Below are 56,865 nucleotides of genomic sequence, written 5' to 3' on the forward strand. Positions count from 1 at the left end.
TAAACGTTTATCGGCTAATTCCCTGAAATTTCTTGTCATAATACTAAATAACAATAAATGTATAAAACTAGGAATAATTGTGTCCACACGATAGTTCATGAAGGGGGTGGAGATCGTTCATGAAGTCCCTCCAGAAGCTTGGTGAAGGGGCTAGAGGGACTTCCGAAGGGTCTATGGGTACTTCTGAGCAATATTTATAGTGACTTTTAAGAAAATTTACGCTTTCCCGTAAGCAGAAGCTGGAGATTTTTATTATTATTGCTACTTCTAATGAAGAAGTTGTTCTTTCGCAAAGAAGACAGCCAAACTAAACACCCAGGAAAACCAAATGTCAGTAATAGAAACAGCAACAAGCTATTTTGAACAGCTTATACAATCCGATGAATTTTACTTTCAAAAAGGAAAAGATGCATTAAAAAAATGGATGGATCTTTATTTATCCGATGAAGGACAGATAAAACTGCAACATCTTTTAGAGGACTATAGTACCTTTGCTGAAATTAAGGAGGGACATCAATTCTTTTCGATAAAGCAAATTCTCTTTAGCATTATTTCTTATTGTGATGTTCATGCTCGTGGCAAAGCTTTTTATAATCAGTATGATGATAAAAGAGTATTGGCAAAAGCAGGCGTAAGAATGAAACCATGGGTCATCAATACTTTTAATTACAAGTATCACAAAGATGATGTAAATATCACTGTGAAAAATGCCTTAGATATGCTGGCCATGCCAGAAAACAATATCAATTCTATAGCATTAAGCCATAGAGAACTTATCTCTAACCATTATCTGAATCATTCTTATAACCCGGACACTTTTGTTTCTGAATTGAAAGAAAAATTCTCAGATCTTGACAGAACCAAGAATCCGGAAAATCAAACATTATTAATAGCAGCTCATATCTATAACGAGAAAAAAGAATGGGATAGAAAACAACTGGATTTTAAAACGTTTATTACCAACCTAAAAGAATATGCTGAGAAAAACCAACTTGAGTATGGTTTTGGAGATCTTAAGGGGAATAATATATGGATCTTTGATAAAGAACAGTATTTTAATCATAAAAGAGCTCATTATGAAGTGATCATAAAAAAGGGAAGTATTTCCGTTGACCTGCATTTTGAAGACGGTCATCAGAACGCCGAAAAATTGAGAGCTCTGTTGGGTGAACTTCCTACTGATACTCTGGAGTGGAAAAAGTGGCACTTCGGAAACTCGGTTTCTCATATTAAGAAATTTACACTCTCCGATGAAGACCTTGTAGAAAAGGTAGTAGAATGCTTAGATGAGCTTTATGATGCCACCTCAGAAAAACTAATTGATGTTATAAAAAATATGAATTCAGAACTTACAATGAATACTGTAATCAATCATCCGCTTAATCAGATCTTATACGGTCCTCCTGGCACTGGTAAGACCTACAATACCATCAACAAAGCCATTCAGATCGCTAACCCTGATTTTGTTCTGTCTGATCATACCCGAAAGCAAATCAAGGACGAATATAAAAAGCTGGCAGATGAAGGAAGAATTGTGTTTACCACCTTCCATCAGAGCATGAGCTACGAAGATTTTATTGAAGGCATTAAACCTAAAATTGATGAAGATGAGAACGGAAATAAAAAAGTAATCTACGAGGTTGAAAGTGGAATTTTCAAAAGAATTGCTGATAAAGCCAGAAAACCAAGATTAAAAAGTGAAAATTCAATAACACCATATACCTTTGATGATGCCTGGAGTGATCTTGTTCAGGATGCAAACAGACATCTGGAAGATGGAAATCCGCTTGTACTAACTATACAAACTCCGAATCTGGGATTGAAAATAGTGGATATTTCTGATAAAGGAAATCTAAATCTCAAGCCTATTTATTCTGAAGATTCAAAAATTTATACGATATCTTATTCCAGAGCTGAGAAATTGCAGCAGGCATTTCCTGATCTGTCCGTAATTAAAAATGTGAATACTGAATTCAGAGAAGTGATCGGTGGTTCCAATTCTACAGCGTATTGGTCTGTTTTAAATTATATCAATAATAAAATAAAAGAAAAATCTATTACCGAAGTAAAAGAAGAAACTCTTCCTCCCCTTCCTCATGTATTGATCATTGATGAAATCAACCGTGGAAATGTGTCTCAAATCTTTGGAGAGCTCATTACACTTATCGAAGAGGATAAACGTATCGGCAATAATGAAGCTCTGGAGATCACCCTTCCATACAGTAAAGATAAATTCGGAGTTCCTTCCAACCTGTATATTATCGGAACCATGAATACAGCAGACAGAAGTGTGGAAGCTTTGGACACAGCGTTGAGAAGACGATTTTCATTTGAAGAAATGCCTCCTAAACCTGAGCTTCTGAACCCATCTGCAATGATAGAAAATCTATTATGGGAATATAAAAGCTATGAATGGACCGACAAAGAATATCTGGCTGAAGAGAATAAATTATTTTCTGTTTTAGGTGTTTCTGAAGACTTCAAAAAAGAAAAAGAAGGTATCTGGGAACAGATGAAAGAAGATAAAAAAAATAATATCGTCAGAGAATCCGGATATTTTCAAAGGTTTGATTTTGAAAGAATAGATTTTGAAAAATTATTGACCATCATAAACAACCGTATAGAAAAACTGATTGATAAAGATCACGCCATTGGACATGCTTATTTTATAGGAAAAGACAATACAACCATCAGAGATTCTTTTTATAAAAATATCATTCCTCTACTACAGGAGTATTTCTTTGGTGATTACGGCAAAATAGGATTGGTACTGGGCAAAGGATTTGTGAAAAAGAAAGTTACCGAATCATCTGTTTTTGCAGCATTTGATGACTATGAAAGTGAGTATTCAGAAAGAGAATCGTATGAAATCATAGATTACAGAAAACCAGATCATCATTATAAAATTGGAGATACCGACATGGATTTCTCTAAAGCTCTTCTATTATTAATGAATCAGTCTGTTTAATGAAACCAATAGAATCCATTGTTGTTTTTGAGCATGAAAAGCTCTACTTTACTGATGAACATAAAAAACTAAAACTGGACCAGGCTTTAGAGAATTATTATGGAGATGGAACTCCTTTTTTTAGCCTTATAAAAAACGGTGTAAAGTTTAATCAACATGTAGGAGTCATAAAGATTGCCCAAACAACCATTGAAATTCTTCCGAAAGCAGATCATAACGGCAAAGATGAATGGAGACAGCTATTGCACGATATGATAAGAACGGTATGGGGATTTGAAGTAAAGGTCTCCAGCAGTGCTTCGTTAAAGCTGAAAAAAAACTCTATTCTGAATCTTTATTATGAACTGTATGTAAAAGAAATAGAATATCTGCTTCACCGTGGGCTTATCAAAAGGTATAACAGGAAAGAGGGAAATCTGCATGCTTTAAAGGGGGCTCTGCACTTTTCAAAACATATATCTCAGAATCTGGTTCACCACGAAAGATTTTATGTAAAGTATTCTCATTATGATGTCAATCATGAAATACACCGCATTCTCTACAAAGCTCTGAAGCTTATTGAACAGACTAACAGTAAATCGGATCTGAGCAGCAGAATTGGTACGCTACTGTTGAATTTCCCCGAAATGAGTGATGTCAAAGTAACAGATTCAACATTTGAGAAAATCAACTTTGACCGTAAAAATCAACATTATGAAAAAGCTCTGCAGATTGCAAAGCTGCTATTACTGAACTATCATCCTGATGTTTCAAGAGGGAAAAATAATGTACTTGCCTTAATGTTTGATATGAACCGTCTTTGGGAGCAGTTTGTATATGTTGTTTTAAAGAAAAATATACAGCATATTGATATCAAAGTAAGAGCCCAGCAATCCAAAGAATTCTGGAGATCAGAAAACGGAGCCAGCAGAATGAAACCTGATATTGTTCTGGAAGCTAATGGAAACAGAATTGTTCTGGATACAAAATGGAAAAACTTAAACGGAAATTATCTTCCGTCAACCGAAGATCTAAGGCAGATGTATGCTTATCACCGATATTTTAAAGCAACAAAAACAGCTCTGATATATCCGGGAGAAGAAAGTAAACTGATTAAAGGGGATTATTCGGCTATAGAACATGATGAGGTCACCGATACACTGACTTGCGGAGTTGCTTTCATTTCGACACATCAAAATATTAAGCAATGGAAAGAGAATATTGTATCATTTGTGAAAGACAATTTTCTCGCTTCACACAAAACTTATTAAGGTAAATTTCGATTATTATAAAAGTTTAGATTCCTGCGGAATGACTAGGTGAGTGTTTCTGTGTGCGTGCACAGCTAATTATTGTCTCATACATAATGCAAACTATTCCCTTAGACTATCCACATAGTTTGTCATTCCGCAGGAATCCGGACACAGAAAGCTTGTGATAATGAATGAGGATAAAATAAGAGTTTAGATTCCTGCGGAATGACTAGGTGGGCGCTTCTGTGTGCGTGCATAGTCTCTTATTTGCTCTATACATATAAACCATTCACTTAGACTATCCACACCGTTTGTCATTCCGATTTCTGTGACAAAAGGTGGAATAAAAAAAATTAAATCCAATTGAAAAACCAGTGGTTCTATATTTTTTGTACCTTTTGTAAAACAAATACACAAATGACTGCATTTTCAAAAGGAAGATATACCTACTATATCTATATTCTTACCAATAAAACCCGAAGAGTACTTTATACAGGCGTTACAGGCAACCTGCACAGGAGATTGTATCAACACAAAACGAAGCTCAATCCACGCAGTTTCACTGCAAGATATAATCTTGAATTTCTCATTTATTATGAAAAATATAATTGGATTCATCATGCCATTCAAAGAGAAAAGGAAATTAAAGACTGGTCAAGAATTAAGAAACTTGAACTGATAAGGAGCACAAATCCTAATTTAGAATTTTTGAATTACCTGTTTGACAATTGGCTTTGATACGAACTGTTCATATGAATTACCAATTGGATATCGTCAGATTAATAAAGTAAACAGTTCGTAGAGAATGTTTTAATTCCGAGGGTAAAATAAGAGCTTAGATTCCTGCGGAATGACAAAGTGGGTACTTATTGGTGTGTGTACATGTGCATAGTTACTTGCTTCATACATAATAAACTATTCGCTTAGCCTATCCAAAACGGTTGTCATTCCGTAGGAATCCAGGCACAGAAAGCTTGTGATAATGAATGAGGGTAAAAATAAGAGTTTTGATTCCTACGGAATGACAAGGTGGGTGTTTGTATGTGCGTGCATGGCCACTTATTTGCTTCATACATAATGCAAACTGCTCGCTTAGCCTATCCGTAACGTTTGTTATTCCGTAGAATCCAGACACAGAAAGCTTGTGATAATGAATGAGGGTAAAATAAGAGTTTTGATTCCTACGGAATGACAAAGTGGGTGCTTATTTGGGCGCGCGCGTGTATGTGCATAGTTACTTGCTTCAGGCATAATGCAAACTGCTCACTTAGCCTATCCGCAACACTTGTCATTCCGCAGGAATCCAGACACAAAAAGCTTGTGATAATGAATGAGGGTAAAAATAAGAGTTTTGATTCCTGCAGAATGACAAGGTGGGCGCTTATATTTGTGTGTGTTTGTTTATGTGTTTTATGTGTTTGGCTGTTTATGTGTTTTTGTGTGCATAGTGAACGGATGAAGGAGTGCGTCATGATACTTATTGCACAGCTGTTTCAACCAACTCCTACGCCCCTCATAATACTTTAACACCCTTTATAGCCTCTCCCCCAATAAATTTTCGTTCTTTTGCAAAAAGTTTTAATTTTTACCCAACCGCATGTCTAAGTTTGATGAAATCCGGTATTTCAATGATCAGGAAGTGAATGAGAGATTACAGAGCATCGCCCGTGATCCCATGATGAAAGCCTTTATGAATTTTACTTTTCCTGATACGGATGAGCAGGTTTGGCTGGAACAGTTTAAGAATGTTCATTCCATCAGTGATTTTCAGCATCAGTTTGTGGCCTTTGCCGTTCGCCAGATCCTTGCAAAAAGTTCTGACGGTTTAACGACTTCTGGCTTTGATAAGCTGGATAAAAGCACTTCTTACCTTTTCATCTCAAACCACAGGGATATTGTTCTGGATACTTCACTGCTTAATCTGGTATTGCTGGAAGGGGGTTATGTAATGACCGCTTCTGCCATTGGTGATAATCTTGTCCGTAAGAATTTCTTAAATGTACTGGCTAAGTTGAACCGTAACTTTCTAGTACAAAGAGGTCTGCCACTTCGTGAACAGTTGACAAGTTCACAGACGATGTCTGAGTATATTAAAGAGCTGCTCCTTCAGGAAAACCGTTCTGTATGGATTGCCCAGCGTGAAGGCCGTACCAAAAATGGTAACGATTCTACCCAGCAGGGTGTTTTGAAAATGCTTGCCATGGCAGCTGGAGATCAGCCACTGACAGAGTATTTTAAATCCTTAAAGATTGTTCCTATCTCTATCTCCTATGAGTATGATCCTACAGATTCCTTAAAAATGCCTCAGCTACTGGCACAACACAGGGATGAGGAATACATTAAAGGGAAAAATGAAGATTTCACCAACATTATCAGCGGAATTCTGGGTCAAAAAAAACGTATTCACCTTCATGCCGGTGATGTTCTGGATAAAGAACTGGATGAAATTGCAGCGGCCATTGACAACAAAAACAAACAACTGCAGGCCATTGCACAGATAATTGACCGTTCTATCATCAGTAATTATAAACTTTGGCCAACCAAGTACATCGCTTACGATCTGCTTCATAACATGAATACATATGCTTCCGAATATACGGAACAGGAAAAACAGTTGTTTGTCCGCAGACTTGAAATGCGCATAGATCCTTCAGATTCTATTTCCAGAGAGTATTTCTTAGCAATGTATGCCAATCCTTTGGTGAATAAGCTGAAGGTTGAAGAAGAATCTGAAAACTAGTTGAGGATAAAATAAAGATAAAAAACCACTGTTATTGAGCAGTGGTTTTGTTGTATTCTTTCAGATTTTTATTTGGATTTTGACATGGAATCTACTTCTATGATCGCATCTGCAAATGCTTTTGGAGCTTCCTGTGGCAAATTGTGTCCAATTCCGCCCGTTAAGGTATGGTGTGCATATTTGCCTGTATATTTTGAAGCATAACTTTCCGGTGCGGGAAATGCTGCTCCGTTGGCATCACCTTCCAGAGTAACCGTTGGGACCGAAATGGATGGAGATTTCGCCAGCCTGGCTTCAAGTGCATCATATTGTTTTTCTCCTTTTGCTAATCCCAGACGCCAGCGGTAATTGTGGATCACAATATCTACATGATCAGGATTGTCGAATGCTTTGGCAGAACGCTCGTAGGTCTGGTCATCAAAAGCCCATTTTGGTGAAGCCGTTTTCCAGATCAGTTTATTAAAGGCTAAAGTATTGGCTTTATACCCCTTATACCCTCTTTCTGTTGAAAAATAATACTGATACCACCATAACAGCTCAGCGTTCGGAGGCAAGGGTTTTTCATTGGCCTTTGGACTTCCAATCAAATAGCCGCTTACCGCTACCAGTCCGGTGCATCGTTCAGGCCAAAGGGCTGCCATAATATCTGCAGTTCTGGCTCCCCAGTCGAAACCGCCAACGATAGCCTTATCGATTTTCAGAGCATCCATAAAAGCAATGATATCCAATGCAACAGCACTCTGCTGACCGTTGCGTTTTGTATTGGGAGAAACAAAGGTCGTTGTACCATACCCTCTTAAATAAGGGACCAGAACACGGTAACCTTTTTCAGCAAGTATAGCGGAGGACTCTTCAAAACTATGGATATCATAGGGCCATCCATGAAGAAGGATAACCGGTTTTCCTTTGGCCGGACCTACTTCTGCATATCCAACGTTCAACAACCCGGCTTTGATTTGCTTTGTATTTTGAAACGCAGATCTGACCGCTGTGTTTTCCAGGTCTTTTTCACCCGTGGTATATGTCTGTGCGTGTAAAGACAATAATCCTGTTCCCATAAAAATAATCAGGGACAAAACGGATTGTATTTTTTTTCTGAAGTTCAATGTAGTATTCATAATAGTGATGTTTTGTGATGGTAAAATTATGGCAAAGCAGAGATCGGAATAAGAACAAATACTTTGAACAGGTCATATTAAACGTTGAATACTGATTTTCGGGCGGTAAACCGGACAGGAGAAAAAACAATAGCGCTATATATTATGATGTTAATAGACAAAAACATTATTCATCACTATAATTTTTTTCTAAAAGCACTATCTTCGTATCTGAAAAAATTGACAAAATGAAGAAATTCCTATTGCTGGCTTCGGCTGTATTCGTTCTCCATTCATGTGTGGTAAGAACAGCTACTAAAGTGGTTTCCGGAGCGGTAAATTTAAGTTACAAAGCGGTAAAGGGAACCGTTAACGGAATCAGCTGGGCAGTGAGCAAAGCAAAGGGGAAAATTGATGAAGACCGTCTGGATGGTACCTGGAAAGTAGTGGGCGTTTACCGTGGTTCTTTTGAAGATTTTTCAAAAGATCAGAATCCTGACGGATCATTTACTTCGGAATGTACGGAAGGTTTTGATCAGATTGTTTTCAAGGCTAAGAAATCCAAATTCAAGCCCGTGCATTGCAGCACACAGGATGAAGATTGGGTAAAATATTCAATGGAATTCGGAAAAAATCCTTCAACGAAGGAAAAGGAGAATTATATCGAATACAATTCCAGTAATTATATTTCCGTTATCGATGTAACCAATAAAACAATGGTTCTGGAAGGCAATCTGATGCCTAAACTGGGATTTTCCGGTGGTAAGTTATATCTTCTTGAAAAAGTAAAATAGAACTAAGGGCTGCATTTTTGCAGCTGCAGTTTCTGTTCACTGTTTAAACCTTCAAAACGATGCATGATCTTACTCCTTTCTTCGAAACAGCAATATATCCTTTGTTTGATCTTACCGGTGAGGAAAAAGAAATACTCCTGGCTGAAGCAAAAATACAGCATTTGGAAAGCAACAGTTATGTCATACGGGAAAACTCAAAGGCTGACAGTCTTCTTTTTCTCCAAAAAGGCGTTGTCAGAAGCTTTTATGTGAAAGACCACCGGGAGATCAATACCGAATTTTTCTTTGAGCATGATTTTTTTACAGCACTGACAAGCTATCTGACCGGCGAAAAAACATCTCTTAATTTTCAATGTCTGGAAGCTTCAGAAATTATTGTTCTTCCCAAAATATTGACAGACAAACTTTTAAAAGATCCGAAATGGCATCAGTTCATGAATCAGATCCTTACGAAAGAGTTTATTAAAAAATGCCGCCGTGAAAGCTCTTTCCTGCTTCAGGATTCTTATGAACGGTATCTTTATTTTCTTGAACAGTTTCCGCATTCTGAAACCAGAATTCCTCTTTTCCATATTGCTTCTTATCTGGGGATGAGTCCTGAAACCTTAAGCAGGATCCGAAGTAAAAAAATAAAGCAAATTGATTTAAGTCAAGTAAACAGAATCTGATTTTCTTCACTTTTGTCTAAATATTTTAATAATGGACAAAAGAGTACAATTTGATTTTGAAGTGTATTTTACCAATGGGGGAAGCCTTAAAGGGGAAGAATTCAGACTTGACATTGCAGGAGATCATATTACAGACCAGGAACTGATTGATTATATTATTGATGATCTCCGGCTTCTTATGGCTGGTAAAGTCAATATCCTGAATAAGCAGATCATTAACGAACCCCATAAAAGAAAGACTGTACAACAAAAACCTCCTGTGGAACGGCTGATCGATCTGAGCCACACGATTGAAGAAGGACTTATTACTTATAAAGGGCTTCCCGCTCCTCACATCTGTGATTATCTCAGCAGAACGGAATCTCAGAAATTGTATGAGGAAGGAACTTCGTTTCAAATTGGTAAGATTGAAATGGTTACGAATACAGGAACTTATATCGACTGTCCTTTCCACAGGTTTGAAAACGGAAAGGATACCGCTGAGATGGAACTGGAAAAACTGGCTGAATTAGAGGCGGTAGTAATCCGGATTCCTTATACGGAAACATTGGAAATTACAGACCTGCATCTCAGAAACCGGGAAATCAGAAATAAAGCGGTACTTATCCATACGGGATGGGATAGCCATTGGAATACGGAGACGTATTACGAAAATCATCCTTACCTTACGCAAAGCGCGGCAGAATATCTTAAAGACTGCCAGGTAAAACTTGTAGGGATTGACTCTCATAATATTGATGACACAACAGGCAAAAACCGTCCCGTACACACCATTCTTCTGGGCGTTGAAATAGTAATTGCGGAGCATCTTTGTCGTTTGGAACAGCTTCCTGATGAAGGTTTTACCTTTACGGCTGCCCCTCCAAAATTCAAGGGAGCCGGAACTTTTCCGGTAAGGGCTTTTGCTTCAGTACAACAAAACTTATAAAGAGCTTACTTGAAAACAACTCAGGCAATTGACGATGAAAGTTATTTTAGAAACTGCTCAGCAATAAAATACCCGCTTCCCACCACCAGTAGTGGCAGTGCTATTGAAATCAGGATTAAAGGCCAGGCAAAAATTCTGAAATAGGTATATAAACCTACTGAGGAAGGATCCTCAGGATCGTAGATCACAGTCTCTGTTTCTCCAATGGCCCAGGCCGAGGGATTGGTTCCTTCCGCCAGTTCAAAAGTATGTTCCAGATTATTTTGGGACCGGAAGGTAAAGACCGGACTGAATACGGTTCCCTCTGATTCATATTCCCTTAATGAGGTAACGGTTGCCGTTGCCTTTTCTGCTTTTTTTAAGAATGAAAGAGTATTTTTAAAGCTCATTAATGCTGCTGCAAACAGAATGATTCCTGCTGCAAGGATGATATAATATTGCCACATAGCTTTCGTTTTTTTTCTGTTCATCGTATTGCATCCTGAAAACAAATCTTTTGATTATCTTTCTTGTTTTCAGATTGATATCCCGAAGATACAAAGATTTATCACATCATTATTTAACCCTTAAAAAACAATCTGTTATCTGGTTTCAATATCTACAATTTTCTTTCCATCCTTACCCAGATAATGAAGAACCAACTTCTCATATACTTTATAACCGTCATCAATATTGGTAAAAATTATAATTCCCTTCCCTGAGCCGGGTATGATGATGGCAATACATTGTGTTCCCTGATCAGCTCCGCCGTGTGACAAGGCATAATTACCGTTTCCCAGGTCATATATCTCGAACCCCAGGCCGAAATATTTTTGATCTTTTACTTTGACCTGTTTTTTGATCATTTCCTGAAAAACATCCGGTTTCAGATTTTTCTTATTCATGACACTGACCATAAAGTTGCCGTAATCTTCAACCGTAGTATAAAGATCATCAGCCGCATTGGCCGTTTTGTTTTTTTCGGTTGGATAAGGTTTACCATCTTTATCATATCCTATAGCCAATCTTGATTCGTCGGTATTCTGATCCCAGATATAATGGGTATCATTCATCCCGAATGGCTGAAAAACAAGTTCTTTTGCCAGCTGATCCAGTGATTTTCCAAGCTTTTTTTCCAGTGCTTTCCGAAGGTATTCAAAACCTTCTCCTGAGTATTGGTATTTTGTACCGGGATCAAACTGAAAGTTCAGTTTCTTATCTGCATTCATCCATCTCCAGTTCGGAAAACCTGTCTGGTGGCTCAGGATCATTCTGGTGGTTAATTTTTTATGCCTTGAATCGTTGGCAATATCTGGATCTGTCCAATAGGCATCAAGAGGTTCATCAAGCTTCCATTTCCCAAGACTTACCAATCGTAATACAACCATTGCCGTAACAGGTTTTGTAAGTGATGCGACATTAAACAAGGCATTATCAGGTGCTGCAATCCCTTTCCTGATCTCACCGAAAACTTTCACCTGCTGCAACTTTCCTCCTTCTATAATTCCTAATCCCAGGGCAGGAATATTATTTTCTTTCAGCCAGCTTTGCATGGACTGATCGTTATCAAACATCGTTTCACTATCAGTAGTCTGCTTCGGATGATGATTAAAACTCAATGAATTTTTAAGCTTCCACTCACCATTTTCCAGTATCCATAAATGGGTAAATTTTGCTTCCCCAACCAGTTTTTCAGCATGATTTACTATCTTCTCATAAAAAAGGTGGTCTCCATTCTGAATGGCAGCGTAGATCTTTCCGTCTTTATACATGGGATAGATTTCTGTGCTTTTATTAATAAGCACTCTTTTTATCTGATAGGTCTCCGGGGATTTGCATAATCCGTTTTTAAAATCAATGATAAATTTTTCCCTGTCCTCAAAACCTCCTTTGTCATGATAAAATTCAAACTTTTCGCTCAACAGATTTTCCATCTGCTTGATGTTGCAGGTATTGTAGCCTACAGAAAAAAACAGGCTGTCTTTCGACATAATGGTTTTATACAGAGAATCTGTTTTCTCTGTTTGTGCCTGCGTGACACTCATGAACAGCATAAAAAAAGGAAGGGTGAACCTTGAAGACTTTGTCATTGTTATTTTTTTTGACAAAGATTCTACTTCATTTCCTTTTTTGGGTTAAAGTGAACCCGACAAAAACCCGACAAAGTCCTGACAGGTTTTATATCATGCTGAATTTCAGTCTGAAATAAAGTTTTTTATTCTTATCTATCTCGGCTGCATTCCGAAGGATAATAAATACATTGGAGAGAACAATCAGGATCATCAGGATCAGGGTAAACTGTTTTCCGAACTTTAAAAAGATGCCGAGCATAAAGGTAATAGGTGCCATCACTGTCCAGATCATCTGAACGGAAATAATCTGTCTGGCCAGACTGTTTCTCTGCTTCATACTATGCATGAGAATAAGCGGCACAAAAATATTCAGTGGCGGTAAAAGGGTAAACATTAACGAGGAAAGGTTAATGATTTTAATGTATGAATAATTGATTGGAGCTTCCTCTTCTTTTGCTTCAATTTCAACCTCATCTGTTTCTGAAATTATTTGTGGTTGATCCTGCTGCAATTCAATCTCTTCTATTCCTAAAGCCTGTGCCAGTGCTCTGAGGGTATGTCCTTTGGGTTCTGTTCCCGATTCTATACGTTGAATGGTTCTCACAGAAATTTTTGATTGTTCTGACAGCTCTTCCTGGGTCAGGTTCTTTTGTTCTCTTATGGCTTTTAGCTTGGACATTGTTAAGGATATTCGGAAAATATTTTAGCTAATTTACTGTTTTCATTATTAAAATCTTTTCTTACATCCGCTGATGTTTAAATTATTATTCATATAAAAAATAAGTGTATTTTTATTTAAAAATAACTTTCTATTTTTCAGTCATTTATAAACTTTAACACCAGATCAGTTTATGGAAAATACACTATCCAAATCCGAAGTCAGGAAGAATATTGCCACTTATCTCATTCTTACCCTGCTTTTCTGTCTTCCTGTTTATTATATGTGTATCAGCACCGGAAAACTTGGCGGCGGAATAATCTCTTATGCAACCATTGTCATGTGGTGTCCCGCTATTGCTGCATTTCTTACCTGTCGTATCAGAAATATTCCCATTTCTTACCTGGGATGGAAATGGGAACCGACAAAATACCAGATTATGGCCTATTGTATTCCTGTTCTTTATATTTTGGTACCTTACCTCATCATCTGGATCAGCGGTGCCGGCGGCTTTTATAATCATGAATTTGCAGCGGAAATTGGCAAAGGAATGGGCTGGAACCTTCCAGATGGTCTCACGATCATCCTGTATATTATTCTGATGAGCAGTTTTGGTATGGTACGTTCGGTAGGCTCTGCACTGGGAGAAGAGATAGGCTGGCGTGGTCTTCTGACGCCTCAATTGGCCAAGATCAATTCCTATACCGCTACTTCTCTCTGGATGGGTGTGATATGGTCGATCTATCATTATCCTCTTCTGCTTTTCTCCAATTATAATACAGGCGGCCCCAAATGGCTGGCTCTTTCGTGTTTTACGGTGATGATATTTGCCGCTTGTTTCATCTTTACATGGTTAAGATTGAAATCCGGAAGTTTATGGACAGGTGTTATTTTACATGCCAGTCACAACCTTTTTATACAGTCTATTTTTACACCTCTTACTGTAGATACAGGAAACACCAACTATTATATTGATGAGTTTGGTATTGCCCTGCCTATTGCTACAGCTGTGGTTGCTTATTTCTTCTGGAGGAAGAGAAAAGAACTCGATGAAGATCATCCATTTTCAGCATAATATGTTTATTAAAAAGACAGCCTTTTATTGAAAGGGCTGTCTTTTAATATATTAATTCTGAAAAATCTATTCCGGATTAATTACTTCAATAAGGCGGATTCTGCTGAGCAAACTTTGAAATATTTCCTGAGTATCTCTGCTCTCACCTAACGAAATACTTAATCCTTCCCCTTCTTTATCTTCATTTTTAAGACCTATTCTACCTGCTTTTTGTCCTTCACTATTACTTATTTCTTCAACCAATATTTCGTTGTCTTCAAACCATGATTTAATTTTTGCTACCGCTGAATTAGTATTCTTTGATGTTCTTTGTAAAACTAACTGCTCCGGATTTCCTAAGAATCCTTTAGCGTTCTTATTCAATACAAACTGTACGAGAAATTTAAACTGATGCCTGTCAGGTCTCGCATACCATCTGGCCTGGCTGTATCCGCCCAAATGATGACGAACGGGTATCTCATTTGGTATATTATTGTTGGCAAATACTTTTGTATTCATTATTTCATGATTGAAAGTAAGATCAGTTTTTATATTTCCGCCCTCTGCCCTATATTTTTCTGCCCATTCACTTATTCCTTTAAACTCTGTTTCTCCCATTGTTCTGTAGAATGTCATCGTCTGGAGATCAGGACTGCCTTCTGTTCCATTTCTCAATAAACCAAGTCTTTGGTTCATAAATTCTTTACTTTTACTTCCGCTATCCCATCTTCTTTCATGAAATTTTTTGATAAAAAACAATTGCTGCAGATCCCGATATACGGAAGCTGTAATGACCTTGGAATTCATAATGATATTAACTTCATATCTCTCCTTTTCACTGACATCCCCGTACTTTTCCTTTCTTTCCTTTTCATATTTGTCACTTTCCCATTGATCATGGTTGAATTTATAGTCTCCTTCAGATAGATAATCTGCATTATAAATATCAAGTACCAGAATGATATCTTTTATATCTCCTCCCATCAGTTCCAGGGTTTCCAGCATCTTTCTTTCGCTTTCCCTGTTTCCGATGAAATAGGTATTGAAAACTTCTTTCACAGTCATTATTTTTATCTGTCCGTTTTTCAGCCTGACTCCTATCCTGGCTTTTTCATTTGTTCCTTTTGCACTGAAAAACAAATTGTTGTATTTTTCTATAATGCTCATAATAGTTTTTATTTAAGGTTATTTATTTGATTTCTGGAGTTTACACCAATATTAATAACACAAATTTCCGCGGAAACATCGGGACTTACTAAAGGGGAAAAACCTATTTTCAAAAATTCAGGGTTTACCCGTATTCCCGGATGATGTATTTGTTTATTTAACTAAATAAACTCTGAACTATAATAAAGACTCTTGATTAAAAATTCACTCATAAGAGAATTCCCTTATTTTTTAAAATTCCGTTTTTTCCCTTAATGAAGATTTATTCTGATTACTGAAATTTGTATCAGACAAAAGAGATCAACAATCTCATAGTCAACATTTAGTTAAAAAAATAGTAACCCATTAAACCCAGAATATGGCAGAAACAGTAAACACCCAGACTACAGATGCAGTAACGCAGACTAACGTTACGGTACTTGGTGAGTCTCCAGCACAGGCTATGAGTATGCTTTACCAGATGGCCACCCATGCCAGTGGAATTTCCATTCAGAATTCTGTGACAAACCAGCAGAACTTGAACCAGCTCAACCCTGCGATTGTTGCAGATGCCATTAAAATTTTAAAAGGATAATTTAAAACCTTACCATCATGAGTGAAAACAACAGTGAAACCCAACAATCCCAGGCGGCCAATGCTACCACTCCGGCGGAGAAAGCTGTAGTATTTGTGAACAGTGAGGTACTGGCTCCGCCTAAAGCTTCTCCAGTGACCGGAGTAACCAAAGTAATGATAGAACAGTCTACAGGAATGATGGTTCAGGATTTACAGTCTTTTTTAAAAGGATTTGAGCAGGTAGGTCTTATTGCATTGAGCAGACTGGCCAATAATCTACTGACCTATGGAACCACTTTCGGGCCGGCGCCGGGGAGTAAAGAAACCTCTGTTCAAATGGCTGAAAATATTCAGGGCCAGGATACAGGAAAAGGAAATGAAATGATGAAAGACTTATTCAAAATGGTAAGTGATTATGCTGAGGTAAAGGCAAAAATTTCCAATACGATCTATAATGTCAACGCGCTTCCTGTCTCAGAAGCACTTCCTTCTCCCCCATCCTATACGGAAGTTTCTGCAGAGACAGAAGATCCTGAAAAAAAAAACGGGTAGATCCGGTTTCGGAAGAGACCTCCTCAGAAAAAGAAAGTATGAGAAGAAGCTTTATAACGGCTGATCATGGGGGAAAATTAGTATTAAAGTCGGTTAAACTGACCCAGCCACTTGTAAAACCAGAGATCAAAGAAGCGGTAATTCCTTCGGTCGAAACTGAAGGTGATCCCAGGAAAAAAACAATAATAGCCCAGTTCATTGAAAAAATTAAAATAAATAAAAGATGAATTATTCCTCAGTAACCAAACCCGCCAAGATTTTAAATCTGGAAAGCTTAGATGATTTAAATGAAAGACTTTATCTGCTTAAAATCAATGAAATCAGTTATCTGGACACCAAAAGTTCAGAACCTAAAAAGACGGAGCACAATTCGGAACGATTTGTATTTAATCTTCAGACATCAGACATTAATATTCAGCCTTCTTTACGACTGGTTAACTGCATCAGCAGAGGAGGTAAAAGGTATAACCATTTTCAGTCTTTTGTAGTGGAGCCTAAAGATAAATCGACAGGAATTGCCGTAATCATGGTCAAGCTGGATGATCCAAAGGTATTTTACTGCAATGTAAGAATCCTGCCTCTTACCACCCTGAACGAAATTGCAGTTCCTGATTATGATTCAAAACTTCTCACGATCAATCTGGAAAGATCAAAATGTGTACTGAAAGCAGATATTACGATCACACCTTCCAATACGGGTGAAGCTCAGTACTCCGTGCATGATGTAGATGTAAGTGCCATTTCCGATCTGGTTACCCAGGATGAAATGGTGGCATTAAAAAGAGAACTGGAATTTCAGGCCTCCAAGCTGATTGCCCATTATTTTCAGGAAATCCTGAGTATCATAGTAAATGAAGCTCCATCCGGCAGTAAATCTCTGATTATTCCGGATGATTATATCCTGACCCTTCCTCCGCATCAGTTAAAAGAAATGCTGACTGCCAGCGCTATTTCTGCATGTATTGCTTTAGAAATTACAGGTTACAACGTTGTAAAAGACCTCAACCGGGATTGGAAATCTGCGTCTGCATTTATTAACTATCTGCTGTAACAAGACATTTTCATTTTTACAATAGTATAAAACAATAAGTATGCGTAAAAGAATCCGCAAGAAAGCTCCTGCTCCCCAACCTCCGGTACCTGTAACGGAACCTGAAATGGTAGAAAAAGAAATCATGCCTTTTGTTTTAAGACATGAAGATGAAATTATCAGCTATATCAGGGACAAAGCTGTCAAAGAGACCATGAAGTCTCTTGCTCCTCTCCTGGAAAAACTGGAAGAAGCTGTAAAACAGCATGAAGCAGCTCCTGCTCCTGTTGCTGCTCCACCACCTGAAACCCCTGTCATGAATTATGAAGAACAGCTGAAAAAGCTGCAGGAAGCCTCTACAGCAAAAGTAAAAGAGAAAGAACTTAAAATAATGGAGCGGATGAATAAGCTGAATACAAGATTGGGTAATATCAAACCTTAGAACCACCAAAACGAATTAATATGAACGAAATTGAAACAATCATTACCGGAATGTCTACCGCAGTACCTCAGGCTATTTCCGCACAGGTAAGCGCACATTCCACCGGACAGATGCAAATCAATTCTGCATTGAATCAGCAACGGAATGCTATGACCGGGATCAGCCATTATGTGATGGGATTAAAAAAAATGAGTCCCAAAAATACAAAAATAAAGGAATTGGAGTCATTTAGAAAACAGCGTTTCTAATTCCGGCTCCACAACTACGGATGCGGTTTATTTCTCTGCAAAGATGAAATCCGGTGCCCTCAGCATATATACAATCAGGTCAACATTTATTTTTGCACCGCCTTTCAGATGCTGTCGATGTACAAAAGCAATCATTCAGAATCCATCGTTAGCCCAAAGGAATCCGGCATTGACAGCATACCTGCAGCAGGAATTTATTTTTAAGACAGATATTAAAAATAAGACCGCATCCTTTTTAGAAAAAATATGCTTTAAACTCGCGCAGATTTTACAGACAGGGGTTTCAGCCATTGTATTCAGAGCCACTCTTCAGAGCCAATTTATTCATAACCTGTCTATACCAATGTTTTTGAAACGCATTGATCTGCAGGATCTGTGGTGAGTTTAAAACCCAGATATAAACTAGTTTACTTCAATAATTTATTAACCGAGATCCGATCTCAAAAAAAACAATTACCATTATGCCAGTTAATGAACAAATCACAGACGCAGTAACACAATCGAACGTAAAAGTAGTAGGAGAATCTCCTGCAATGGCACTAGCCAACGTGTATCAATCTGCAGCCCATTCTACAGGAATCATGTTTGAAAATGCGGTAAACACGCAAAATCAGCAGAATATTTTAGGCCAGGCGGCAACCACTCAGGGAATCCTGCAGATCTATAGCCTGGACACTGTAGCAGACGCAGTTTCTATGGCTAAGATTCTTAAGCCTTAATTTTTAAACTTTTTGATAAAAGTAATCATCTCAGCCGGAAAGCCCGGTTGTTTTTAACCTAATAAATCATCATCATTATGCCAGTTAATGAACAAATCACAGACGCAGTAACGCAATCCAACGTAAAAGTAGTGGCAGAATCTCCTGCAATGGCGTTAAGTAATGTGTATCAATCTGCTGCACATTCTACAGGAATTATGTTTGAAAATGCGACCAACGCTCAAAATCAGCATAATATTGTTACCCAGGCAGCTACTACACAGGGTGTAACTCAAATCTACAGCAAAGATACCATCGCTGATGCGCTTTCTATTGCTAAAATTCTTAAACCTTAATCAGATTTTGCCTACCGCAAAATAAATTAACCCGCCGGAAAACCCGGTAATTTTAATCAAAATAAACAATAATCATTATGCCAGTAAACGAAAAAATCACAGACGCAGTAACGCAATCCAACGTAAAAGTAGTAGCAGAATCTCCTGCAATGGCTCTAAGTAACGTATATCAGTCAGCAGCACATTCTACAGGAATCATGTTTGAAAATGCAATCAACACTCAAAACCAGCAGAATATTGTTACCCAGGCAGCCACTACACAGGGAGTCACTCAAATTTACAGTCTGGATACGATAGCCGATGCGGTTTCTATTGCTAAAATCCTTACTCCGTAATCACTTTTTACGAAACTATTATAATCAATTATCCGGACAGCCGGAAACTCCGGTTGTTTTTTAACCTCAATAAACAATAATCATTATGCCAGTAAACGAACAAATCACAGACGCGGTAACGCAATCCAACGTAAAAGTAGTAGCAGAATCTCCTGCAATGGCGATGGCCAACGTATACCAATCAGCAGCTCATTCTACGGGAATTCTTTTTGAAAATGCAGTGAATACCCAGAACCAGCAAAACATTGTTACTCAGGCGGCGACTACACAAGGTATTGCACAGATCTACAGCCTGGATACTGTGGCTGATGCAGTTTCAATCGCTAAAATCCTTAATCCTTAATTTGTTTTTGCGAATAGCTTAAATACATTATCCGAACAACCGGAAATTCCGGTTGTTTTTAACCCAAATAAACAATAATCATTATGCCAGTAAACGAACAAATCACAGACGCGGTAACGCAATCGAACGTAAAAGTAGTAGGAGAATCTCCTGCAATGGCACTAGCCAACGTGTATCAATCTGCAGCACATTCTACAGGAATTATGTTTGAAAATGCAGTGAATGCACAAAACCAGCAGAACATCTTAGGTCAGGCAGCCACTACACAGGGTGTTATCCAGATCTACAGCCTGGATACTGTGGCAGATGCAGTTTCTATTGCTAAAATATTACATCCTAAATTATAGTGTTTTTTTAGATTTCTTGTGATCAGGGAGTACTTTGAAGTGCTCCCTGATTCTTTTTGGATCAGACTATTTATCGAACAATATAATTTCATCCGGATCTATTACTTTATTCTGTACGGCATAAATAACAAGTCCGGCCATATTTTTCACGCCGGTTTTGATCATGAGATTGGTCTTGTGGGTTTCTACTGTTTTGGGTGAAATAAACAGAGAATCTGCAATTTCTTTGGTGCTCAGCTGCTGGCAGACCAGTCTTAACACATCAACTTCCCTGTCTGTAAGTTCATTTCTTGAAAACGCGTGAAACTCCGGAAGTTTATTGGAAAGCTGGGTTCTCATCACATCGATCTGATTATTGGAAAAGTAATGCCCTGTATGATAAACCGCCTTTATAACGGATAATAATTCCTCCAGTTCAATTTCTTTAGGCAAAAAAGCATGCGCTCCCAGCTTCAGCATCTGCCCCATGAATGAGCGGCGGTAGAAGCTGGTAAGAACAATGATTTTTGTTTCATTTTCTTTTTGAGCCAGTTCGGCCATTACTTCAAGACCGTCACCGTTGGCCATCCTCAGATCCAGAATCAGGATATCTAAAGAAACAGAATCCTTTTCTTTAAGAAACTGATATCCTCCTGTTGAGGTAAGTACAACCTGATAATCTCCATTATTTTCAATATAATTTTTCAAAAGCTGTACAAACAGCAGATCATCATCTACAATTCCGATTTTAATTTTTGAGTGTTCCATGTTTATTTTTTATTGTAATGCCATACAGGCAATGAATTTTGTGCCTTTTTCAGGCTGGGTTTTAAGTTTATAGATGGCTTTAATTTTTTGTGCTCTGGACTGAATATTCTTCAGCCCGATCCCTCCTGACTGGTTTTCAATAGTGAACCCGCGGCCGTTATCCTCTATGGTTAATATTAAATAGTTCAGAGAGATTCTCAGTGAGACATCTACTCTGGTAGCTTCAGCATGTTTTAAAATATTGGTGATCAGTTCCTGAACAATTCTGAAAAGATTTAGTTTTACAGGGTTGCTGATCGGAGTTCTGACCGTCATATGACTGAAAACGACCTCTATATTTTTATTGATCTGATCAAGATAATCTGCAATTAAATCTACCAGGTCCACCTCATCAAGATCTGGCGGCGTGAGATTATGAGATAATTCCCGTATGAACTGCATGGATTTTTTTAAATCATGATTCAGTTCTTCCGGTTTTTTATCATTGATATTCAAACGGATAAGATTCAATTGTGAGATAATATTATCATGAAGTTCTTCTGCCAGCCTTTCTCTGTCCTGTTCCTGTACCAGCAGCATATTTTCCCGATATTCTTTTTGGGTGTTCCGGACCAGCTTTGAGACTTTCTGTTTATTTTTCTTTATACTTTTCAAGTAATTAATTACCAATAATGTAATGAATAATGTTGTTAAAAAAAACAGTCCAATACCAATCCAAATCCATAGAACTATCTGATCCTGATTTTCCCAACGCCCCATCCCAGATTAATAAAAGCAAGATAAAAAGACAACAGCAGAATGCCTCTAAAAAGCCAGACAGGAGCTACCCAGTTCAGATGATTGCTGATTAAAAAATTAAAGGTAGTGGAGATGATACATTCTATAGAGAAAAACAGAAAAACGATGATGTTCACAATAAACAGATCTCTGTTTACCCTACCTTCCCTGATAATTTTCATAAAATAAGAGGCCGCATAACTACAAATAATAATACTGGTGATAATGTTGAAATAAAAAGTAACCCTTGTATCATTCTGAACATACAACACATTAGTCATCAACACCAGTACAGCATAACCATAAATTATCCATCTTAACTGACGGGAAAGCCGGATATAATAATTGCTGTAAATCACCGTAAGGATCATCAGACCAAAAAACTGGCTCAATGTATAATTATAAGTATTGAGTGTATTTAATTTCATCAGCCGGTCTGTTAAATCCGTCAGCTCCAGCATCAATTCTCCTGAGAGCAATATAATCACAGGAAGTTTTGTTTTGATCTCTTCCTTTATCAATACAATCAATCCGGTACATAGGACGAGATTAATTATAATTTGCAGATACAGGGATAAGCTGTTATACGACAACACGGGTGCTTTGCTTCAGAAGTTGATAATCATTAAGAGTATCAATAATCGTAAAGGGAGGTCTTGGGGTGGAATAATTTTCAGCGGTCTCGCTCATATGATTTACCGCCAGGCTTTTCACAGTAATGATTTCGATATGATAAGGGAAATCAGAATCTTTTTTTTCCAGATCATCAGTAAGCCCGAAGAAGCTGGTGCAGGTCTGTTCTCCGGTAATATTCATTTTTGTATAATCTGAAAACGGAATGGAAATCAATTGAAAAATATCTTCTGTTTTCTGAGCCTGCAGCCAGGAAGTCCCGAACATATTCCATCTGAAGTTACGGTTAATGGCTGATTCGGAAGTAATCGGGGGAATGTCTGTCACCATATTATTACTGCTTTCTATTTTTGATTCACTGAACTCCCGTAAGAAGTCTTTCGTCAGGATGGTATTGAAATGAGCATCTTTATCACTTTTAGAATCGATCAGGAAAAATTTCAGCTTACCTTCATGAATACCCACATAGGCATGAATCATTTGGGTTTCCGTAGTTCCCAGATTTTTTTTCCATAGTTCAATGTCTTCGCCTGAAACGCTGAAGTGGGTTCCCTGATTCAAATAATTCAAAATTTCTGCTCCATTGGTATCAATTCCATTTTTGTAAGAATCAATAAGATTTTTCCATTTTCTGATAGCTTCAAAGATGTTTTCAGTAGTCATGATAATATTTATTTGTGAATGATAATTATTTTATGAGTTGAAATTTACAAAAAAAACAGACTGATCTATTTTTTAAATCACATTCAGGTGGAAAATAAAATATAATTTGAGAAAAAAATACTTTTTCTTCTATCTCTGATAAAATTAAACCGGAAACACCACTTATCTTTGTACCGGAAACCTTCTCTTTTTAAATAACAACTGTCATGATTCCATTCCACGAGCTACTATTTTTCATACTGGCTGCACTCATTTTAGTCATCAGCCCCGGTCCTAATATGATTTATCTGATATCAAAGTCGATAACACAGGGGAAAAAGTCCGGATTTATCTCATTAGCCGGAGTCGTATGTGGATTTTTATTCCATATCATCATGGTTTCATTTGGTCTTACCGCTGTTTTACTGGCTGTTCCACTCGCGTATACCGTTCTTAAAACCCTGGGAACGGTCTATCTTTTATATCTTGCTTATCAGGCTATTAAACCCAAAAGCAAAAATATTTTTGATGTTGACAAAAATGTTGCTCATGATAGTCCCAAAAAGCTTTTCACCATTGGTTTTTTAACGAATGTACTGAATCCGAAAGTGGCTGTTTTTTACCTGTCTTTCTTTCCTCAGTTCATCAAACCAGAGTATGGCTCAATATTGACCCAAAGTCTGGAACTAGGGATCATTCAGGTTCTGATCAGCTTCAGCATCAACTTTATCATTGTATTAACAGCTGCAAAAGTTGCTGTATTCTTTTCCAATAATCCGGTGTGGATAAAGGTCCAAAAATGGTTTATGGCCAGCGTATTAACGTATTTAGCCATAAAAATGGCATTTTCAAAAGCAAAATAAAATCCGGAACAGGTTTCCTTCTGTTCCGAATTCCGATGTATATTCATATAAAATCTGACGTAAAGAAAGCATTATGATTATGCACCGCGAATTTGAGATTAAAATCCGGGATGTAAAACCGTGAAAATACGTAATTTTGCTGTTCCGTATTATCCTCATCACAACAGGTTTAAAGATGAAACAGACCATTCCCACCTATGATTTAAATGGTATTACCCATCATCAGTTCCATATCAAAAGGATGGATAAACAGCCTTATGATTCTGGGGATATTCTTCTGGACAAAGGTATACACCGGGACAGTCATTATATTTTCACCTGTATGGAGAGCGGTCATGTGAGAATGATGGTTGACTTTAAAACTATTGAAGCGAAAGAATCCACTATTTTCTGTGTATTACCGGGACAGGTACATCAGGGACTTCTTATGAAAGAGGTGTGCGGATGGTTTGTAGCGGTAAAAGCAGAACTTGTTCCGGATACAGTTCGTTCTTTTTTTGATGAATCTTTGGGTGAAATACAGCCGCTGTCTGTGGATAAGAACCTTGTCAAAAACCTCAATACGACAGCCGGCTTACTTCATGTCTCATATACAAACGAAATGCTTTCCACTAAAGAAGGATTTCTCATTGTTCAATCACTTCTTAATGCCTTTCTCGGAATGTTTGCCCAGTTGTATTCTCAGAAAAATACTTATTCGGCTTCAGAGGAAAACCGTGCTTTACAATTAACCCGTGCATTCAGGGCTCTCATTCGGAAAAATTTCAAAACCATGAAAAGTCCATCAGAATATGCAGAAGTTTTAAACATTACAAGAGGATATTTAACGGAAACGGTTCGTGAGGTCACAGGAAAGCCAGCACAACACTGGATTCATCAGGAAATTTTAATTGAAGCCAAAAGATTGCTGGTCTTTACCAATCTGAGTGTAAAAGAAGTGGCTTATGAACTGGGATACAGTGATCACACCTATTTCAGCCGTTTGTTTTCAAAACTGGAAGACCGGTCTCCATCAGAATTCCGAAATCAGCACCAATAAATATTCAACCACGAATAATCCAATTAATTCCCCGAAACCGCTATCGGTATTTTCTGATTTTGCAACGTCCTTTGCAATAAAAATGATTTATGCCGAGCCTACCAAAATGGATCAATGACACCGTAGAAAATGTCTGGTCCTCAAAATTCAAAGAATGCACCGTTAACCATATAGAACAGATCACCAATGATCTTCGACTGATACGCTTTGAAACAGAATTAGAGAATGTTCCTTATGAACCTGCCTATGCCATTGGAATAAGAATCAACGACAGGGATTTCAGGAATTATTCTCCTTTTAATTTTAACAAAGAAGCAGGAACTTTCGATGTTTTGTTTCATTTGCATGACATGTCTGCTGCAGGAAGTCATTTTGTAACCCAACTGAGAGAAGGAGATTCCATAAAACTTTTAATGCCCAGAGGAAAACAATTCTTTACTCCCGGTGCCCGGATTCATTTTTCTCTGGGAGATGAAACATCATTGGGAAGTTCTCTTTCGATCAAGGAAGCGGTGGAGGAATCGGGTTCTTTGTTCATTTGTCTTCATGAGCTTGATGATTGTTCTGCTCTTGAAAAGCTTAATTTATATGGCTATCACTGTCCTAAAAACAATACCATGAGAATGATTGAAGCTTTGAATGATTTTCTGCAAGAAGAAAAAGAATCCATCTCTGATGATGAGGTTATTTTTTATGTCACAGGAAACGGAGGACGAATGTCTCTGATCAGGAAATTCCTTAAAGCCAGAGGTGTTTCCCCGAAGTGCATCAAATCACAAGCCTACTGGATTGAAGGGAAAAAAGGACTGTAAAAATGGATCAACAAAAGTGTTTCTACTTTAATAATGAAACTTTATCTGCTAATAAAACACCATTATTACCAGATAAAGTTATCATTTTCCGTTACCAAAAAAATAAGGTGCAAATTATTTATACTTCTTTCCTAATTCCCTCACCTTACTAAGCCATTGAGACCGCTGCTCCTCTTTAGAATTCCTGATAATACCTACATAAGTCACTTTCACCGGTTTTACCCCACAGTATTCAAGTATGGATTTTTTAAGCTGATTGACACTGGGTCTGCCAAAAAACAGACGGTAATACCATCCAGGTTGGTCTAATGTGGTAATAATGTGGGCTGTTTTACCTTTTAAAAGCTTGTCCCACCACACAGAATTTTCACGATATTTATAGGCCATTCCCGGTAAAAAAAGACGGTCTATAAATCCTTTCATTATGGCAGGAAATCCTCCCCACCAAACCGGATGTACCCAAACGAGATGATCTGCCCACTGAATAATTTCCCAGGCTTTGATCAGATCCGGCTCAAGCTCCATTCTTTTCTGATATCCAAACTGTAAATTGGGATTAAAGTTGAGATCCCGTATTACGATTTCCCGCACTTCTGCTCCTGTTTCTGAGGCTCCCAACCTGTAAGCTTCTGTTACCCCAAAATTGAAGGAATCTTTATTGGGATGCCCATTGATAATGGCTATTTTTTTCATGATTTCACATTAATATTGATAGAATCGTAGGCATTAAGCTGTTCCATTAATGATAAAGGCTCATGCAGCTGATGGCTGAAATACACCTTGTTTTCATGAGGATTTCTCAACAGTTCTTCGGTGTGCAGAACAGCAGATAAAGCGGTTAATTCTGCCTGTCCTTTTTCACTCTGCAAACTCAGTCTCTTTTGTCCTGACGGATCATCGACTACAATTTCAAAGACCGCCTGATCTCCGTTACCACTGGATCCAAAAATCATTTTTCTTTCTTTTAAAGACAGAATATTGTAGATTCTTAGATATTGAAATGCTCCCAGCAGCCAGGTTATGAATTTTGAATTGTAGGTCATCTTCACACTCACATCGGAAATTCTTTCCACTTTGTTGAGAATATACAGATCCGGCACATCAAAATTATAGGCACTTCTCGGCCCGATTCCATAAGAAAAATTGAAGGTTTCCGTATTAAGAAAATGTCGTATAGAAACCGGTTTATCGTTCTTATAATGCACAAAAGGAACGGCTACATTTTCTGCCATAAAGTGAGCAGAACTCTCGCCTGCAAGATCCTTTACGGAATAATAGACAAACAGTTTTACTTCATCAATATCTCCTGAGTCTGAAAGAATATTAGCCAATCCCGGGACAATTCCGCCCATCCAGCCTGAACTGAAAACAATTCTGCTATTAACATCTGATTTACCGGCGATATCATAAGCCTTCACCAAAGCCGGAGTAGGTTTTGTAATATCAAGATAGTCTATGTGGTGATTAATCGCAAAACGAAGTACATGATCTTCTTTATCATTCACGGAAAGAATGATGAGTTGTATTTTTTTCTCAATGATCACTTTAAAAGAGGAAGGATCTGTGACATCGATTTTCAGGTCTTTATCTGTTTTTCCACCTTTTCTTCCTCCGATAAAAACAGTAAGATGAGGATTTCTTGATTTCAGAATCCGGGAAATTGTTTTACCTACCAATCCATTTCCTCCAATTATCAGAATATTTTGCTCCATAACTTTTTTTGACAAAAGTAGAGCGCTCGCAGTTCAATAAGCAGGACAAATGTCTAAAAAGAAATTTCCTTTCTGATCCGGCTCAGGTGACGTTGCGTAATGCCGAGATAGGAAGACAGGTACTGCAATGGAATGTTTTGAATATAATCAGGATGATTCTTTAACAGTGTTTGATAGCGCTGGGCTGCGCTGTCTCTCTGCAGCTGAAAAAACCGTGATTCCAGTTCAAGATATTCCTGCTCTGCAATGATTTTTAAAAACTTTGTCCAGTTAAGACTGTTCTGAACCAGCTCATCTACCGCATCTTTTTTAAGAATAATCAACTCTGCATCAGTAATAGCCTGCATACTTTCTTTGCTTGGGCATCCGGAAACAAATGAGGAATAGGCAGCGATCATATGATTGGGAAACCGGAAACAATACGTCATATCTTTTCCTTCATCAGAGGTGTAAAAGGAACGAAAGATACCGGACTTCACCAAGCCTACTTCCTTGCAAAGCTCTCCTTCCTGTATGAAATAATCATTTTTGCTGATATGCCTGAATTCGGAATGCTTCAGAAATTCTTCAATTTCATTTTCTGAAAACAGATTAAAGCTTCGAAAATAGTCACGTTCCATGATATCAAATAAGTTTCAGCGAAAATAAATAAAATACTTCTTTGTAAACGCAGCATTTTCATTTTTATAAAATTCTATTTTAAGAAAGCAAAGACGGAGACTATCTCAAAAGTGAAATAATTTGGCTTTTGTCATTGACTATGTCGAATCTTCGACTTCTGACGAAGGAAAAATCTCATTAATAATCAGAATCGTGAGATTCTTCACTACATTCCTGAACTGCGTTCGCAGACTTTCAGTCTGTGTTCAGAATGACACTTTTAGACTTGGGATAGCCTCTTTTTAAGCGAATATATAGTCATACAGATTTCAATTGAAAACAAAAAAATCATCTCAGGACGAGATGATCTACCGTTTTGAATTTACTTGAGTTATTTATGAAGATATGAATGATGTTTGTTGTAACAAAGATAGGTGAACCTTATTTTTTATGCATCAGTGGAATCCCTGTAATTATATCCGTAAAAATACGGTTGTATAAAACGAAAAGCCCTGCAGGAAATACCTTACAGGACTTTTGGATTATCTAACAATATTCAGTTTAATGTTTATCATTCAAGGTTTAAAGTAATGATTGTCACCTGCTTTCACCTTTGAATCTTTATTAAAGAGGGCTTACCAGTTGAAGGAACCATTCTTTAACTTCTCCATCCAGGTGTGGAGCAAGCTTTTCTTCACAAGTTTTATGGTAGTCATTCAGCCATGCGATTTCGCTTTCTGAAAGGATTTCTTTTACCACTGTATCTTTGAAGAACGGGCAGAATGTTAATGTTTCAAATTCATAGAATGTTCCGTGAATTGTTTTTTCTGCTTCTTTTACTGCAATCAGGTTTTCATGACGAATTCCATAATGACCCTCCAGATAGTAACCCGGTTCATTTGAACAAACCATTCCCGGAAGAAGTTCCTGAGGGTTCAGATCTTTTCTGATGTTTTGCGGTCCTTCGTGTACATTCATGAAGCTTCCTACCCCATGTCCTGTACCGTGGTTGAAGTCTTTTCCTTCCATCCATAGCGGTAGTCTTGCAATAGCATCCAGGTGTACTCCTTTTGTTCCTTTCGGGAATTTCACCATAGATAAACGGATCAATCCCTGTAGCACCAATGTTGAATTTCTTTTAAACTCTTCCGAAGGTGTTCCCAGGGCAAAAGTTCTCGTAATATCTGTAGTTCCTTCAAGGTACTGGCCTCCTGAATCTACCAGGATTGTTTCCTCGTTGGTCACTTCTTTGCTTCCTTCTTTTTTGGCAGAATAGTGCATGATAGCACCGTTATCTTTATATCCTACGATAGAACCGAAGCTTTCTCCGACAAAGTTTTCACCTTCTGCACGGAATTCTCTCAGTTTTTGTCCGATAGAATACTCATTCATGGCTTCTTTTCCTGCGTTGTGCGTTAGCCAATAAAGGAATTTCACCATGGCTACTCCGTCTCTTACCATTACTGTTCTGAAACCTTCCAGCTCAGCCTCATTTTTCTGGGCTTTCATAAGATTCCCCGGAACCGGAGCTTTGATAAACTGATTGTCTGATTTTAATGTTTCAAAAATCTGTTGGTTGCTGTTCGGAGAAACCAGAACTTTTTCGTTTTTGAAAGTCTTCAGATAATTGTAAAATTCTTCGTAAGGCATCATTTTCACAAAGGAATCATCCATTTGTTTTCTCGCAGCCACTTCCATCTTTTCTAATCCTGTGAACAGAACAGCGTCGTTTTTAGTAATCACAATGTATCCTAAGAATACAGGATTACTTTCTACATCACTTCCTCTCAGGTTCAGTGTCCACGCTACATCATCAAGACTTGAGATAATGTGTACGGTAGCTTCCTGCTCTTCCATTTTCTGACGGATCGCAGCAATTTTATCGGATACTGATTTACCGGCTCTTTCTACCGGATGCACAAAAATCGGGTTAGCAGATGGAGTTCCTCTGTCTTTCCATACTTCTTTTAAAAGCGGAATATCTGACAGCGTAATATTTTTGGAGTTGAATTTTTGGGAAAGCAGTTCCCAGTTGGCATGAGAGGCTGCAACAGCATTTACTGCCACTTTACCACCTGAAGGAATTTCTGAAATAATCCAATCGATATAATTAGGAGTTCCTTCCATTCCATCTTTGAAAAGATCAATTCCGGAACCTTCCAGCTCTATAGCAGCTTGTGTAAAGTATCTTCCGTCCGTCCAAAGTCCGCCTTTATCTTTGGTAATCACCACAAAACCGGCAGAACCTAAGAAACCTGACAGCCAAGCTCTCTCCTGCCATTCTTCAGGAAGGTATTCGCTCATATGCGGATCTGCAGAATATACTATAAATGCATCAACATTATTTTTCTGCATTTCTTCACGAAGCGCAGCAACTTTTTCCTTTGAAGTCATTCTTTTTATTTTTAACCACCGAAAGTTACAAAAAATTTGATGTCTGAAAGGTAAATCTACCCGCTATTTTACTTTATAATTCTTTATTGTCAAAGAGGTCAGTAAAAAACCAACCACTAAATATATTTCATAAAATACATCATTTTTAAGTAAAAAAAACTACCACATTATCAAAATAATAAATTTTTGGAAAGATTATTGCTACATTTTATTGCATGAAACAGCAAAACTACAATAACCACAGGAAATTTTATCCGCCACATCATTTTATTTATCTTCCATTGCTTATGATATTGGAGATTTTAGGAATTTACAAAATCTGGGATGACCCCGGAAATCAGCTGATCTGGATACTGTTTTCTGTCGTGATTTTTTTGCTTTTTTATCTGGCACTGATGACAAGGCAGCATTATGCGTTGGGACTTCAAAACCGGTTGGTTATACTGGAGTTTAAACAGCGTTATTTCGAAATTTTCAATAAAAGGTCTGATGAAACTGCTGAAAAACTGAAATTCGATCAGATTGCTGCATTGAGATTTACGTATGATGATGAATTCAAAGAGCTTTTATACAGAGCACTTCATGAAAACATCTCAGGAGACGAAATTAAAAGGTCTATCAAAAAATGGAGAGCTGACCGACTCAGAATTTAACACACCTACAAAATATATACCTATGAAAAAATGGAGCTTTTACAGTATTATACTGTTAAGTATACTGACATTAACAAGTTGTGAAGCCGTAGAAACAATTTTTAAGGCAGGAATGTGGTGGGGAATAATCTTAGTCTGTGTGATAGTAGGGATTATTTTACTGATTTTTTCGAGGGGTAAAAACTCTTAACCATGTTTTATGGAGAAGAATACAGATTTGGAAATCATTTCTCACCTTAAGCCTTCAAAAATTGTTAAAATAATGAAGGACCCGGAAGCTTCTGCAAAGGCGGTACATCTTGTATATACCACCGATGCAGAAACCGCCGGAATTACCCGTAAGAAAACCGGAAAGAAATATTCCTATTATAAAGACGGGGAAAAAATAAAGGATAAAGAAGAAATTACCAGAATCAATAAACTGGTCATTCCGCCTGCCTGGGAAAATGTATGGATCTGTGCTCTTGATAACGGCCATCTTCAGGCAACCGGTTTTGATGTAAAAAAAAGAAAACAGTACCGCTATCACCCTCTGTGGAGTGCTTTAAGAAATCATACAAAATTTTACAGAATGCTTCAGTTCGGGTATGCATTACCGGACATCCGTCTGCATATAGAACAGGATCTTGCCCTGAGAAATTTTGAGAAGCGAAAAATCCTTGCCTTAATTGTAAGCCTTATGCAAAGAACCAATATCCGTATCGGGAATAATGTATATGAAAAATTATACGGTTCTTTTGGTCTGACCACATTAAAGGATAAGCATGTAAAGGTAAAAGGACAAAAAATTTCTTTTTCTTTTAAAGGAAAGAAAGGTATCATGCATCAAATCGATCTCAGGAGTCCAAGGTTGGCAAGGCTTATTCAGAAATGCAAGGATATTCCCGGGAAAGAGCTTTTTCAGTATTTTGATGATGAAGGAAACCGTCATTCTGTAGATTCCGGGATGGTGAATGAGTATATCAAAGAGATCAGTGGTGAAGATTTTACAGCAAAGGATTTCAGAACATGGTCCGGAACCGTAAGTGCTCTGATCGCTTTTAAAGAAATCGGGTATGCGGAAAATGACAGTGAATATAAAAAGAAGGTAAAAGAAGCCCTGGATATCGTGGCAGAAAACCTGGGAAATACATCGGCTGTCTGCAGAAAGTATTATGTTCATCCTTTAGTCATCAACCTTTATGAGAATAATACCATCAAAAAATATCTTGATGAACTGGAAGTGATAGAAGAAAATGACGGAAAAGCCGATCTTACAAAAGAGGAAAGACTGGTGCTGAAGATTCTGGAAAATGAAAAGATGTAAGGGAGACCAATCAATAGTGAATGGTAAATTTACTTCGCAGTGAATTTTTTATTCTGAACTTTAGCATCATTGACTATTCACTTACGCAGCAAAAATTGACCATTGACATTACACAAATTCGATTCTTTATATCAAACTGAAATCCTGCTGTTATTCAAAAACTGAATCCTGTATTCCTTTGGGGTAATTCCTGCAATTTTTTTGAAAAAGCTGGGTAAAATGGGATGCGGTATGAAAATTCAGTTCGTAGGCAATCTCTGCAATATCTTTACTGGAATGAAGTAATGCTTTGCTGTAATTGATATCAATCTCATTGATCCATTGTTTTGGAGATTTCTGAGTAACTCCTTTGACACATTTATTCAGATAACTTTCTGTAACAGACAATTTATCGGCATAGAAAGCCACTCTCTTTTCTCCGACATGGTATTTGAACAAAAGATCCCGGAACTGCAGGGACAGCTCCATGGGGCGTGTTGCAGATTTGTGATGGGTATCAGAATCCGTGCTCAGCATTTTGATCAGAATCAAATGAAGCATTGTCACCACTACATCATTGATATTGAGATTATTCAACCATAATTTCTGTTCCATAATCGGGAGAAGCTGTGTGATGGTTCTGTAGGTTAAGCTGTCCAGATTCAGGAAATGTGTCATGCAAAAGATACTGCTTTTATGTTTTGGCAGTTCCTTTTCAGACAGAATATTATTTTCATAAGCAAGGAAGAAACCTTCAATATCTTCTGATAATTCAACAGTTGCGGTAATTGTTCCTTGCTTAATAAAGATCACGCCTCCTTTTTCCGCATGATATTCTTTATTTTCAAGGTACTGTCTGATATGCCCATTGGTAACGAAAATAATAAAATTGAATGTGGTACGATACGGAATCACCGGCATCAGAATACCTTTAAGATAATTTCTCTCCAACTCTTTATTTTCAGTATAGCCCAGTCTGATTTTATCTCCGGCTGTAGGACCTAATATACTGGCGTATTGTTTTCTGTCTACGTGTAAGCTCATCTTAATGATTTTTAAAGTTTAACTCTTCAACTTTTGCAAGGCTTACTTTTTTCTGTTCTTCAGAATCTATCTGTCCATCAACAAGATTATTGAAGTCCATTGTTTTTTTGGTTCCTCCTATTTCTACCAATTCCACTTCTTTTTCTTCCCCCGGCTCAGAACGTACTGCAGTACTTGCTACAATATTCAGTCTCTTTCCGAAAGCTTTTTCCCGGTCAAAGCTCATCGCTTTATTAACTTCAAAAAAATGGAAGTGTGAACCTACCTGAATAGACCTGTCTCCGGTATTGGTTACTTTTATTTTTACAGTTTCTCTGCCTTCATTGCAGATAATTGTTCCTTCTTTTACAAAAATTTCTCCTGGTATCATAATCAGTAGTATTAGCGGATTGGATTGTGTACGGTTACCAGTTTTGTCCCATCCGGGAAGGTTGCTTCAATCTGAACATCGTGGATCATTTCTGAAACGCCTGGCATCACATCTTCTTTGGTCAGAAGGTTGGCTCCTTCCTGCATCAGTTCGGCTACTTTTTTCCCGTCTCTTGCGCCTTCAAGCAGAAAGTGGCTGATCAGAGCGATGGATTCCGGGTAGTTTAATTTAAGGCCTCTTGCCTTTCTTTTCAGAGCGAGTTCGCCTGCCAGAAACAGCATAAGCTTTTCCGTTTCTCTCGGTGTTAAGTGCATAATATTTTTTATTTAAAATTGGACAAACAATATCCGTTTCACCTCTACGTAAAGGCAAACAGAAATGTTCAAAAATGTAAAATGGGAAATGATGTTTTCAGATCTGTATTGACATAAATACAAACCACAACGGATCATTAAAAATTAAGAAAAGGGATTAGCAGCCCGCTACCTGCAGACAGTGATACAGGATATATCTTGGTGACGTAATATAAACGCGGTTTTGAACAGCCGCAACCTGTGTATTGTAAGTGTAACCTGCAAAGAAATAGTGCAGCCAATGCTGTGCAAGTATTGAGTAATCAAATTTTACTTTCTCCCAGTCGTTGGAATCCTGCACATCCTGCACATCCTGCACATCTGAAAAACTATAGAGTTCAGGCTGAGTCTGCTGATCAGATTTCTGCTGTAAAAGATGAATTTTTGAAAGGATATGAGAATATGGCTGAGTTTTCCCTTTATGTGCAAAAAGACCTGCACACAACGCTGAGAAAAATATCACAAAAGAGAAAAATAAGACTCTTTTTTCATACCTGATAATAATGATGTAAAATTAGAACAATCTGATCCTCCGGCTATCAAAAAATTATTTAAAATGTTCAAAATCGCAACAAAAGTGAATTTATATAATTTTAACACTGTAACATAAACCCTTTATTTACAGTCATTAACAGCAATTCTTAAACTATGACAAATGTTCTATTGTCTTAATTCCTACAATTATGACAAAATGGTGTATTTTTTTCTAAAACCTAAAGAATTCTGAAAATAAATCAATATTTAATAAAAATTTATCTCAGAAAAAGCATAAATAATAGTATCAGATCTGTTTTCTGGTTTATCTGACAAAAAAAGACGGCATTTTTTCTTTCCTTATAATTATCGTAAATTTGTATACACATCTTATTAATTTAATAAAATAATAAAACGTAATATGTCAAAAGCAATTTCGCAAGTACCATTAGCGGTAAACGAGCCTGTAAACTCATACGAACCGGGATCTCCGGAAGTTAAAAGCCTTATCGACACTTATAAAAAAATGTGGGCTGAAAAGGTAGAAATCCCAATGATTATCAATGGAAAAGAAGTAAAAACTGAAACAAAAGTACAGCTTCAGTCTCCACAGGATCATGCTCATGATTTCGGATTCTACTACCAGGGTGGTATGCAGCATGTGGATGACGCTATCAACGCGGCATTGGCAGCTAAAAAAGAATGGAATGAACTAGGCTGGGAACAGCGTGCAGCAATTTTCTTAAAGGCAGCCGATCTTTTGGCAGGACCTTACAGAGATGTGATTAATGCAGCAACAATGATCGGGCAGTCTAAAAACGTACACCAGGCTGAAATTGATTCCGCTTGTGAGTTCATCGACTTCTTAAGATTCAATGTAGAGTTCATGACAGAAATGTATGCTGAGCAGCCGGTTTCTGATAACGGAATCTGGAACCGCGTTGAATACAGACCATTAGAAGGATTCTGTTTTGCAGTAACTCCATTCAACTTTACAGCGATTTCCGGAAACCTTCCTACTTGTATGGCCATGTTAGGAAACGTAGTGGTTTGGAAACCTTCTGACAAGCAGGTATATTCTGCAAAAGTAATTATGGATGTATTAACAGAAGCGGGTCTTCCTGCAGGGGTTATCAACATGATCTTTACAGACGGAAAAGAAACTGCTGAGAAAGTTTTGGCTCACCCGGATTTTGCAGGTCTTCACTTCACTGGTTCTACAAAAGTATTCCAGGGAATGTGGAAAATGATCGGTGATAATATCCACAACTACAGAACATATCCAAGAATCGTTGGAGAAACTGGTGGTAAAGACTTCGTTATTGCTCACCCGTCTGCTAACGTGGAAGCTGTAGCTACTGCATTGGTAAGAGGTGCTTTCGAATACCAGGGACAAAAATGTTCTGCAGCTTCAAGAGCTTATATCCCTAAGTCTCTTTGGGCTGATGTGAAAAAAGTAATGGAAGCTCAGATGAGCACTATCAAAATCGGTTCGCCGGAAGATACTTCTAACTTTGTCAATGCTGTAATCGACAAGAATTCTTTCGAAAAATGTAAAGGATATATCGACAGAGCGAACGCTTCAGGTGAAGCTACTGTTGCAATCGGTGGGAAATATGATGATTCTAAAGGATGGTTCGTACACCCAACAGTAATTGAAACTACAAATCCTCATTACGAAAGTATGGTTGAAGAGATCTTCGGACCAATCTTATCGATCTACGTATATGAAGATCAGGACTGGAAAGAGACCCTTAAACTTGTAGATTCAACATCTCCTTATTCATTGACCGGTTCTGTGTTCTCACAAGACCGTTACGCAATCGCTGAAGCTTACAAAGCTTTAGAAAACGCATCAGGTAACTTCTACATCAATGATAAACCAACGGGTGCCGTAGTAGGACAGCAGCCTTTCGGTGGCGGTAGAGCTTCAGGAACAAATGATAAAGCAGGTTCTAAAATGAACCTTCTAAGATGGGTTTCTGTAAGAAGCGTAAAAGAAACTTTTGTTTCTCCTAAAAACTACAAATATCCATACCTGGGATAATTAATAAATAATGAGTAATGGCCAATGAGTAATTTGTTGTCTGTTCCTTGAATACAGCCTCGGAATTTCGGTTTCGGGGCTTTTTTGTGGGGTTTCGGGGTACGAGATTTGAAATACGAGGTGCGGGGTGCGGGATTCGGGTTTGAGAGTTTGAGGGGTTGAGAATATTAGAGTATTTTTGGTAATAAAGTATTTTTTGGACTGCATTAAACATTAAACTCGAATCTCGCATATCCTGTAGCTCGTATCCCGAAACCCGATATCTGCACTAACATCTTTTAACAAACTTTACCTATATTTTACGATTTTCAATGTCCTGTTAGGAATAATTATTGATTTTCTGTTATTATACACCCCAAAATAAAATAATATGAAAAAGTTATTGCTAACAGCTGTCGGAATAGGAATATTTGCAGTGAGCTGTGGAACCAAAGAATCGACAATGTCAACAAGTAGCAGAGATTCAGCAACAGTAGACAGTACCCAAAAAAGTATACCGCCTACAACTACTGATACGATGACTACAAAAAGGACGAATCCTGATACAATCATGATCAAAAGGGATTCTATGGCAACGTCTCCTGTCAAATAACATGTATATACGTTTAATTTAAAATGGAAAATCTGCAGATGAAAGCGCTGCAGATTTTTTTATTGGATAACCATATAAATATGGGATATTGAAATTTTGGCTTGAAAAGACGTTTATTCCATGTTTTTGACTACAGCCGGTGATTATATATTATTTCTAACGGCGGGCTAAAACCCACCCCTATTGAATCCAAAATTTAAAGGAACATCTTTTATCTTTTATCTTTTATCTTTTATCTTTTATCTTTTATCTTTTAATCCTTATATTTGATTAACATCAACAATCAAAATTAACTATTATGAGAAAATTATGGATAGGAGCAGTTCTTGGACTTCTTTTCCTTGGAAGCTGTGCTCAAAACAAAGAAAAAAGAGAGGAATATAAAGATGCTCACAATAAAGATTCCTTAAGAAACAGAATGGGAGATTCTGCTGTAGCGAATTCAATCCCTTCCCCCGATTCTTCAAAAGTAAAAACCGACAGTACGAAAGTTAAATAAAATCACAAATCCACAGACGTCTGTGGATTTGCACTTAAAAAAACTTGACTGAAAAAAAACCGGGCAATCAACCCCGATTATAGGATATGGCAGATATTCTGGTCAGAATATTTCCTTAAAAAGTTAAAAAAATGGGAATGGCAGTTTCTCTTATAATGATCTTAGTTCAAAAATGAAATAAAAGTGATAAGCTGTAACAGAATTGTTGTATACTTTGAAACTGCCACAAAGATATAATAGCAAAGGGTTCCTTTAAAATAATAGGTTGTTCATTTTCGTGAAAATAGCAATATAGAATTGAATAAAATGCCCTTTTTTAATCATTTTCGGGAAAATGACTATTTTTTATCTGACCGGGTTTCACTATCCAGATATTTAATGTAAGCTGATGGAGAATAATCTGTGACCGCCTTGAAGACTGCAGCAAATTTGCTGTGGGAAGAAAATCCGCATTCATCAGCAAGGATACTTATTTTATACTGTCTGTACTTCTCATCATTGATCAGTTTGTCTACAATATAGTTGATTCTTAAACGATTGATATACGTTTTAAAATCTGCATTTTTATGCTGATTGATCACGTAAGAAAGATATTTTGTATTGGTGTTCAATTCTCCGGCGAGAAAAGATAGGGACATGCCTTTATTGTTATAGAGATTACCTTTTTCAAAATCCTCAAGCAGTTCCAGCAGTTTTGATTCTGTTTCCGGGGTCATCAGAGAGTCATTTCTTCTTCGGTCTGTCTCGGAGTCTTTTTCATCAATTTCTTCCACAAAAATATTGGAAAACTCAAAATCACCAGATTGTTTTAAAGGATAGTGTGTCCTGTTACCGATCATGTTCAACTGGGTTCTGATAATATTTCTAAGCTTTGACCGCTGTTTTTTCTGTTTTCTCCTAATAAAAAGAAACAGCCCAACCAATGAAAGGGACAGAATGACAATAGCTGCATTCTTCACTCCATTCATCTGCGTATTTTTTTTCGTAGCTTTTCCTTTGGGATTTTCAAAATCTTTTATGGCAAAACTCTGGTTGCGCGCTGCAATACTGTCATAGGCACGTACATATTTTACCGCATATAAAGAAGCCTTGAAATTGTCCCCAACTCCTTCATAATAATCATTAATATTGGAATAAACTGCTTTTTTAAGTTTAAGACTTCGGGAAGTATCGGCAATTTTTTCTGCTTTTTTAAGATACAGTTCAGCATCTTTCCAGTTTTTCTGCTTCAAACGGATTCCTCCCAGGCCATTATAAACTAATCCCAGCGTACAGCTTCCTTTCTTTAGCAATCCTTCCGCTTTTCGATAGTAATCTTCAGAGACAGAATAATTATTGAGCTTGAAATAGACATCTCCCAATAGTTGATAAGATGCCGCTGCGGTTCTGTTTTCATTATAACTATTGATCTTTTCAAAATATTTCAGGGAGGATTCGATATGTTGTATGGCGTTAGGATAATTCCCCATCTCCATTTCATAAAAAGCCATTTCCTGATTCAGCAGTCCTGCGGCTTCATTACTTTTCTGAAAATCGGTGATCCGGGCTGAAGCCTCCAGTCCTTTTATAATATATTTTTTGGATCTTTCGTATAACCCTACCTGTCTATATTGTCTCGCAAGTAATCGGGTTACTACAGCCATCCATTCAGGATCATTAGTCAGATTGATTACCGAATGGGCATTTTCACTGTAACAGATTGCTTTTTTAAGTTCACCGGCATGATGGTACAGCTCTGAAGAAAGGATAAGACATTTTATTTTCTCTGATGGCTTTTGTGCCTTCATATAGAGGGAATCTGCTGTTTTGATGGCTTTGGGTAAATCTTTATAGGCTGTAACAGAAGAAGTCCTTTCACAGATAAGATCAAAGCTATTTTTTTTCTGGGCAAATATGGGAATTGCTGTTGCCAGCAAAAACAAAAATTTCAAAAGACTTTTAGGCATAGAAAAACAAATTATTATTTTCATTTTATAATAATTCATCATTGATTTCACGGAGTGTCTTTTTGTTTTTTACAAAACTAGTGATATTTTATTTTTTATTAAAACATTATATTGAAATTTAATCATTTAACCAAAAACACCAATTTACATTAATTTTAATAATAAGACAGAAATAATATATGGTTTTCTTTAATATAAACTGATTTCTGTTTTAAAACCAAAATTCCTGTATAATTATTTTTAATATGGACGGCTCAGGTGTCTTCATATTTATTACATTTGCAGGGAATAAAAAGTTTTTATGAAAAAAATAGCCATACTTTCCTCAATCTTTATAGGAGTCCTTGCATGGGCACAGGGAATTAAATTTGAAGAAGGCAATTTTGCCTCCATTCTTGCCAAAGCAAAAAAAGAAAAAAAACTGGTCTTCATTGATGCATATGCTTCATGGTGCGGACCTTGTAAACTGATGGTTAAAAATATTTTCCCGCTTCAGTCTGTAGGCGATTACTATAATTCCCACTTTATCAATGCGAAAATTGATATGGAAAAAGGAGAAGGAATTGAGCTGGCCAAAAAATATAATGTAAAAGCATTTCCTACTTACCTGTTTATCGACGGAAACGGTGAAGCTGTGCACAGAACTTTAGGATATGTGGAAGAAAAAGACTTTATCCAGTTTGCGAAAGACGCTGAAGATCCCAATAAAAGACTAACCTCTTTGAAGCAGCAGTTTGAAAAGGGAGAAAAAAATCCTGAGTTTTTAAAGAATCTTGCCGGACTTACCATGTATAATGACGCCGAGTTTGCCGGAAAAGTTCTTAACCGTTACTTTCAGCAGAAAACAATTTTAGATCAGGAAGATATCCAAATGCTTCTTTCAGGAGTACAGACTACAGACAGTCCTTTATACAAAATTTTCCAGGATAAAAAAGCTGATATCGTTAAGTTCTTCCCGGAAGATAAATATGAAAAGTTTGAGAAAAATATCAAGCTGAATACTATTTCTAAAAAAGCTTATAATCCGGATACTAAAAAATGGGATGACAGCTATTTTATGGCCGAAGCACAGAAATTTCTAAGCAAAGAAGAGGCTGACAAGATCTTAAAAAGAATGAAAGCTAACAGAGCTTTAAAGAATAAAGATATTCCTGAGTATGAAAAGCTGATCCTTGATATCTACAAAGATTATTCTGCAGCAGGTTCTGAAGAACTGAACTCTCTTGCATGGAACTTCTTTGAGAATGTGAGCAATAAAGCTTCTCTGGAAAAAGCCATTGCATGGGCACAGGAATCTGTAAAGAAAGACCAGAACTTTGCCAATACAGATACTTTAGCCAATCTTTACAATAAGGTAGGTGATAAGAAAAATGCAAAAATATGGGCTGAAAAGTCTATTGAACTGGCCAAAAGTACAGGACAGGATTCTACAGACACGGAAAAATTACTGAAAAGTCTTTAATTGATTAAGGTCTATCATAAAAAAACGCAGAACAGAGTTCTGCGTTTTTTTATGATGTATAAAACCACCCCGTCAAAAATCCTTTGAATTTCCGCCCCCTTCCAAAATATAGAAATTGAGCACTTGAGTTGTGGTATAATTGAAAATAAAGCTTCTCTTAGTATTCAAACAGAACACTGCCCCAGGTAAATCCGCTTCCGAAAGCAGAAAGAAGGACAAGGTCGCCTCTTTTTATTTTTCCCTGCTCAATTGCTTCGCTTAAAGCAATCGGAATAGAAGCTGCTGTTGTGTTTCCGTATCTCTGGATGTTGTTGAAGACTTTCTCATCCGGTAATCCGAATTTTTCCTGTACAAACTGGGCAATTCTCAGATTCGCCTGGTGCGGAATAAACATATCAAGATCTTCAACCGTCTTTCCGGCTTTGTTCAAAGCTTCCATCATGGTTTCGGGGAATCTTGTTACCGCATGCTTGAATACGAAGTTTCCGTTCATGATCGGATATACTTCTTTGTTCGTTACATTTTCAGGATCTTTTCTCATTCTGTCGCTCCATCCGAATTTTGAACCCGGGAACTGGGTACAAAGATCGTCAGCATATTTTCCTTCAGAATGCATATTCATCGCTAAAATATCTCCTGCATTTTCATCTTCTGATGCAGAAAGAACAATGGCTCCTGCCCCGTCTCCAAAAATAACAGACACACCTCTTCCCTCATCAGAAAAGTCCAATCCGAAAGAATGAACTTCTGCTCCTACCACAAGAATATTTTTATAAGTACCGGATTTGATGAATGCATTAGCCACACTCATAGAATATACAAATCCTGAACATTGATTTCTTACATCCAATGCTCCGATCGTATCACATCCCAGCATGTCCTGAAGCAGGACACCACATCCCGGAAAATAATAATCCGGTGAAAGCGTTGCAAAAACAATGTAATCAATATCTTTTGAGGTAAGACCTGCATTGAGGATGGCTTTTTCTGCAGCTTTAAAACCTAGATAAGCGCTGGTTTCCTGAGAGTCATATCTGTTTTTTCTGTGTCTTCTTTCCTTGATACCTGTTCTTTCCGTAATCCATTCGTCATTGGTAGTCATTAGTTTTGCTAAATCATCATTGGTAACAACGTTATCTGGAACATAAAATCCCACCCCTTTTATGGTACTTTTAATCATATAGTTTTTTAATTTTGGCAAAGATAAAACTTATTTAACACATAGTTTTTCAAAATATTAGTATTTTTACTTTATGCCAATTGATACGATATACAGAACCTCCCAGTGCGAATGGGTAGATGTAGAGGCTCCTACTTTAGAAGACCTGAAATTTCTTCATGAAAGATATGAAATCAACAACCTTCTTCTGGAAGATACGATGGACCCTAATCACCTTCCGAAATATGAAGAAGACGGAAATGTAAAATTCTTTTTACTCCGTGAAAGTACAGAGCTGGAAAGAAAGAATTTGAATACCATCAGTGATATCAGTACCAAGATTGGGATTTTTCTGGTTGAAAATACCATTATTACCATCCACAGGATGAAAACCAGGAGTATCACAGAGACCAAGAAAAATGTATCTATGATTCAGGAAGATGTTACTCCTCAGCAAATCACCCTTATGATTGCTATCCTGATTATGAAAAGTTTTGACGATGAATCTTTAAGTCTGTTCGAAACGATGGACAATATAGAGAATGAAATTTTTCTTAAAAACACGAATCATACGAGCCAGATCCGCCGTCTCTACAAACTGAAACGAAAATCGGGCTTGAATTCCCGCGTGCTGGTAATCTCTACGGATGCTATTGATAAATTTAAACTACTGAATTTACAGGACTCAGAAATTGTCGATTTGAAAGATAAACATAAGGATGTCGTTGCCGATTTTGATCATTTAAACATTCAGATTACCAACCTTATTTCCATGTTCCTGGCACTTTCGGACCAAAAAGCCAACCAGGTGATGAAGGTGTTGGCCATTTATTCTGTTTACTTTTTACCGATCACTTTCATTGCCGGGGTATATGGGATGAATTTCGATAATATGCCTGAGCTTCATCATAAGTATGGATATTTTGTAACATTGGGAGCGATGGCTACGGTTGTGATCAGTACATTTATTTATGTAAGGCGAAAACAGTGGTGATTCATTTTTATAACAATACAAAGGCACAAAGATTTTGATCATCTAATTGATGATCTTTGTCTTTTACCGGCACATCCTCAAAACAAAATACCATGACTACCGAAAACCTCAACAAAATTCTGGAAGATCCCTCTCTTTCACAGGCATCCAAAGATAAATTGCTTGCCTTACACGGGAATATAGCTGCCAAAGAATTCTCTGATCTTCTGGATCAGTCCGGTAATCAGTATATAGAGTTTGTACAGGAAGGTGGCGGTGTATGGGGAAGCGCACTGGTAGGCTATCTTTATGGTCTGGAAATATTCGGAATCCGTTTTCTGAAAGTAGCAGGAACGAGTGCCGGAGCTATTAACACCATGCTTATCGCAGCCTGCAAAACCAAAGAAGAGCCTAAAAGTGAGCTGATTAAGGATATTCTTTTCAGCTGGAATTTTGCAGATTTTATGGATGGGAAAACGTATGTAAAGACGACCCTTCATGCAATGCTGAACAACAAAGATTTTTTTAAGATCAATGCCATCATTGCGGTCATTCTTTTCATTATTCTGCTGAGCATTCCTTTTCTGGCTCCTCCCACAACCATACTGAACGCCAAACTAATGTTCCTGATTCCATTGATTCCGGCTGTCATTCTCTTTTTCTGTATTAAAAAGCTTTATAATAATTTCAGAAAGGAAAACAGCGGACTGAATCCCGGAAATGTTTTTCAGAATACCATGCAGAATGCGCTGGCCCAATTTGGAATACAAACAGTTGCCGATCTCAATAAAAAATTCATTCAGAAAGAAAAAGGCCTCAATCTCAGCTACCGTTATGGGAACGGGCAGGAATATTATCAGATAGCTTTGCAAAGCATCGAAAAGATTAGAATAAAAAATCAGGAACACATTGACCAGACCCGATACAGAATTTTCTATGAAAGTGCCGTCAATAATGATTATTATAAAAACAATCCGTTTTATCTTCTTACCTCAGAATATGTGGTTATTACCACTGATATCAATGCTAAAATTAAGGTAGAACTTCCTACGATGGCCAATCTCTACTGGTCCGAAGAGGAACTGAAACACATCAGTCCGGCTGAATTTGCAAGAGCCTCTATGGCGGTACCCTTTTTCTTTGAACCTTTCCAGAAACAAATTAACACAAACGATGATTCTGTAAAATATGCCTGGAGGTATTGGATGAATACCCAACCTGAAAATATAAACCCAGCAGGAGTTTTCATTGATGGCGGCAGTATCTCCAACTTCCCTATTGACCTTTTTCACGCTGATGAAGTTTTTTATCCGAGAATGCCTCTTTTTGGGGTACAGCTAACCAGTGATTCTGCCATTCTTTCTGAAAAGGGAAAAACCAGTGAAGAAATCCTTAAAACACCGTTCAGCTACGCAGGAAATATCATCAGCACTCTGAAAGGGTTTAACGATAAGACATTCCTTACCAAACATACTTTTTATAAGCTATACAGTATACAAACCGTTAACTGCGGCACCAGCAGTTGGCTGAATTTCTTTATGAAAAGAGAAGAAAAGGAAGAACTCTTCAACAGAGGTTTTCAGGCTGCCCTTGATTTTCTCAACACATTTGATTGGGAAAAGTACAAATATGAAAGAATGATGCTTACGATGAAGGAGAAAAAAATACTCAAAGAAGAGGATACTCCTACGGTGGGGTAAGGGTTTTGAAGTATTTTTTGTAGGTGTAAATCTTTTTGAATACATACAAAAGTAAGCTGAACCTGTTTTAATTCAAGTTCAACTTTACTTTCATTCAGTTATAAATTGTCCAGAAACTCCAGATACATCGGAACACTTCTGTTGATCCATTCATCGGAAGAATCTCTTTCAATTCCATAATACACGAATGGTTCTTTATAATCGGCTTTTATATAATCGAAAGTCAGTTCATAAGGTCGGAAAAGTTCATTCATCGTGTATTTATATTCCCCTGTTTCAGAATATCCATCTTCATCTATTCCTGCGGTAACAGCCAGTGTCATTTTCTTTCCGGCCAGTTTGAAACCGCTGTTGCTTCCATACGCCCAGCCGTATAAAACCACTTCATCCAGCCATTGTTTTAAAAGCGGCGGGCTGCTGAACCAGTAAAAAGGAAACTGAAATACAATCTTGTCATACGATTCCATCAGCTTCTGCTCTTCTGCCACATTGATTTTTCCATCAGGATAAGCTTCGTACAGTTGATGAACCACATATTTTTCAGGATATTTTTTTAACTCGTCGATCCATTTTTTATTGATCACTGATTTTTCAATATCAGGATGCGTCACAATCACTAATGTTTTCATTATGTCTAAATTTCTATCACAAAATTACAACACGTTACTTACATTTCGTACATTAGCAACCAATTGTATGGTACTATAAAAAATGTAAGTAATGACTAAAATAAAGGAAACCTCAACCAATTTTGCCAATAAAAAAGCACTTGCTGATGAATGTCCAGAAATCTATGCTTCCAATATTATCGGAGGGCAGTGGGCATTAGCCATATGCTGTTATCTGATCAATGGAAAAATGAGATTTGGAGAACTTAGAAAAAAGCTTCAGAACATTACCGAGCGTATGCTCACCCTTCAGCTTCGCAGGCTGGAAGAGGATAAAATCATTACCAGAACAGTCTATGCAGAAGTTCCTCCAAGGGTAGAATATGAGCTTACAGAAATCGGTTATAAGCTGAAGCCCATCATTCTTGAGTTTGAAAAATGGGGTAACGAACATAAACAGATTATGGAAAAGAAATAAAAAGGTTGGGTTAAAAGGTTTTGCAAAGATCTTACACTCAACGGAGACAGGCACATAAAAATGATCTGATCAATTCAATAGAAATGGGCTTGAGCCAGAACTTGAAATCCTAGCAACCAGCTGACATATAAAATGGACTTTCTTTTTCTATTCTTAATTTTCGGAAGCTGGATTCCTACGGAATGACACAGTGTATACATAATATCAAACAGTTCTATAGGTCATTCCGTAGGAATCCAGGCTTATTAATTGAAAGAATAATCGTGTACTACTTTCCCTCAGTCTCTTTCCACAAAGGCTTTTGAGCCAATACTTTCGAGTGTACAGGACAGGTTTCATGATGGGCTCCTTTCAGATATCCGGTACTCATAAGAAATTCGTTGACAATTTCTCCACCTGTAAATTTGAATGTTTTTTTGAATAATTTCATCCATTCCTGCAATGTCATAGGATGATGGTGCTCCAGCCATTTTTCAAAGGAACCAAATTCTTTTTGTAATTCAATGATTGTTTTCGCATTTTCAATGGCAGCATTGACCTTTAATTTATTTCTGATAATTCCAGGGTCACTCAACAGCCTTTCACGGTCTTCTTCTGTATAAGCTGCTATTTTCTGAATATCAAATTGGTCATAAGCTTTTCTGAAACTGTCTTCTTTTTTCAGAACCGTTTCCCAGCTTAGTCCTGCCTGATTAATTTCCAGAATCAGTCTTCCGAACAATTCATTATCATCGTGAATGGGAAACCCATAATAGTTGTCATGATAATTTTTGTGCAGTTCTTTTCTGCTTTCAGGCTGCATTCCTTCTATTGCTAAACAGTAACTCATTTCAGTATATTTTCTATTTTGTAAAACTTTCAGACTGTAAAGATAAAGCGGGATTGTGACAACTGTCCGTCAGTAGTGTTTTTTATTTTTAAATTTTAATAGCACAAATTTTTTTTTAAGAGAATCCATTATTAATTAAAAGTCTGCTGATACATATTGAAATAAAGCGTAGTTTTGTAATTATGCCAAGTTCAGGACTTCATATGAAAACTTATAAAAGTGTCATTACGATGCTTATATTGGTGTTTTCGTTGTCTCCATGCTCAGTCAAAAGAAATGTCCTTGATATTTTTGACATTCAGTACATCAGCGGGCTTAATAAGGTAAAAACAACCTCATCGCTCTCTTTCAGCTGTGATACAGCTTTTGCTTCTTCAGAAACTGCCGTTTCAAAAACCAAAATTCAAAACCATTACCATAAGTTTTTATCTGGTTTTAATTCAGCTGCAGCCAATCTTTTTGAAGAAAAATCTTTTCTCAATAACTATTGCGGGCATTCTGCCGGGAACAGCCCTCCGAAATATATTCTGTTTAAAAGACTTAGACTTCATCTGGTTTAAACTTTTTTTAGTCAGATTATAAAAAACAGTTTTTTACAACACAATATTAATTTCAATGAAACATACCTTAAACAGCCAGTCTTCAGACATGGCCGGATTATATACTTTATCCCTCCGTATGGTTATCGGATGGACCTACTTTTCAGCGTTCTGGCGCCGGCTTATCCTTGAAAACAAACTTATTCCTGATGAAAAGGGATATATCGGGGAAAAATTCAACCATTTTTTACCCAATGCACTCGGAATAAAACCTGTTATTGAATATCTGGTGACTCATCCTGATGTTTTACAACGCTCCATGATGATTTTTACCATTATTGAGGCAATTGTCGGATTATTCATCATCCTCGGTTTATTTACCCGGCTGATGAGTATTGGCATTTTCAGCCTTGCTCTCGGGATTTTATTAGGTTCCGGCTGGCTGGGAACAACCTGCCTTGACGAGTGGCAGATTGGTGTACTGGGCGTAGCCGGTGGATTTGTCATGTTTCTCACAGGAAGTGGTCCTTATTCTCTGGATCATTATTTTAAGAAAAACAACAAAAAATTCACTCAAAAAAAATGGTTCCAATGGCTTGGCTCAGGAAATTTTCCTGTGTCAGATCCAAAGGGTTTTGTACTGGCAGGCTCACTCATCATATTGGGGTTAACTCTTTTTACCAATCAGTATTTTCATGGAGGTGTGTGGGGAACACTTCACAATAAATCGGTAAAACCCAAGCTTGAAATTTCAAAAATCTCTCATCAGCACTCAAAGTTAACATTTGAAGTTTACAGGACGGAAGGTGCTGATGTGTATGGCTCTTTTCTGATAGGGATTCATATCCTCGACAAAAACGGAAAGATTTTAAAGGAACTGGATCATAAAGAACTTGCCGGAATTCCTAAAGAGGATATTCAGAATCATCATGTTGCCAAAGTGAAACCAGGAAAGCACAGTCTGGTAATTCCATTAGGAGCAAAAGCAGATGTGACACTGAATATTGATGATATTTTTCAAAAAAATGATATCCACAGTCTGAAACTGATTGATGTGAGTGGTATTGAATGGATAGAAAAGATTGATTAGCGATGCGGGGTGCGAGACACGGGTTTCATGTTTAGGCTGAAACCTATCCTTGATTTAGTATACAGAAAGCGGACTAAGGTCCGCTCTTATTGAATTTCCAGGTACTATTTATGTTGGAAGCTATTTCTCAGAAACTATGACATGATAGGTGCACTTGCTGTCCGGATCAAGTCTGAGTACTTTTATATCCAATAAAACATCCAGCCCCATGGTGTCGCAAACGCCCTGTATAAAAGGTTTTATGACTGGCCAATTCAACAGACCTGCAATTTGCAGGCTATGGGTGATTTTGTGGTAACGGTCTACTCCTTTAATAAGCAATTCGCATTTGTAGTCATTTAATTCTTTAAATTCAAAATTGTATTCGGGACTGGATGTAAAAACTCCTCCCATCAATATTTTTGCAACAGCCGGAATTCCAGGCTGCAGATTGGGTTTTGTTTCAAGATTCCTCAGTGTCATTCTTGATCCCAGATCGTACATAAAAGTACTGGAAATCTGTTCAATAGCTTCAGGTCCGTAAAGTTTCCCGATCTGTTTGAGCATACCTCCGTAAAAAGCCCCTGTAATATCAGAGAGGCGCTGGGTAAGCTCTGTGAAAGTTCCGGGAAAGAAATCTGCAATAAGCTGAGCCTGATTCATTTCAGGGAGATAGATATCATTTTTTCTGAAATCTGATAATGCCGCGTAAGTTTCCGGCAGTTGAATTTGATTCATATATAATAAGTTATTAGTGACTTGAGATCATGATTTAGCTAAATAATAAAACGGAATACATTACTTCATACCGTTTTCGGATATTGGGAAATTGCCTTTATGAACTATAAAAAGCAAGTGAAGGGCAGTCAGGTCTGTCAGTTCAATAACCGGAAATCAGATAAAGTGTGACACAGCATTCCGGCAAATCCTTTTTGAATGGATTATTAAAAGGTGAGGGAATTTATTCATATTTTTTTCATTTGGTGATGTAAAGCTAGAAAAAATAAATAAACTCTCCAATAAGTGATATTATTTTTTATTTAACAAAATGAAAACAGAAAGTATTGTTTATTATCATGTTAAGGCAGATACAAAAAAAAAAAAAGACCTTCGAAATTCCGAAGGTCTTTTTTAAAATCTAGTGCATGGCTTCACTCAAATCTATTTTTTCTTTGCTCTTTCTTTCTTTTACCAGTAAGATAAACGGAATACATATCAGGAATACGATTCCGAGGTAAAGAAATACATCCATATAAGATAAAACAGTGGCCTGTTTTGTTACGGATAAGTCGAGCATTTTATATGCGGCATTCATTGCTGCATCAGGAGTCATCCCTTTCGCTATGAAATTGGCCTTCAATGCTGCCAGTCTTTGCTGAACATCAAAACTGTTTTCGTCCAGGTGGGAAATTAAGTTATTTCTGTACTTCTGTCCTGCATTGGCAATAAAGGTCGTGATCGCCGCAATCCCAAAAGATCCTCCCAGCTGTCTCATCATCCCTGTAAAGGCTGCTCCCTGACCAATCTCCTGCCCTTTTAGTGTACTTAATGACAAAGAGGTAATAGGAATAAATAATAATCCCAGACCTGCTCCTCTTACAATCAGCATCCAGAAGAAGGCATCTTTACTGGTATCCGGTGTCAGAATTTTGTATCCCCAGAAACTGTAAACGAAGAAGATAAAGAGCCCTAATGAAACCAGGATCTGCTGTTTTGCTCCTTTTGCCAGTAGTCTCCCGATGATAGGCATCATAAAGGCTGTCGTTAATGCGGCCGGAATCATCAACGCACCTGACTGAAGGGCTGTCCATCCCAAAATACTCTGGGTATACAAAGGAACAATGAATGTAGAACCATACAATCCGAATCCAAGAACGAATGACATCATAGTCCCGATCCTCAGGTTGCTGTTTTTAAGCACTCTGAGCTCAACAATCGGGTACTTGAAGGTAAGTTCCCGCCAAAGGAAGAGTATAAATCCTAAAATTGCTGCTACAGTAAAGGCCACGATCATTCCACTTTCAAACCAGTCTTCTTCATGTCCTCTTTCCAGAATAAACTGTAATGAGCCTACTGTAACTGCCAGCAGAGCAATTCCAAGCCAGTCAACATCTGAAGCTTTACGTTTTTCTGCATATTTCGGGCTTCTTACAAACTGAAGCGTCATCAGCGTTGCCGCAATTCCAATCGGAATATTAATATAGAAAATATAGGGCCAGCTGAAGTTATCAACAATATATCCTCCAAGAGGCGGCCCTAGTGTAGGACCGATAATTACCCCAAGGCCGTAAATAGCCTGAGCCATACTTCTTTTTTCAATCGGATACGATTCCGTAATAATCGTTTGTGATGTTACCAGTAAGGCTCCACCCCCGATTCCCTGCATCAATCTGAAGAACACGAGTTCCCAGATATTGGTCGCATTTCCACATAAGAATGAAAATACGGTGAATATAATGATGGATGCCGCAAAGTAATTTCTACGCCCAAACTGCTGTGAAAGCCAGCTCGTCATCGGAACTATGATAACGTTCCCGATGGCATACGCTGTAATCACCCACCCTACTTCTGAAAGCGTAGCTCCAAGATTCCCCTTCATTTCATTCAAGGCAACATTGACAATCGTGGAGTCTACAATTTCAAGAAGGGCACAAAGGATGGCTGTAATCGTAATGATTACTCTCCGCGCTCCATATTCTACTAATGAATCTTGCATAAGTTTTTTTCGATGTGAAAAATCAATGGCGAATTTTGCTTCGCAGGTGAATGGTGAATTGTAAAGCCTGCCGTTTAATTGACAGCAAAGCTGATTCACTATTGACAACGAAGTTCATTGACTTTTAACAATTTTAAATGTTATTTCAAAGCAACTTCTGCCTTCACGTTCATTCCTGTTCTTAATCTTTTGGCAATATTCTTGTCAAGATTTACAAAATCAATTTTTACAGGAAGTCTCTGAACTACTTTTACGAAGTTACCACTCGCATTATCGGGAGGAAGAATAGAGAAAGTAGCTCCTGTAGCGGGAGAGAATGAGCTTACCACTCCTTCAAATTCCTGATCAGGAAAAGCATCAATCTCAATTTTTACTTTCTGGCCTTCTACCATTTTGTCTACCTGTGTTTCTTTAAAGTTGGCCACCACCCATTTCTGGTCGTTTTTAACCAAAGCAAACAACTGAGCTCCTGCCTGCAGATACTGACCTGCCTGTGTAGGTACTTTTCCAACGTATCCGTCTTCAGGGGCAAGGATTACCGTATATGACAAATTCAGTTTTGCATTTTCTACATCTACTTCTCTTTGTTTAGCAACAGAACCTGCCACGCTGATTTGTTGTGAGCTGGCAGCCGTCTGAGAAGAAGCGATGTGAGTTTGCTGAGCAATTTGGTTTCTCTGATCCACTAAAACCTGCAACTGTCTGTCTGCAGATTGTTTTGCTGCCAAAGCCTGCTCATACTGCTGTTCCGTAATAGAGTGGTCTTTTACAAGATTAGCATATCTCTTCAGATCCTGAGAAGTTTTCCATACATTTACTTTTGCAGCTTCAATCTGAGCATTAGCCGTTACTACTGCTGCTTCTGAAGAACCTATATTTTTTGAAGTTGCTGTTGTAGTAGCTTCTGCATTTGAAATATTGCTTCTGGCTGTAGATAAAGCTGCCTGAGCCTGTTCCAGAGCCATTTTCTGATCCCTGTTATCCAAAATCACCAAGGTATCTCCTTTCTTCACAAACTGGTTGTCTTTTACTTTTACCTGAGCTACATATCCGGAGATTTTAGAAATTACCGGTGCCATATTGGAAGCAATCTGAGCATCATCAGTCTCTTCGTGATACTGTCCGTAAGTAAAGGCTCTGTAACCGTAAATCCCTCCTCCGATTACTACTGCCGCTAAAATGATAGGAAAAACTAAACTTTTTTTCTTTTTAGGTTCAGCTGCCTGTGTATTATTATTTTCCATTTTGGTTTCGATCTGATTATTTAATTGTTAAAGTTCCTGTTGTCTGTAATAGTTTTCTGTATGCCAGTGCAGCATCTGCCTTAGCATTGATCACGCCAACATTGGCCGCAATCTGAGCTGCGTCTGCATCCAGCAATTCAGTCATGGTTGCCAAACCGTTGTCGTATTTATTTTTGGTAATTCTGTAATTTTCATTAGCCTGTTCCGCCGATTTTTCAAAAACAGCAATTCTCTTTTTCGAATAGTCTGTGTTCTGATATTCTCTGTTGACATCAAGCTTAATGTTATCATTCAGTAATTCATCAGTAGCGGCAAGCTGCTTTTCTCTCGCCTGCGATTGTCTCAATGAAGAATTTTCTTTCCAAAGATTGGACAGGTTATAAGAAACCCCGACTCCTACATTGATGGCATTGTATACGGTAAGAAACTTAGGGATATCAGCTGCTACATAACCTCCTGTAAATGCAATGGAAGGAAGATTTTCTGCTTTTGCTGCCTTCGAACCTAATTCCGCCGCTTTTCTCTGTTGTGCCAGAGCCTGTAAATCTTTACGGTTTTCTCTGGCTTCATTAACATAATAATCAACAGGTTTTACATCTGTTCCTTCTTCAATATAATTTTCATCTACTGCCAGTTCCGTCGTTTCAGGAAGACCAAGCAGTAAATCCATATTGATGTTGGCAATATTGTAGTTATTTTTGGCTTCCAACAGCTGAAGTTCAATATTTGAAGTCTGAAGATTTGCCTTTAATCTGTCATTTCTTGCAATCAACCCATTGTTTTCCATTTTAAGGAAGGTTTCATCTCTTTTTTGAGAAGCGGCAAGATTTTCTTCAAAAACCTTGATGGACTGGTTGGCTTTAAACAGGTTATTATAAGCCTGGGCAACGTTATAAGCAATGGCAATTTTATCATTCTCAGTGCTTAATTTAGAAGCTTCTACCAGATATTTTGCTGACTGAATTCCATATTTGATTCTTCCACCGCTGTAAATGGGAACGCTAAGATTAGCAGAACCGTAAACTACCTGATGTATTTCAGGTCCGCCAGCTCCTCCTGCAAGACCAGGAAGTTTGATATCAACATTCGGTTTTATCGGAAGGTACATATAGCTACCTGACACCTTCAATTCCGGCAGTTGTCTGTTTTTAGCCTCCAAAAGATCAGCTGTAGCCTCTTCGATCTTGGCTGCATCGATCTTGAGATTCTTGCTGTTCTGGATTCCCAGCTGCACGGCCTCGTCAAGAGTAAGTGTTCTTTTCTCCTGAGCATTTGCATTTGCTATTCCTACGAATAGTGATAATGCAATCACTGAGTTATTTATTCTCTTCATAACCTAAAAGGTCTTTTAGTAAATATTTAATATGTTTATTAAGTTCTGTGTAGTATTTTTCATCAAAAGCTTCTTCATCTTCTGTTTCATTCAGAAACTCTTTATACATTTCTTTTGCATTGAATGCATAAAACAAGGTTCCGCTTACGGTAGAATGAAGGAGATAAATAGGTGGATTTTTGGTGAAAATTCCATTTTTAAGACCACTTTCCAATATTTGCGAATACATAGAAAGGAATCCCATTTTGGTCTGCTTCAAAAATTCTATAATCTGAGGATTCTTGGTATGCAGCTGCTCTCTCTGCATAATCCTGTAGAAGCATTTTTGAGTCCGGATCTTGTGAGAAAACTGATCGATGACTCTTTCAATCTTTTGCCAATCGTTGATGTCAGTTCTTCCCAAAAGGTCTTTTGAGAAAAACTGACCTTCATTCATTCTGTATTCCACTAATTTCTCATAAAGTTTTTCCTTAGAGCCAAAATAATATGAGATCATAGAGATGTTTACATTCGCCGCCTTTGCAATTTCCCGGGTGGAAGTTCCTTCGAATCCCTGTTCTGCAAAGAGCTTCTCGGCAGCGAATAATATATTTTCTTCTTTTGAAATCATGTTAGTGTTCATTTTTCAGGGCGCAAATGTACACAAGTTTTCATTCAAATCAAACGATTGATTGATTTTTTAATATAGATTTAATTTATTGCAAAGAAAAGACGGTTTCTATAATATATGCTGAAAGCGCAGGAAAGGCACTTTTTAATTTAAAAGAGTTTATTTTGAATTAATATTCGGGAAAACCTGAACAATAATTTTAATATTTTCAGAATGCATTCAATTGAAGTAAACGTAAAAATATAAGGAAAATAGAGCTGAAATAATAATCTGTTCAGGACAAAAACAAAAACTCCGGGATTTACCGGAGTTATTTATGTGCTTTTATGAATATATCTTGATAATTTTATTCCCAGGTCGGTCCAGACGATTTTTGGGTTTCCGTTTCTGGTCAGGTGCAGATCAGCAGTATTGATTTCTTCTAAAATGCTCTCAATATTGGCTCCGCTGATAAATTTTGAAAAACCGGCCCAATTGAAACCGTTCGCATTGATCTTTTTGTAGACCAGATTTTCAGATTGATAGTTCTGAAGCAATGCCAGTCTGAAAATCTCAGAACAGTAATTAAGAAAATTTTTCTGTTTTTCCCTGTTCCACCCTGCAATTTCCCTTGCCCATAAAATAATACTTCTGAGATATTCCGGTTTCTTTTTTACCATAAATGCATCTCTTACCCATTGTACAAAAAGCTTTTCAAACTCATTGCTTTTGTCTCCTGAGTTCAGAAGCTTAATGGCGTCATTGAGGTCTCCCTGTGCCTCATGAACAATTTCTCTTACCTTATCTTCGGAAACAGAAAAGTTCTTTTTAAGGTAGTTTTCAATATCCTCATCATTAATTCTCGGGATCTCTACAATCTGTGTCCTGGAAAGAATGGTAGGAAGAATATCATTGGTACTTTCGGCCGTAAGCAGAATGACCGTTTTTGCGGGTGGTTCCTCTAAAAATTTCAAAAATTTATTGGAAGCCGCGATATTCATTTTATCTGCTCTCCAGACAATAAGAATTTTAGTTCCGCCTTCAAAACTTTTTAAAGAAAATTTCTGGTTCTGATCATCCACTTCATCGGCAGAAATAAATAACTGTTTATTTTCTGATTCTAAAAAAGCGGTCCAGTCGTCGTAGCTTGCATAAGGAGAAGCCAGGATCATTTCTCTGAACTCATCAAATTTATTTTTGCTTAATGAGTTTTTATTATCCGTAAAAACCGGAAAGCTGAAATGCAGATCCAGGTGATTGAGGTGCTCAACCTTTGCGGCAGCATGTTCATTTTCCTGGCTGAAAATTTCCCGTGCATAGGCCAATACCATAGGCAATGTTCCGTATCCTTCTTTTCCTACAAAAAGTTGGGCATGGCTCACTCTGTTTTCAGCAATGCTTTCTCTAAGAAGTTTTTTCAGATTCGTCTGTCCGGCGATGTTCTCCCAATTCATGTTTCAAAGATAAAAAATCTTATTTCATTTCATAAAATTAAGTCTGCTTAAAATGTATGAATGCAGATTAAAATTATGAAAGGGCTTTATATCTGATTGTATTATAGGTGATATCAATAATATGATGAGAGTTAAATTTAAAATTGGATTTTACAATTTAATGTCAGGCGATACATTTACAAAGTGTATTTTTATTGCTGAAAATTTGCATTTTTCTTTTAAAGGAAAGCCCTTAACAAACTTTAACCACATATAATTTTTACAATTCATTAATATTTAAGATATTTGCGCATTGTTTTAAAAATCAAGAATGAAAAAAATCTTTGTAGTATCATTCATATCAGTTGGATATTTTCTGAACGCACAGAGTCTAAGCAACTCTCCTTATGCAACTTATGGAATTGGAGATGTGAAATATGATAATACGATCGAAACTGCTTCTATGGGAGGTATATCTACTGCTTTTATAAGTGATTTTACCAGTAGTTTCAATTTTGCCAACCCGGCAAACAACGCCAATTTTGAACTTACGAGTATCAGACTGGAAGCTACCAACGAAAACAATTATTTCAAATCGAACTATAACGATATGAAATCTACAAAGCATTCTACGTATCTTTCCAATATTTCGATTGCATTTCCATTATCTTCAAAAGTGAAAATGGGGATCTCTTATCAGCCTTACAGTTCTAAAAGCTACGACATCGTAACGGAACAGTTTACAGAAGATAAAACTCCTCTTTACAAAAACAGCTTTAAAGGAAGCGGAACTTTAAATACGGCTCAGCTTGCTGTGTCTTATAAAATCAATCAGGAATTATCCGTAGGAGCAAAAGCCAATCTTTATTTCGGAGACCTTAACGACCTTAATGAATTCCGTGCTTACAACAGTAACCTTGGGACTTATGTAGGTGAATATGTTAATGGTTATGAGACTAAAAACAGAGTCAGAAACTTTAATTTTACA

At 37.4% G+C, this 56,865-nt stretch carries 61 protein-coding genes (1 of these 61 only partly in view); 34 read left to right on the top strand and 27 right to left on the bottom strand.

The window, feature by feature from the left end; all coding sequences use genetic code 11:
• Positions 1-328 precede the first annotated feature (328 nt).
• From DEU40_RS22700 to DEU40_RS19480, 4 genes are all read left to right on the top strand, one after another.
• Positions 329-2,968, top strand: a complete 2,640-nt coding sequence (locus DEU40_RS22700; protein WP_228406571.1) for an McrB family protein — start codon at positions 329-331, stop codon at positions 2,966-2,968.
• Complete coding sequence (locus DEU40_RS19465) at positions 2,968-4,218, top strand: McrC family protein (RefSeq protein WP_110011390.1); 1,251 nt, start codon at positions 2,968-2,970, stop codon at positions 4,216-4,218. Before DEU40_RS22700 ends, DEU40_RS19465 begins: the two co-directional genes overlap by 1 nt.
• Before the next feature lie 399 nt (positions 4,219-4,617).
• Positions 4,618-4,938 carry a GIY-YIG nuclease family protein gene (locus tag DEU40_RS19475; RefSeq protein ID WP_110011392.1) on the top strand — a complete coding sequence of 107 codons (321 nt, stop codon included), beginning with the start codon at positions 4,618-4,620 and terminating at the stop codon, positions 4,936-4,938.
• Between the two features lie 859 nt (positions 4,939-5,797).
• Positions 5,798-6,940, top strand: a complete 1,143-nt coding sequence (locus tag DEU40_RS19480) for a 1-acyl-sn-glycerol-3-phosphate acyltransferase (RefSeq protein WP_110011393.1) — start codon at positions 5,798-5,800, stop codon at positions 6,938-6,940.
• Positions 6,941-7,008: 68 nt separating this feature from the next.
• On the opposite strand, the gene DEU40_RS19485 is transcribed toward DEU40_RS19480, so the two are convergent.
• Complete coding sequence (locus tag DEU40_RS19485; protein WP_110011394.1) at positions 7,009-8,058, bottom strand: alpha/beta fold hydrolase; 1,050 nt, start codon at positions 8,056-8,058, stop codon at positions 7,009-7,011.
• 227 nt (positions 8,059-8,285) lie between these two features.
• Between DEU40_RS19485 and DEU40_RS19490 the strand changes: the two genes are divergently transcribed.
• From DEU40_RS19490 to DEU40_RS19500, 3 genes are read left to right on the top strand one after another with little or no spacing between them, the layout of a single operon-like run.
• A complete protein-coding gene (locus tag DEU40_RS19490) occupies positions 8,286-8,831 on the top strand; it encodes a hypothetical protein (RefSeq protein ID WP_110011395.1) in 546 nt (181 codons plus the stop codon).
• A gap of 59 nt (positions 8,832-8,890) precedes the next feature.
• Positions 8,891-9,499 carry a Crp/Fnr family transcriptional regulator gene (locus tag DEU40_RS19495; RefSeq protein WP_110011396.1) on the top strand — a complete coding sequence of 203 codons (609 nt, stop codon included), beginning with the start codon at positions 8,891-8,893 and terminating at the stop codon, positions 9,497-9,499.
• Positions 9,500-9,530: 31 nt separating this feature from the next.
• Positions 9,531-10,427 carry a cyclase family protein gene (locus DEU40_RS19500; RefSeq protein ID WP_110011397.1) on the top strand — a complete coding sequence of 299 codons (897 nt, stop codon included), beginning with the start codon at positions 9,531-9,533 and terminating at the stop codon, positions 10,425-10,427.
• Positions 10,428-10,468: 41 nt separating this feature from the next.
• On the opposite strand, the gene DEU40_RS19505 is transcribed toward DEU40_RS19500, so the two are convergent.
• From DEU40_RS19505 to DEU40_RS19515, 3 genes are all read right to left on the bottom strand, one after another.
• Positions 10,469-10,897, bottom strand: coding sequence for a DUF3592 domain-containing protein (locus tag DEU40_RS19505; RefSeq protein WP_110011398.1), 429 nt, complete (start codon positions 10,895-10,897; stop codon positions 10,469-10,471).
• Positions 10,898-11,008: 111 nt separating this feature from the next.
• Positions 11,009-12,496, bottom strand: coding sequence for a serine hydrolase (locus DEU40_RS19510; protein WP_110011399.1), 1,488 nt, complete (start codon positions 12,494-12,496; stop codon positions 11,009-11,011).
• Between the two features lie 88 nt (positions 12,497-12,584).
• Positions 12,585-13,157, bottom strand: a complete 573-nt coding sequence (locus DEU40_RS19515; RefSeq protein ID WP_110011400.1) for a helix-turn-helix domain-containing protein — start codon at positions 13,155-13,157, stop codon at positions 12,585-12,587.
• Between the two features lie 172 nt (positions 13,158-13,329).
• On the opposite strand from DEU40_RS19515, the gene DEU40_RS19520 reads away from it, so the two are divergent.
• Positions 13,330-14,211 (top strand): CPBP family intramembrane glutamic endopeptidase, encoded by an 882-nt coding sequence (locus DEU40_RS19520; protein ID WP_110011401.1) that lies wholly within the window; start codon positions 13,330-13,332, stop codon positions 14,209-14,211.
• A gap of 66 nt (positions 14,212-14,277) precedes the next feature.
• Here the strand turns inward: DEU40_RS19520 and DEU40_RS19525 are convergent, their stop codons facing one another.
• Positions 14,278-15,357: a hypothetical protein gene (locus DEU40_RS19525; RefSeq protein ID WP_110011402.1), complete on the bottom strand. Its 1,080-nt coding sequence runs from the start codon at positions 15,355-15,357 to the stop codon at positions 14,278-14,280.
• Positions 15,358-15,715: 358 nt separating this feature from the next.
• Between DEU40_RS19525 and DEU40_RS19530 the strand changes: the two genes are divergently transcribed.
• The 11 genes from DEU40_RS19530 (at position 15,716) to DEU40_RS19585 (ending at position 20,263) form a co-directional block, all read left to right on the top strand.
• Positions 15,716-15,931 carry a RebB family R body protein gene (locus DEU40_RS19530; protein WP_034697211.1) on the top strand — a complete coding sequence of 72 codons (216 nt, stop codon included), beginning with the start codon at positions 15,716-15,718 and terminating at the stop codon, positions 15,929-15,931.
• 17 nt (positions 15,932-15,948) lie between these two features.
• Entirely contained in the window at positions 15,949-16,464 is a 516-nt protein-coding gene (locus DEU40_RS19535; RefSeq protein WP_110011403.1) for a hypothetical protein, read from the top strand.
• 38 nt (positions 16,465-16,502) lie between these two features.
• Positions 16,503-16,691 carry a hypothetical protein gene (locus DEU40_RS19540; protein ID WP_110011404.1) on the top strand — a complete coding sequence of 63 codons (189 nt, stop codon included), beginning with the start codon at positions 16,503-16,505 and terminating at the stop codon, positions 16,689-16,691.
• Positions 16,688-17,515: a hypothetical protein gene (locus DEU40_RS19545; RefSeq protein WP_110011405.1), complete on the top strand. Its 828-nt coding sequence runs from the start codon at positions 16,688-16,690 to the stop codon at positions 17,513-17,515. The genes DEU40_RS19540 and DEU40_RS19545 overlap by 4 nt, the downstream gene beginning before the upstream one ends.
• 40 nt (positions 17,516-17,555) lie before the next feature.
• On the top strand, positions 17,556-17,936 hold the full coding sequence (locus DEU40_RS19550; protein ID WP_110011406.1) for a hypothetical protein: 381 nt from the start codon (positions 17,556-17,558) through the stop codon (positions 17,934-17,936).
• A 20-nt stretch (positions 17,937-17,956) separates the two neighbouring features.
• Positions 17,957-18,184, top strand: coding sequence for a RebB family R body protein (locus tag DEU40_RS19555; RefSeq protein WP_110011407.1), 228 nt, complete (start codon positions 17,957-17,959; stop codon positions 18,182-18,184).
• Positions 18,185-18,645: 461 nt separating this feature from the next.
• Positions 18,646-18,903 (top strand): RebB family R body protein, encoded by a 258-nt coding sequence (locus tag DEU40_RS19565; RefSeq protein ID WP_110011409.1) that lies wholly within the window; start codon positions 18,646-18,648, stop codon positions 18,901-18,903.
• 77 nt (positions 18,904-18,980) lie between these two features.
• Positions 18,981-19,238: a RebB family R body protein gene (locus tag DEU40_RS19570; protein WP_034697223.1), complete on the top strand. Its 258-nt coding sequence runs from the start codon at positions 18,981-18,983 to the stop codon at positions 19,236-19,238.
• Between the two features lie 77 nt (positions 19,239-19,315).
• Complete coding sequence (locus DEU40_RS19575; protein ID WP_034697225.1) at positions 19,316-19,573, top strand: RebB family R body protein; 258 nt, start codon at positions 19,316-19,318, stop codon at positions 19,571-19,573.
• A gap of 85 nt (positions 19,574-19,658) precedes the next feature.
• Positions 19,659-19,916 carry a RebB family R body protein gene (locus DEU40_RS19580; protein ID WP_034697227.1) on the top strand — a complete coding sequence of 86 codons (258 nt, stop codon included), beginning with the start codon at positions 19,659-19,661 and terminating at the stop codon, positions 19,914-19,916.
• Positions 19,917-19,999: 83 nt separating this feature from the next.
• The gene (locus tag DEU40_RS19585) at positions 20,000-20,263 is read left to right on the top strand and encodes a RebB family R body protein (protein WP_034697228.1); all 264 of its coding nucleotides are present in this window, start codon (positions 20,000-20,002) and stop codon (positions 20,261-20,263) included.
• Between the two features lie 66 nt (positions 20,264-20,329).
• On the opposite strand, the gene DEU40_RS19590 is transcribed toward DEU40_RS19585, so the two are convergent.
• The 4 genes from DEU40_RS19590 to DEU40_RS19605 form a co-directional block, all read right to left on the bottom strand.
• Positions 20,330-21,010, bottom strand: a complete 681-nt coding sequence (locus DEU40_RS19590) for a response regulator transcription factor (protein WP_110011411.1) — start codon at positions 21,008-21,010, stop codon at positions 20,330-20,332.
• A 9-nt stretch (positions 21,011-21,019) separates the two neighbouring features.
• Positions 21,020-21,664, bottom strand: coding sequence for a sensor histidine kinase (locus DEU40_RS19595; RefSeq protein WP_181398007.1), 645 nt, complete (start codon positions 21,662-21,664; stop codon positions 21,020-21,022).
• Between the two features lie 74 nt (positions 21,665-21,738).
• Entirely contained in the window at positions 21,739-22,275 is a 537-nt protein-coding gene (locus DEU40_RS19600) for a hypothetical protein (RefSeq protein WP_146207881.1), read from the bottom strand.
• Positions 22,276-22,369: 94 nt separating this feature from the next.
• Positions 22,370-23,083 carry a hypothetical protein gene (locus DEU40_RS19605; protein WP_110011414.1) on the bottom strand — a complete coding sequence of 238 codons (714 nt, stop codon included), beginning with the start codon at positions 23,081-23,083 and terminating at the stop codon, positions 22,370-22,372.
• A gap of 206 nt (positions 23,084-23,289) precedes the next feature.
• On the opposite strand from DEU40_RS19605, the gene DEU40_RS19610 reads away from it, so the two are divergent.
• The 3 genes from DEU40_RS19610 to DEU40_RS19620 all read left to right on the top strand — a co-directional run bounded on the left by DEU40_RS19610 (position 23,290) and on the right by DEU40_RS19620 (position 25,776).
• Complete coding sequence (locus DEU40_RS19610; protein ID WP_110011415.1) at positions 23,290-23,925, top strand: LysE family translocator; 636 nt, start codon at positions 23,290-23,292, stop codon at positions 23,923-23,925.
• Between the two features lie 175 nt (positions 23,926-24,100).
• Positions 24,101-24,964, top strand: coding sequence for a helix-turn-helix domain-containing protein (locus DEU40_RS19615; protein WP_110011416.1), 864 nt, complete (start codon positions 24,101-24,103; stop codon positions 24,962-24,964).
• 89 nt (positions 24,965-25,053) lie between these two features.
• The gene (locus DEU40_RS19620; protein ID WP_110011417.1) at positions 25,054-25,776 is read left to right on the top strand and encodes a siderophore-interacting protein; all 723 of its coding nucleotides are present in this window, start codon (positions 25,054-25,056) and stop codon (positions 25,774-25,776) included.
• Between the two features lie 114 nt (positions 25,777-25,890).
• Here the strand turns inward: DEU40_RS19620 and DEU40_RS19625 are convergent, their stop codons facing one another.
• The 4 genes from DEU40_RS19625 to DEU40_RS19640 form a co-directional block, all read right to left on the bottom strand.
• A complete protein-coding gene (locus DEU40_RS19625) occupies positions 25,891-26,469 on the bottom strand; it encodes an NAD(P)H-dependent oxidoreductase (protein WP_110011418.1) in 579 nt (192 codons plus the stop codon).
• The gene (locus DEU40_RS19630) at positions 26,466-27,488 is read right to left on the bottom strand and encodes a saccharopine dehydrogenase (RefSeq protein WP_110011419.1); all 1,023 of its coding nucleotides are present in this window, start codon (positions 27,486-27,488) and stop codon (positions 26,466-26,468) included. Before DEU40_RS19630 ends, DEU40_RS19625 begins: the two co-directional genes overlap by 4 nt.
• A gap of 53 nt (positions 27,489-27,541) precedes the next feature.
• A complete protein-coding gene (locus DEU40_RS19635) occupies positions 27,542-28,108 on the bottom strand; it encodes a Crp/Fnr family transcriptional regulator (RefSeq protein ID WP_110011420.1) in 567 nt (188 codons plus the stop codon).
• 604 nt (positions 28,109-28,712) lie between these two features.
• Complete coding sequence (locus tag DEU40_RS19640; protein WP_110011421.1) at positions 28,713-30,482, bottom strand: aminopeptidase P family protein; 1,770 nt, start codon at positions 30,480-30,482, stop codon at positions 28,713-28,715.
• Between the two features lie 215 nt (positions 30,483-30,697).
• On the opposite strand from DEU40_RS19640, the gene DEU40_RS19645 reads away from it, so the two are divergent.
• Both DEU40_RS19645 and DEU40_RS19655 read left to right on the top strand, forming a co-directional pair.
• Positions 30,698-31,135, top strand: coding sequence for a DUF6526 family protein (locus DEU40_RS19645; RefSeq protein ID WP_110011422.1), 438 nt, complete (start codon positions 30,698-30,700; stop codon positions 31,133-31,135).
• A gap of 199 nt (positions 31,136-31,334) precedes the next feature.
• A complete protein-coding gene (locus DEU40_RS19655; RefSeq protein ID WP_110011424.1) occupies positions 31,335-32,441 on the top strand; it encodes a DNA topoisomerase IB in 1,107 nt (368 codons plus the stop codon).
• A gap of 150 nt (positions 32,442-32,591) precedes the next feature.
• Here the strand turns inward: DEU40_RS19655 and DEU40_RS19660 are convergent, their stop codons facing one another.
• The 4 genes from DEU40_RS19660 to DEU40_RS19675 form a co-directional block, all read right to left on the bottom strand.
• Positions 32,592-33,464, bottom strand: a complete 873-nt coding sequence (locus DEU40_RS19660) for a helix-turn-helix domain-containing protein (RefSeq protein WP_110011425.1) — start codon at positions 33,462-33,464, stop codon at positions 32,592-32,594.
• 1 nt (position 33,465) lies between these two features.
• Positions 33,466-33,834, bottom strand: a complete 369-nt coding sequence (gene ureB / locus DEU40_RS19665; RefSeq protein WP_110011426.1) for an urease subunit beta — start codon at positions 33,832-33,834, stop codon at positions 33,466-33,468.
• An 11-nt stretch (positions 33,835-33,845) separates the two neighbouring features.
• On the bottom strand, positions 33,846-34,148 hold the full coding sequence (ureA, locus tag DEU40_RS19670; RefSeq protein WP_034697260.1) for an urease subunit gamma: 303 nt from the start codon (positions 34,146-34,148) through the stop codon (positions 33,846-33,848).
• Between the two features lie 157 nt (positions 34,149-34,305).
• The gene (locus tag DEU40_RS19675; protein WP_137905260.1) at positions 34,306-34,650 is read right to left on the bottom strand and encodes a hypothetical protein; all 345 of its coding nucleotides are present in this window, start codon (positions 34,648-34,650) and stop codon (positions 34,306-34,308) included.
• A gap of 432 nt (positions 34,651-35,082) precedes the next feature.
• Here DEU40_RS19675 and pruA point away from each other — a divergent pair, with 432 nt between their 5' ends.
• The 3 genes from pruA to DEU40_RS19690 all read left to right on the top strand — a co-directional run bounded on the left by pruA (position 35,083) and on the right by DEU40_RS19690 (position 37,799).
• On the top strand, positions 35,083-36,708 hold the full coding sequence (gene pruA / locus DEU40_RS19680; RefSeq protein WP_110011428.1) for an L-glutamate gamma-semialdehyde dehydrogenase: 1,626 nt from the start codon (positions 35,083-35,085) through the stop codon (positions 36,706-36,708).
• Positions 36,709-37,078: 370 nt separating this feature from the next.
• A complete protein-coding gene (locus DEU40_RS19685; protein WP_110011429.1) occupies positions 37,079-37,300 on the top strand; it encodes a cytochrome C551 in 222 nt (73 codons plus the stop codon).
• Between the two features lie 298 nt (positions 37,301-37,598).
• Entirely contained in the window at positions 37,599-37,799 is a 201-nt protein-coding gene (locus DEU40_RS19690) for a hypothetical protein (protein WP_110011430.1), read from the top strand.
• Positions 37,800-38,137: 338 nt separating this feature from the next.
• Here the strand turns inward: DEU40_RS19690 and DEU40_RS19695 are convergent, their stop codons facing one another.
• Complete coding sequence (locus DEU40_RS19695; RefSeq protein ID WP_181398008.1) at positions 38,138-39,769, bottom strand: AraC family transcriptional regulator; 1,632 nt, start codon at positions 39,767-39,769, stop codon at positions 38,138-38,140.
• Positions 39,770-40,046: 277 nt separating this feature from the next.
• On the opposite strand from DEU40_RS19695, the gene DEU40_RS19700 reads away from it, so the two are divergent.
• On the top strand, positions 40,047-41,207 hold the full coding sequence (locus DEU40_RS19700) for a thioredoxin family protein (protein ID WP_110011432.1): 1,161 nt from the start codon (positions 40,047-40,049) through the stop codon (positions 41,205-41,207).
• A 157-nt stretch (positions 41,208-41,364) separates the two neighbouring features.
• On the opposite strand, the gene DEU40_RS19705 is transcribed toward DEU40_RS19700, so the two are convergent.
• Positions 41,365-42,387: a 3-oxoacyl-ACP synthase III family protein gene (locus DEU40_RS19705; RefSeq protein ID WP_110011433.1), complete on the bottom strand. Its 1,023-nt coding sequence runs from the start codon at positions 42,385-42,387 to the stop codon at positions 41,365-41,367.
• Between the two features lie 73 nt (positions 42,388-42,460).
• On the opposite strand from DEU40_RS19705, the gene DEU40_RS19710 reads away from it, so the two are divergent.
• Positions 42,461-43,360: a CorA family divalent cation transporter gene (locus DEU40_RS19710; protein WP_110011434.1), complete on the top strand. Its 900-nt coding sequence runs from the start codon at positions 42,461-42,463 to the stop codon at positions 43,358-43,360.
• Between the two features lie 92 nt (positions 43,361-43,452).
• On the top strand, positions 43,453-45,039 hold the full coding sequence (locus DEU40_RS19715; protein ID WP_110011435.1) for a patatin-like phospholipase family protein: 1,587 nt from the start codon (positions 43,453-43,455) through the stop codon (positions 45,037-45,039).
• A gap of 98 nt (positions 45,040-45,137) precedes the next feature.
• On the opposite strand, the gene DEU40_RS19720 is transcribed toward DEU40_RS19715, so the two are convergent.
• Complete coding sequence (locus tag DEU40_RS19720) at positions 45,138-45,668, bottom strand: NAD(P)H-dependent oxidoreductase (RefSeq protein ID WP_110011436.1); 531 nt, start codon at positions 45,666-45,668, stop codon at positions 45,138-45,140.
• A gap of 91 nt (positions 45,669-45,759) precedes the next feature.
• Between DEU40_RS19720 and DEU40_RS19725 the strand changes: the two genes are divergently transcribed.
• The gene (locus DEU40_RS19725) at positions 45,760-46,125 is read left to right on the top strand and encodes a winged helix-turn-helix transcriptional regulator (protein ID WP_110011437.1); all 366 of its coding nucleotides are present in this window, start codon (positions 45,760-45,762) and stop codon (positions 46,123-46,125) included.
• A 268-nt stretch (positions 46,126-46,393) separates the two neighbouring features.
• Here DEU40_RS19725 and DEU40_RS19730 read toward each other — a convergent pair whose 3' ends face one another.
• On the bottom strand, positions 46,394-46,954 hold the full coding sequence (locus DEU40_RS19730; protein WP_110011438.1) for a DNA-3-methyladenine glycosylase I: 561 nt from the start codon (positions 46,952-46,954) through the stop codon (positions 46,394-46,396).
• A 203-nt stretch (positions 46,955-47,157) separates the two neighbouring features.
• Between DEU40_RS19730 and DEU40_RS19735 the strand changes: the two genes are divergently transcribed.
• Together DEU40_RS19735 and DEU40_RS19740 are read left to right on the top strand one after the other, a co-directional pair.
• Positions 47,158-47,514, top strand: coding sequence for a hypothetical protein (locus DEU40_RS19735; protein ID WP_146207882.1), 357 nt, complete (start codon positions 47,158-47,160; stop codon positions 47,512-47,514).
• Between the two features lie 55 nt (positions 47,515-47,569).
• Positions 47,570-48,583: a TQO small subunit DoxD gene (locus DEU40_RS19740; protein WP_110011440.1), complete on the top strand. Its 1,014-nt coding sequence runs from the start codon at positions 47,570-47,572 to the stop codon at positions 48,581-48,583.
• 120 nt (positions 48,584-48,703) lie between these two features.
• On the opposite strand, the gene DEU40_RS19745 is transcribed toward DEU40_RS19740, so the two are convergent.
• The 6 genes from DEU40_RS19745 to DEU40_RS19770 form a co-directional block, all read right to left on the bottom strand.
• A complete protein-coding gene (locus DEU40_RS19745; RefSeq protein WP_110011441.1) occupies positions 48,704-49,300 on the bottom strand; it encodes a hypothetical protein in 597 nt (198 codons plus the stop codon).
• A 400-nt stretch (positions 49,301-49,700) separates the two neighbouring features.
• Entirely contained in the window at positions 49,701-51,278 is a 1,578-nt protein-coding gene (locus DEU40_RS19750; RefSeq protein WP_062674556.1) for a DHA2 family efflux MFS transporter permease subunit, read from the bottom strand.
• 140 nt (positions 51,279-51,418) lie between these two features.
• Complete coding sequence (locus tag DEU40_RS19755; RefSeq protein WP_110011442.1) at positions 51,419-52,522, bottom strand: HlyD family secretion protein; 1,104 nt, start codon at positions 52,520-52,522, stop codon at positions 51,419-51,421.
• 16 nt (positions 52,523-52,538) lie between these two features.
• On the bottom strand, positions 52,539-53,855 hold the full coding sequence (locus tag DEU40_RS19760) for a TolC family protein (RefSeq protein WP_110011443.1): 1,317 nt from the start codon (positions 53,853-53,855) through the stop codon (positions 52,539-52,541).
• On the bottom strand, positions 53,839-54,465 hold the full coding sequence (locus tag DEU40_RS19765) for a TetR/AcrR family transcriptional regulator (protein WP_228406572.1): 627 nt from the start codon (positions 54,463-54,465) through the stop codon (positions 53,839-53,841). The genes DEU40_RS19760 and DEU40_RS19765 overlap by 17 nt, the downstream gene beginning before the upstream one ends.
• Positions 54,466-54,779: 314 nt before the next feature.
• On the bottom strand, positions 54,780-55,898 hold the full coding sequence (locus DEU40_RS19770; RefSeq protein WP_110011445.1) for an ATP-binding protein: 1,119 nt from the start codon (positions 55,896-55,898) through the stop codon (positions 54,780-54,782).
• Between the two features lie 310 nt (positions 55,899-56,208).
• On the opposite strand from DEU40_RS19770, the gene DEU40_RS19775 reads away from it, so the two are divergent.
• On the top strand, positions 56,209-56,865 hold the 5' end (the start) of the coding sequence (locus DEU40_RS19775) for a hypothetical protein (protein WP_110011446.1). Its footprint extends 657 nt past the window's final position; only the first 657 of its 1,314 coding nucleotides appear in the window; its start codon is at positions 56,209-56,211; its stop codon lies off the right edge, out of view.

This window comes from Chryseobacterium sp. AG844 (assembly GCF_003182335.1).
Lineage (GTDB): Bacteria > Bacteroidota > Bacteroidia > Flavobacteriales > Weeksellaceae > Chryseobacterium > Chryseobacterium cupriresistens.

Excerpts from the sequence above, each read along its gene's own strand:
- DEU40_RS22700 (WP_228406571.1), top strand. The coding sequence starts at position 329 with ATGTCAGTAATAGAAACAGCAACAAGCTATTTTGAACAGCTTATACAA.
- DEU40_RS19465 (WP_110011390.1), top strand. The coding sequence starts at position 2,968 with ATGAAACCAATAGAATCCATTGTTGTTTTTGAGCATGAAAAGCTCTAC.
- DEU40_RS19475 (WP_110011392.1), top strand. The coding sequence starts at position 4,618 with ATGACTGCATTTTCAAAAGGAAGATATACCTACTATATCTATATTCTT.
- DEU40_RS19480 (WP_110011393.1), top strand. The coding sequence starts at position 5,798 with ATGTCTAAGTTTGATGAAATCCGGTATTTCAATGATCAGGAAGTGAAT.
- DEU40_RS19485 (WP_110011394.1), bottom strand. The coding sequence starts at position 8,058 with ATGAATACTACATTGAACTTCAGAAAAAAAATACAATCCGTTTTGTCC.
- DEU40_RS19490 (WP_110011395.1), top strand. The coding sequence starts at position 8,286 with ATGAAGAAATTCCTATTGCTGGCTTCGGCTGTATTCGTTCTCCATTCA.
- DEU40_RS19495 (WP_110011396.1), top strand. The coding sequence starts at position 8,891 with ATGCATGATCTTACTCCTTTCTTCGAAACAGCAATATATCCTTTGTTT.
- DEU40_RS19500 (WP_110011397.1), top strand. The coding sequence starts at position 9,531 with ATGGACAAAAGAGTACAATTTGATTTTGAAGTGTATTTTACCAATGGG.
- DEU40_RS19505 (WP_110011398.1), bottom strand. The coding sequence starts at position 10,897 with ATGAACAGAAAAAAAACGAAAGCTATGTGGCAATATTATATCATCCTT.
- DEU40_RS19510 (WP_110011399.1), bottom strand. The coding sequence starts at position 12,496 with ATGACAAAGTCTTCAAGGTTCACCCTTCCTTTTTTTATGCTGTTCATG.
- DEU40_RS19515 (WP_110011400.1), bottom strand. The coding sequence starts at position 13,157 with ATGTCCAAGCTAAAAGCCATAAGAGAACAAAAGAACCTGACCCAGGAA.
- DEU40_RS19520 (WP_110011401.1), top strand. The coding sequence starts at position 13,330 with ATGGAAAATACACTATCCAAATCCGAAGTCAGGAAGAATATTGCCACT.
- DEU40_RS19525 (WP_110011402.1), bottom strand. The coding sequence starts at position 15,357 with ATGAGCATTATAGAAAAATACAACAATTTGTTTTTCAGTGCAAAAGGA.
- DEU40_RS19530 (WP_034697211.1), top strand. The coding sequence starts at position 15,716 with ATGGCAGAAACAGTAAACACCCAGACTACAGATGCAGTAACGCAGACT.
- DEU40_RS19535 (WP_110011403.1), top strand. The coding sequence starts at position 15,949 with ATGAGTGAAAACAACAGTGAAACCCAACAATCCCAGGCGGCCAATGCT.
- DEU40_RS19540 (WP_110011404.1), top strand. The coding sequence starts at position 16,503 with ATGAGAAGAAGCTTTATAACGGCTGATCATGGGGGAAAATTAGTATTA.
- DEU40_RS19545 (WP_110011405.1), top strand. The coding sequence starts at position 16,688 with ATGAATTATTCCTCAGTAACCAAACCCGCCAAGATTTTAAATCTGGAA.
- DEU40_RS19550 (WP_110011406.1), top strand. The coding sequence starts at position 17,556 with ATGCGTAAAAGAATCCGCAAGAAAGCTCCTGCTCCCCAACCTCCGGTA.
- DEU40_RS19555 (WP_110011407.1), top strand. The coding sequence starts at position 17,957 with ATGAACGAAATTGAAACAATCATTACCGGAATGTCTACCGCAGTACCT.
- DEU40_RS19565 (WP_110011409.1), top strand. The coding sequence starts at position 18,646 with ATGCCAGTTAATGAACAAATCACAGACGCAGTAACACAATCGAACGTA.
- DEU40_RS19570 (WP_034697223.1), top strand. The coding sequence starts at position 18,981 with ATGCCAGTTAATGAACAAATCACAGACGCAGTAACGCAATCCAACGTA.
- DEU40_RS19575 (WP_034697225.1), top strand. The coding sequence starts at position 19,316 with ATGCCAGTAAACGAAAAAATCACAGACGCAGTAACGCAATCCAACGTA.
- DEU40_RS19580 (WP_034697227.1), top strand. The coding sequence starts at position 19,659 with ATGCCAGTAAACGAACAAATCACAGACGCGGTAACGCAATCCAACGTA.
- DEU40_RS19585 (WP_034697228.1), top strand. The coding sequence starts at position 20,000 with ATGCCAGTAAACGAACAAATCACAGACGCGGTAACGCAATCGAACGTA.
- DEU40_RS19590 (WP_110011411.1), bottom strand. The coding sequence starts at position 21,010 with ATGGAACACTCAAAAATTAAAATCGGAATTGTAGATGATGATCTGCTG.
- DEU40_RS19605 (WP_110011414.1), bottom strand. The coding sequence starts at position 23,083 with ATGACTACTGAAAACATCTTTGAAGCTATCAGAAAATGGAAAAATCTT.
- DEU40_RS19610 (WP_110011415.1), top strand. The coding sequence starts at position 23,290 with ATGATTCCATTCCACGAGCTACTATTTTTCATACTGGCTGCACTCATT.
- DEU40_RS19615 (WP_110011416.1), top strand. The coding sequence starts at position 24,101 with ATGAAACAGACCATTCCCACCTATGATTTAAATGGTATTACCCATCAT.
- DEU40_RS19620 (WP_110011417.1), top strand. The coding sequence starts at position 25,054 with ATGCCGAGCCTACCAAAATGGATCAATGACACCGTAGAAAATGTCTGG.
- DEU40_RS19625 (WP_110011418.1), bottom strand. The coding sequence starts at position 26,469 with ATGAAAAAAATAGCCATTATCAATGGGCATCCCAATAAAGATTCCTTC.
- DEU40_RS19630 (WP_110011419.1), bottom strand. The coding sequence starts at position 27,488 with ATGGAGCAAAATATTCTGATAATTGGAGGAAATGGATTGGTAGGTAAA.
- DEU40_RS19635 (WP_110011420.1), bottom strand. The coding sequence starts at position 28,108 with ATGGAACGTGACTATTTTCGAAGCTTTAATCTGTTTTCAGAAAATGAA.
- DEU40_RS19640 (WP_110011421.1), bottom strand. The coding sequence starts at position 30,482 with ATGACTTCAAAGGAAAAAGTTGCTGCGCTTCGTGAAGAAATGCAGAAA.
- DEU40_RS19645 (WP_110011422.1), top strand. The coding sequence starts at position 30,698 with ATGAAACAGCAAAACTACAATAACCACAGGAAATTTTATCCGCCACAT.
- DEU40_RS19655 (WP_110011424.1), top strand. The coding sequence starts at position 31,335 with ATGGAGAAGAATACAGATTTGGAAATCATTTCTCACCTTAAGCCTTCA.
- DEU40_RS19660 (WP_110011425.1), bottom strand. The coding sequence starts at position 33,464 with ATGAGCTTACACGTAGACAGAAAACAATACGCCAGTATATTAGGTCCT.
- ureB (WP_110011426.1), bottom strand. The coding sequence starts at position 33,834 with ATGATACCAGGAGAAATTTTTGTAAAAGAAGGAACAATTATCTGCAAT.
- ureA (WP_034697260.1), bottom strand. The coding sequence starts at position 34,148 with ATGCACTTAACACCGAGAGAAACGGAAAAGCTTATGCTGTTTCTGGCA.
- pruA (WP_110011428.1), top strand. The coding sequence starts at position 35,083 with ATGTCAAAAGCAATTTCGCAAGTACCATTAGCGGTAAACGAGCCTGTA.
- DEU40_RS19685 (WP_110011429.1), top strand. The coding sequence starts at position 37,079 with ATGAAAAAGTTATTGCTAACAGCTGTCGGAATAGGAATATTTGCAGTG.
- DEU40_RS19690 (WP_110011430.1), top strand. The coding sequence starts at position 37,599 with ATGAGAAAATTATGGATAGGAGCAGTTCTTGGACTTCTTTTCCTTGGA.
- DEU40_RS19695 (WP_181398008.1), bottom strand. The coding sequence starts at position 39,769 with ATGAAAATAATAATTTGTTTTTCTATGCCTAAAAGTCTTTTGAAATTT.
- DEU40_RS19700 (WP_110011432.1), top strand. The coding sequence starts at position 40,047 with ATGAAAAAAATAGCCATACTTTCCTCAATCTTTATAGGAGTCCTTGCA.
- DEU40_RS19705 (WP_110011433.1), bottom strand. The coding sequence starts at position 42,387 with ATGATTAAAAGTACCATAAAAGGGGTGGGATTTTATGTTCCAGATAAC.
- DEU40_RS19710 (WP_110011434.1), top strand. The coding sequence starts at position 42,461 with ATGCCAATTGATACGATATACAGAACCTCCCAGTGCGAATGGGTAGAT.
- DEU40_RS19715 (WP_110011435.1), top strand. The coding sequence starts at position 43,453 with ATGACTACCGAAAACCTCAACAAAATTCTGGAAGATCCCTCTCTTTCA.
- DEU40_RS19720 (WP_110011436.1), bottom strand. The coding sequence starts at position 45,668 with ATGAAAACATTAGTGATTGTGACGCATCCTGATATTGAAAAATCAGTG.
- DEU40_RS19725 (WP_110011437.1), top strand. The coding sequence starts at position 45,760 with ATGACTAAAATAAAGGAAACCTCAACCAATTTTGCCAATAAAAAAGCA.
- DEU40_RS19730 (WP_110011438.1), bottom strand. The coding sequence starts at position 46,954 with ATGAGTTACTGTTTAGCAATAGAAGGAATGCAGCCTGAAAGCAGAAAA.
- DEU40_RS19735 (WP_146207882.1), top strand. The coding sequence starts at position 47,158 with ATGAAAACTTATAAAAGTGTCATTACGATGCTTATATTGGTGTTTTCG.
- DEU40_RS19740 (WP_110011440.1), top strand. The coding sequence starts at position 47,570 with ATGAAACATACCTTAAACAGCCAGTCTTCAGACATGGCCGGATTATAT.
- DEU40_RS19745 (WP_110011441.1), bottom strand. The coding sequence starts at position 49,300 with ATGAATCAAATTCAACTGCCGGAAACTTACGCGGCATTATCAGATTTC.
- DEU40_RS19750 (WP_062674556.1), bottom strand. The coding sequence starts at position 51,278 with ATGCAAGATTCATTAGTAGAATATGGAGCGCGGAGAGTAATCATTACG.
- DEU40_RS19755 (WP_110011442.1), bottom strand. The coding sequence starts at position 52,522 with ATGGAAAATAATAATACACAGGCAGCTGAACCTAAAAAGAAAAAAAGT.
- DEU40_RS19760 (WP_110011443.1), bottom strand. The coding sequence starts at position 53,855 with ATGAAGAGAATAAATAACTCAGTGATTGCATTATCACTATTCGTAGGA.
- DEU40_RS19765 (WP_228406572.1), bottom strand. The coding sequence starts at position 54,465 with ATGATTTCAAAAGAAGAAAATATATTATTCGCTGCCGAGAAGCTCTTT.
- DEU40_RS19770 (WP_110011445.1), bottom strand. The coding sequence starts at position 55,898 with ATGAATTGGGAGAACATCGCCGGACAGACGAATCTGAAAAAACTTCTT.